35 protein-coding genes, 10 pseudogenes and 1 riboswitch are annotated in these 48,116 nt (G+C 48.9%); of the genes and pseudogenes, 34 read left to right on the top strand and 11 right to left on the bottom strand.

Going from position 1 to position 48,116, the window contains the following annotated elements:
* Positions 1-208 precede the first annotated feature (208 nt).
* The 4 genes and pseudogenes from JCM10914_RS24740 (at position 209) to JCM10914_RS24755 (ending at position 4,765) form a co-directional block, all read left to right on the top strand.
* Positions 209-2,214, top strand: a pseudogene (locus JCM10914_RS24740) (heavy metal translocating P-type ATPase).
* 44 nt (positions 2,215-2,258) lie between these two features.
* The gene (locus JCM10914_RS24745) at positions 2,259-3,356 is read left to right on the top strand and encodes a leucine-rich repeat domain-containing protein (protein ID WP_023966042.1); all 1,098 of its coding nucleotides are present in this window, start codon (positions 2,259-2,261) and stop codon (positions 3,354-3,356) included.
* 180 nt (positions 3,357-3,536) lie between these two features.
* A complete protein-coding gene (trxB, locus tag JCM10914_RS24750) occupies positions 3,537-4,478 on the top strand; it encodes a thioredoxin-disulfide reductase (RefSeq protein ID WP_023966044.1) in 942 nt (313 codons plus the stop codon).
* A 50-nt stretch (positions 4,479-4,528) separates the two neighbouring features.
* Positions 4,529-4,765, top strand: a complete 237-nt coding sequence (locus JCM10914_RS24755) for a glutaredoxin family protein (RefSeq protein WP_023966046.1) — start codon at positions 4,529-4,531, stop codon at positions 4,763-4,765.
* 81 nt (positions 4,766-4,846) lie between these two features.
* Here the strand turns inward: JCM10914_RS24755 and JCM10914_RS24760 are convergent, their stop codons facing one another.
* Positions 4,847-5,047 carry a hypothetical protein gene (locus JCM10914_RS24760; protein ID WP_023966048.1) on the bottom strand — a complete coding sequence of 67 codons (201 nt, stop codon included), beginning with the start codon at positions 5,045-5,047 and terminating at the stop codon, positions 4,847-4,849.
* A gap of 154 nt (positions 5,048-5,201) precedes the next feature.
* Positions 5,202-6,368 (bottom strand): annotated as a pseudogene (locus JCM10914_RS24765) (ROK family protein).
* 267 nt (positions 6,369-6,635) lie between these two features.
* On the opposite strand from JCM10914_RS24765, the gene xylA reads away from it, so the two are divergent.
* The 5 genes and pseudogenes from xylA to JCM10914_RS24790 all read left to right on the top strand — a co-directional run bounded on the left by xylA (position 6,636) and on the right by JCM10914_RS24790 (position 14,244).
* Positions 6,636-7,952 (top strand): xylose isomerase, encoded by a 1,317-nt coding sequence (gene xylA, locus JCM10914_RS24770; protein ID WP_023966056.1) that lies wholly within the window; start codon positions 6,636-6,638, stop codon positions 7,950-7,952.
* A 120-nt stretch (positions 7,953-8,072) separates the two neighbouring features.
* Positions 8,073-9,572, top strand: a complete 1,500-nt coding sequence (xylB, locus tag JCM10914_RS24775) for a xylulokinase (RefSeq protein WP_023966058.1) — start codon at positions 8,073-8,075, stop codon at positions 9,570-9,572.
* Between the two features lie 222 nt (positions 9,573-9,794).
* Entirely contained in the window at positions 9,795-10,424 is a 630-nt protein-coding gene (locus JCM10914_RS24780) for a bifunctional 4-hydroxy-2-oxoglutarate aldolase/2-dehydro-3-deoxy-phosphogluconate aldolase (protein ID WP_023966060.1), read from the top strand.
* A gap of 221 nt (positions 10,425-10,645) precedes the next feature.
* Positions 10,646-12,991: a YcdB/YcdC domain-containing protein gene (locus tag JCM10914_RS24785; protein WP_036720026.1), complete on the top strand. Its 2,346-nt coding sequence runs from the start codon at positions 10,646-10,648 to the stop codon at positions 12,989-12,991.
* 111 nt (positions 12,992-13,102) lie between these two features.
* Positions 13,103-14,244 (top strand): annotated as a pseudogene (locus JCM10914_RS24790) (transglutaminase domain-containing protein).
* An 84-nt stretch (positions 14,245-14,328) separates the two neighbouring features.
* Here the strand turns inward: JCM10914_RS24790 and JCM10914_RS24795 are convergent.
* Both JCM10914_RS24795 and JCM10914_RS24800 read right to left on the bottom strand, forming a co-directional pair.
* Positions 14,329-15,718: pseudogene (locus tag JCM10914_RS24795) on the bottom strand (amino acid permease).
* A 173-nt stretch (positions 15,719-15,891) separates the two neighbouring features.
* Positions 15,892-16,075: riboswitch (Lysine riboswitch) on the bottom strand.
* Positions 16,076-16,210: 135 nt separating this feature from the next.
* Positions 16,211-17,339 (bottom strand): annotated as a pseudogene (locus JCM10914_RS24800) (virulence factor).
* A gap of 353 nt (positions 17,340-17,692) precedes the next feature.
* Here JCM10914_RS24800 and JCM10914_RS24805 point away from each other — a divergent pair.
* The 4 genes and pseudogenes from JCM10914_RS24805 (at position 17,693) to JCM10914_RS24820 (ending at position 23,130) form a co-directional block, all read left to right on the top strand.
* Positions 17,693-19,045 (top strand): cytochrome ubiquinol oxidase subunit I, encoded by a 1,353-nt coding sequence (locus tag JCM10914_RS24805; protein ID WP_023966080.1) that lies wholly within the window; start codon positions 17,693-17,695, stop codon positions 19,043-19,045.
* A pseudogene (locus JCM10914_RS24810) lies at positions 19,042-20,075 on the top strand (cytochrome d ubiquinol oxidase subunit II). Before JCM10914_RS24805 ends, JCM10914_RS24810 begins: the two are co-directional and overlap by 4 nt.
* A gap of 212 nt (positions 20,076-20,287) precedes the next feature.
* Positions 20,288-21,307 carry an MBL fold metallo-hydrolase gene (locus JCM10914_RS24815; protein WP_023966086.1) on the top strand — a complete coding sequence of 340 codons (1,020 nt, stop codon included), beginning with the start codon at positions 20,288-20,290 and terminating at the stop codon, positions 21,305-21,307.
* Positions 21,308-21,504: 197 nt separating this feature from the next.
* Complete coding sequence (locus JCM10914_RS24820; protein ID WP_023966088.1) at positions 21,505-23,130, top strand: ABC-F family ATP-binding cassette domain-containing protein; 1,626 nt, start codon at positions 21,505-21,507, stop codon at positions 23,128-23,130.
* Between the two features lie 86 nt (positions 23,131-23,216).
* On the opposite strand, the gene JCM10914_RS24825 is transcribed toward JCM10914_RS24820, so the two are convergent.
* Positions 23,217-23,405, bottom strand: coding sequence for a hypothetical protein (locus JCM10914_RS24825; RefSeq protein WP_023966090.1), 189 nt, complete (start codon positions 23,403-23,405; stop codon positions 23,217-23,219).
* A 154-nt stretch (positions 23,406-23,559) separates the two neighbouring features.
* Here JCM10914_RS24825 and JCM10914_RS24830 point away from each other — a divergent pair, with 154 nt between their 5' ends.
* Positions 23,560-24,438 carry a cation diffusion facilitator family transporter gene (locus JCM10914_RS24830; RefSeq protein WP_023966092.1) on the top strand — a complete coding sequence of 293 codons (879 nt, stop codon included), beginning with the start codon at positions 23,560-23,562 and terminating at the stop codon, positions 24,436-24,438.
* 122 nt (positions 24,439-24,560) lie between these two features.
* Here the strand turns inward: JCM10914_RS24830 and JCM10914_RS24835 are convergent, their stop codons facing one another.
* Positions 24,561-24,992 carry a hypothetical protein gene (locus JCM10914_RS24835; RefSeq protein WP_023966094.1) on the bottom strand — a complete coding sequence of 144 codons (432 nt, stop codon included), beginning with the start codon at positions 24,990-24,992 and terminating at the stop codon, positions 24,561-24,563.
* Between the two features lie 190 nt (positions 24,993-25,182).
* On the opposite strand from JCM10914_RS24835, the gene JCM10914_RS24840 reads away from it, so the two are divergent.
* Entirely contained in the window at positions 25,183-25,761 is a 579-nt protein-coding gene (locus JCM10914_RS24840) for a hypothetical protein (RefSeq protein ID WP_023966096.1), read from the top strand.
* Positions 25,762-25,940: 179 nt separating this feature from the next.
* On the top strand, positions 25,941-27,446 hold the full coding sequence (locus JCM10914_RS24845) for a DHA2 family efflux MFS transporter permease subunit (RefSeq protein WP_023966098.1): 1,506 nt from the start codon (positions 25,941-25,943) through the stop codon (positions 27,444-27,446).
* A gap of 83 nt (positions 27,447-27,529) precedes the next feature.
* Here JCM10914_RS24845 and JCM10914_RS28635 read toward each other — a convergent pair whose 3' ends face one another.
* Entirely contained in the window at positions 27,530-27,697 is a 168-nt protein-coding gene (locus JCM10914_RS28635) for a DUF1328 domain-containing protein (RefSeq protein WP_036720028.1), read from the bottom strand.
* A 210-nt stretch (positions 27,698-27,907) separates the two neighbouring features.
* On the opposite strand from JCM10914_RS28635, the gene JCM10914_RS24850 reads away from it, so the two are divergent.
* The 11 genes and pseudogenes from JCM10914_RS24850 to JCM10914_RS24900 all read left to right on the top strand — a co-directional run bounded on the left by JCM10914_RS24850 (position 27,908) and on the right by JCM10914_RS24900 (position 39,956).
* On the top strand, positions 27,908-28,432 hold the full coding sequence (locus tag JCM10914_RS24850; protein WP_036720029.1) for a DUF948 domain-containing protein: 525 nt from the start codon (positions 27,908-27,910) through the stop codon (positions 28,430-28,432).
* A gap of 49 nt (positions 28,433-28,481) precedes the next feature.
* Positions 28,482-29,021: a hypothetical protein gene (locus tag JCM10914_RS24855; protein WP_023966104.1), complete on the top strand. Its 540-nt coding sequence runs from the start codon at positions 28,482-28,484 to the stop codon at positions 29,019-29,021.
* Between the two features lie 95 nt (positions 29,022-29,116).
* Positions 29,117-29,458 (top strand): general stress protein, encoded by a 342-nt coding sequence (locus JCM10914_RS24860; protein ID WP_023966106.1) that lies wholly within the window; start codon positions 29,117-29,119, stop codon positions 29,456-29,458.
* A 255-nt stretch (positions 29,459-29,713) separates the two neighbouring features.
* On the top strand, positions 29,714-30,889 hold the full coding sequence (locus JCM10914_RS24865) for a PP2C family protein-serine/threonine phosphatase (protein ID WP_023966108.1): 1,176 nt from the start codon (positions 29,714-29,716) through the stop codon (positions 30,887-30,889).
* Complete coding sequence (locus JCM10914_RS24870) at positions 30,886-34,545, top strand: response regulator (protein ID WP_023966110.1); 3,660 nt, start codon at positions 30,886-30,888, stop codon at positions 34,543-34,545. Before JCM10914_RS24865 ends, JCM10914_RS24870 begins: the two co-directional genes overlap by 4 nt.
* Before the next feature lie 60 nt (positions 34,546-34,605).
* Positions 34,606-35,475, top strand: a complete 870-nt coding sequence (locus JCM10914_RS24875; protein ID WP_036720021.1) for a protein-glutamate O-methyltransferase CheR — start codon at positions 34,606-34,608, stop codon at positions 35,473-35,475.
* Positions 35,476-35,495: 20 nt separating this feature from the next.
* Positions 35,496-37,168 (top strand): annotated as a pseudogene (locus tag JCM10914_RS24880) (response regulator).
* A 95-nt stretch (positions 37,169-37,263) separates the two neighbouring features.
* Positions 37,264-37,587: an STAS domain-containing protein gene (locus tag JCM10914_RS24885; RefSeq protein ID WP_023966116.1), complete on the top strand. Its 324-nt coding sequence runs from the start codon at positions 37,264-37,266 to the stop codon at positions 37,585-37,587.
* A gap of 34 nt (positions 37,588-37,621) precedes the next feature.
* A complete protein-coding gene (gene rsbW / locus JCM10914_RS24890; RefSeq protein ID WP_023966118.1) occupies positions 37,622-38,071 on the top strand; it encodes an anti-sigma B factor RsbW in 450 nt (149 codons plus the stop codon).
* Positions 38,068-38,837 (top strand): annotated as a pseudogene (locus tag JCM10914_RS24895) (sigma-70 family RNA polymerase sigma factor). The gene rsbW and the pseudogene JCM10914_RS24895 overlap by 4 nt, the downstream one beginning before the upstream one ends.
* Positions 38,838-38,987: 150 nt before the next feature.
* Positions 38,988-39,956: a magnesium transporter CorA family protein gene (locus JCM10914_RS24900; RefSeq protein ID WP_023966124.1), complete on the top strand. Its 969-nt coding sequence runs from the start codon at positions 38,988-38,990 to the stop codon at positions 39,954-39,956.
* Positions 39,957-40,051: 95 nt separating this feature from the next.
* Here the strand turns inward: JCM10914_RS24900 and JCM10914_RS24905 are convergent, their stop codons facing one another.
* The 3 genes from JCM10914_RS24905 to JCM10914_RS24915 all read right to left on the bottom strand — a co-directional run bounded on the left by JCM10914_RS24905 (position 40,052) and on the right by JCM10914_RS24915 (position 41,292).
* Positions 40,052-40,399, bottom strand: a complete 348-nt coding sequence (locus JCM10914_RS24905) for a DUF5665 domain-containing protein (RefSeq protein WP_023966126.1) — start codon at positions 40,397-40,399, stop codon at positions 40,052-40,054.
* 139 nt (positions 40,400-40,538) lie between these two features.
* On the bottom strand, positions 40,539-40,979 hold the full coding sequence (locus tag JCM10914_RS24910) for a YtxH domain-containing protein (RefSeq protein ID WP_023966128.1): 441 nt from the start codon (positions 40,977-40,979) through the stop codon (positions 40,539-40,541).
* Between the two features lie 55 nt (positions 40,980-41,034).
* Positions 41,035-41,292 carry a GlsB/YeaQ/YmgE family stress response membrane protein gene (locus JCM10914_RS24915; RefSeq protein WP_023966130.1) on the bottom strand — a complete coding sequence of 86 codons (258 nt, stop codon included), beginning with the start codon at positions 41,290-41,292 and terminating at the stop codon, positions 41,035-41,037.
* 285 nt (positions 41,293-41,577) lie between these two features.
* Here JCM10914_RS24915 and JCM10914_RS24920 point away from each other — a divergent pair, with 285 nt between their 5' ends.
* Positions 41,578-42,582 carry an asparaginase gene (locus JCM10914_RS24920; protein WP_023966132.1) on the top strand — a complete coding sequence of 335 codons (1,005 nt, stop codon included), beginning with the start codon at positions 41,578-41,580 and terminating at the stop codon, positions 42,580-42,582.
* 83 nt (positions 42,583-42,665) lie between these two features.
* The gene (locus JCM10914_RS24925) at positions 42,666-43,385 is read left to right on the top strand and encodes a pirin family protein (RefSeq protein ID WP_023966134.1); all 720 of its coding nucleotides are present in this window, start codon (positions 42,666-42,668) and stop codon (positions 43,383-43,385) included.
* A gap of 90 nt (positions 43,386-43,475) precedes the next feature.
* On the opposite strand, the gene JCM10914_RS24930 is transcribed toward JCM10914_RS24925, so the two are convergent.
* Complete coding sequence (locus JCM10914_RS24930; RefSeq protein ID WP_023966136.1) at positions 43,476-43,697, bottom strand: DUF1128 domain-containing protein; 222 nt, start codon at positions 43,695-43,697, stop codon at positions 43,476-43,478.
* Positions 43,698-43,878: 181 nt separating this feature from the next.
* Here JCM10914_RS24930 and yyaC point away from each other — a divergent pair, with 181 nt between their 5' ends.
* The 5 genes and pseudogenes from yyaC to JCM10914_RS24955 all read left to right on the top strand — a co-directional run.
* A complete protein-coding gene (yyaC, locus tag JCM10914_RS24935; protein WP_023966138.1) occupies positions 43,879-44,418 on the top strand; it encodes a spore protease YyaC in 540 nt (179 codons plus the stop codon).
* Between the two features lie 105 nt (positions 44,419-44,523).
* Positions 44,524-45,315 (top strand): alpha/beta fold hydrolase, encoded by a 792-nt coding sequence (locus JCM10914_RS24940; protein ID WP_023966140.1) that lies wholly within the window; start codon positions 44,524-44,526, stop codon positions 45,313-45,315.
* Between the two features lie 139 nt (positions 45,316-45,454).
* Positions 45,455-46,108 (top strand): DUF6483 family protein, encoded by a 654-nt coding sequence (locus JCM10914_RS24945; RefSeq protein ID WP_023966142.1) that lies wholly within the window; start codon positions 45,455-45,457, stop codon positions 46,106-46,108.
* Positions 46,109-46,204: 96 nt separating this feature from the next.
* Positions 46,205-47,340 (top strand): annotated as a pseudogene (locus JCM10914_RS24950) (SAM-dependent methyltransferase).
* Between the two features lie 176 nt (positions 47,341-47,516).
* Positions 47,517-48,116 (top strand): annotated as a pseudogene (locus JCM10914_RS24955) (O-antigen ligase domain-containing protein); the annotation flags it as partial.

Consider the following 48,116-nt stretch of genomic DNA (forward strand, 5'->3'; position numbering starts at 1 on the left):
GGTTGCTTAGCAAAAAAAATCAGTTTACAAATTAACTTCTTCCGCGTATTATACATATAAAGTTGGTCTTAGGAAAATAAATTGTATAAGTTCAACAATGATTCTCATTCTCATTTAACATGCTGCTCCGGCGATAATGCCGGGGCAGCATGTGTCATTTTCAGGGTAGTAATAATGGATTTCATTCTCAATTAGGAAGGTGATTGACATGCAATGGATACAACGACAAACGGCGACGGGCCGAATATCATCAATCGAAAATGGAGCTGATCCGCGTGAGCCGCGGCAGCCTGGCAAGTGGGATATCCGAAGTCTACTTAGCAATCCGGAGGTGGCCGCTGCTCTTGGCAGCGGGGTGCTGATGTTGGTCGCGTGGGCGGCGGGCTCATGGTCTCAACCGTTATCTATCGTGCTATATATTATTTCTTACGCTGTCGGGGGCTGGGTTAAAGCCAAGGAAGGGTAGAGACTCTTCTGAAAGAGCGCGATCTGGACGTGAACCTGCTTATGATTGCAGCGGCCATCGGTGCGGCTGCGATCGGTTACTGGAATGAAGGCGCGATGCTGATCTTTATTTTTGCCATGAGCGGTGCCCTGGAGAGCTATACGATGGAGAGAAGCCGTAAGGATATTTCCTCACTGATGGAACTGCAGCCCGAAACAGCGCTGCGTCTTGAGCAGGGGGAGATGGTATCTGTCTCCGTCCACCAGCTAGAGGTTGGCGATTTGATTCTCGTGAAGCCGGGAGAGCTGATTCCGGCTGACGGCACGATATATCGAGGCGCATCCTCCGTTAATCAGGCTTCGATTACCGGCGAGTCTGTGCCGGTCGATAAGACGGTAGGGAGTGAAGTATTCGCCGGTACGTTGAATGGTGAAGGTGTGCTGTACGTGGAAGTGACCCAATCCGCGGAAGCTACGCTGTTCGCCAAGATTATTCGCCTTGTAGAAGAAGCGGAGAATGAAGTTCCCGCATCGCAAAGATTCATGAAGCGATTTGAATCCGTGTATGCACGCGTCGTTGTGATCGCGACCGTCGCGATCATTACATTAGCTCCAGCGGTGCTCGGCTGGGATTGGGATACGACTTTCTATAAAGCCATGGTCTTTCTTGTTGTAGCATCCCCATGCGCACTGGTGTCTTCCATTATGCCTGCGATGCTCTCGGCAATATCGAATCGCGCCAGACAAGGCGTGTTATTCAAGGGTGGGGCTCACATTGAGAATCTGGCACAAACGGCGGTTGTAGCTTTTGACAAGACAGGTACGTTGACGATGGGAACGCCGGTGGTTACAGATTTTATCGCAGGCGAGGGCTGGGAGCGCGAGGAACTGCTCGGCATCAGTGCGTCGATCGAATGGATGTCGAAGCATCCGCTGGCCCAGGCCATCGTCCAGTACGCAGAGGGCGCGGGTGCGCCAAGACGTCAGGTAGAACATGCGCAGTCGTTGACCGGATGGGGCATGCAGGCGGAGCTGGATGGCGTGGTCTGGAAGATTGGGAAGAGCGATATGCTTGATCAAGATGATGCCGCAGACGCGCCAAATAACCTGGATCAGCTATCCGCCGGCTCCAAGTCGTATTGGATTTCGGCTCGGAACCGACTGGAGGCTGAAGGCAAGACGGTATCGGTGATGATGAAGGGTAATTGTATTGTCGGGATGATTGCGCTGCAGGATGCGGTTCGCCCTCAGGCTGCGGCGGCGATAAAACAACTGCAGAAGCTCGGGATTACCGTAGCGATGCTGACAGGGGACCGGAAGGTCACCGCGCAAGTGATCGCAGCACAGAGCGGCGTCGATATGGTATTCTCCGACCTGCTCCCGGAAGATAAAGTGCGGCACATTAAAGAGCTTCGTGCCAAGTATGGGCATGTGGTGATGGTAGGCGACGGCGTTAACGATGCGCCGGCACTAGCTACGGCTACCGTAGGCATTGGAATGGGGGTATCGGGCAGCGGCACCGCCTTGGAGGTTGCCGATGCCGTGCTCATGAACGATAATATCGAAGAGATCGCGAGCACGGTGAAGGTGGCGCGGAAGGTGCAGCGGATCATTAAGCAGAATATGATCTTTGCCATCACCGTTATTGCAACCTTGATCATCGCGAACTTCATGGAAGGCGTCGCGCTCCCGCTTGGGGTGATTGGCCATGAGGGAAGCACGATCCTCGTCATATTGAACGGACTGCGACTGCTGCGTTCCAAAGCTTGAGTGACGTTGTTTAGGAAAAAGGTATGAAAGGGGAATGAAAGTATTTGAAAGTCGCAGCGATGTTCTATGATTCGCCATATGGCGATGCTTACCGCTGGCTCATTGATTATGGGATAGAGAAAGCCGATACTTTTATGCTTTCACGGAGCCTCCATTCCGAACTGCTTGAGGAAGGAGAGAACGTACTGACCCAGCTCGAACCTTTCTTGATTCGGAAGTACGGCATCACTCAAGAAGAGCTCGAGAGCAGGTATAAGGAAATAACGGAAGAAGATATGTTCCCCAAAGAAGACAAGAAGAAAAACGAGGCTGCACGTCATAAAGGAATCGAGTATCGGAGTGGTACTTATTATGTATACAGATGTTCCAAGGAAGCAGCCGACATACTGAAGAACGCCGCTGAACATTGGTTTGAATGGGAGCACCCCCATTTGCCGGCCGATTTATGGTTCCTGGATAAGGATGGGAATGATTTCATTCATAATATCGCCCACGAATCGATGGGTGGCATTCATGTTGATGTGGAGGAAGCGGAGAGAATCAATGAGACTGTGCCCGGGATGTTCATTATGAGACGGGGTCATAAGAACAACTTCGAGTCCTTTTGGCAGGATGCGTTGTTTCACAAGCCGCGGAAGCTTGAGCTATACGGATTTGGCATCGAGGCTATCCCCGAATCGATCGGGCAACTCAAGGAGTTGAGGGAGTTGTCCATCCACGAAAGTAATGTCACGATGCTTCCTGAAGCTTTATCAGAGCTTAATCAGTTAGAGGAATTGACCGTCTACACTGCAGATCTGAAGGAAATTCCTGCGTGGGTCGGGAATCTGACGCAGCTGAAACATCTGAGAATTGCGTGTGGGAGTTATCATGGAGCTACGGATTATATCATACCTAGGGAAGAAGTTGCGCTAACCCAAGTGCCTCCCGAGATCGGTCGGTTGAAGCAGCTAGAGAGTCTAAGTATCAATTATACAGGAATTACAGATCTGCCCGAGGAGTTGGCTCAGTTAGAGAAGCTCCGCTATCTGGATCTTAGCAGGAACAGATTAAGGGAGGAACCAAGTATATTAAAAAGATTACCCGTACTCCAAAACGTGTGCCTGTCCGGTAATGAGTATAACCATGCCGATCATTCATAAGAACCAGTTTTACGAGGCCGCACCTACTACGGGGCGGTCTTTTGGCTATTGAGAAGCTTCATTATAAATTCATGTTGCAGACCGGGTGTAGATATTGACAGGTGGTCGATATATTATCATAATTAATACTAATTTATAATTATTATAATTAACTGTTGCATATACAGGAGGGAATCATTTATGTACAAATCCGTTATTATCGGCACCGGCCCGGCGGGGCTTACGGCAGCTATTTACCTCGCACGCGCTAATCTTAGCCCATTGGTGATTGAAGGTCCGCAACCTGGAGGACAGTTGACAACGACGACCGACGTTGAGAATTTCCCAGGCTTTCCTGATGGAATTATGGGCCCGGAACTGATGGATAACATGCGGAAGCAGGCAGAACGCTTTGGCGCTGAATTCCGTACGGGCTGGGTGAACAGCGTCGAGTTCGGGGAGCGTCCGTTCAAGCTGGACGTCGAAGATATCGGAGAGATCGTTACAGAGACCTTGATTATCTCAACAGGTGCAACAGCGAAGTATCTGGGAATTCCAGGAGAGCAGGACAACGTTGGACGTGGTGTAAGCACATGCGCAACTTGCGACGGATTCTTCTTCCGCGGCAAGGAAATCGTTGTTATCGGTGGTGGGGATTCCGCCCTGGAAGAAGCGAACTTCTTGACTCGTTTCGCTTCCAAGGTTACCTTGATTCATCGTCGCGACGAGCTGCGGGCATCGAAGATCATGCAGGACCGTGCCCGTGCCAACGAGAAGATTGAATGGTCCCTAAACCGTTCGCCGCAAGAGGTTATTGCGGATGAGCAGGGTGTGAAGGGTGTGCGTGTGATCAACAACGAGACGGGTGAAGAGGAGATTATCGAAGCAAGCGGCGTATTCGTGGCTATCGGCCATCATCCGAATACCAGTTTCCTCGGCGGCAGCATTACGACGGATCCTAACGGCTATATCGTGACGACGCCAGGTACGTCGGAGACGAATATTCAAGGCGTATTCGCATGCGGCGACGTGCAGGATACCCGCTACAGACAAGCCATCACAGCAGCAGGCAGCGGATGCATGGCGGCGATGGATGCCGAGAAGTATATCGAGAGCCTGGAACACAGTGCCGTCGTATTGTAAAATGATAGATGCAGAGTTAGAGATTATGGAGTAGAGGAGACGAACCGACTATGGAAAATGTAATTGTCTACACATCGAACAACTGCCCGCATTGCAAACAGGTGAAAGGCTACCTGACCGAGCAGGGGATCGGATTTGAAGAGCGCAATATCGAGACTAACGACGAATTCGCACAGCAAGTGTGGGATATGGGCGTACGCGCGGTTCCGCTTACCATTATCGGCGAGCATCGGATTTTGGGCATGAACAAGCTTCAATTCAACAAGGCGTTGAATCCGGAAGCGTAACATATAGACTGGTATCTACCAAAAAAGGCTCTTTCCATGACATGGAAAGAGCCTTTTTATTGCTGTTTTGTGGAACGGTCGTCAGCCAAAAAACATATTCATGATGAGCTGAAATACGACGTATACGCCGGCTCCCGAGCCTATCAGAATAAATCCTGCCTTCTTCTTGGACTGAAAGAAGCGCAGAATGCCCAGGCTAAACAATGGTGCAATGATCAGGAGAAACAGAAGTACCGTCACAAACACGTCTGCTGATATTTCCGCGGTGCTAACATAGGTCATTTGAATCTTTCCTCTCCCTTACGTATAACGATCACACGCTCTTCTCTAGTAACAGCGTGGCATAAATGATCAGGATGAGAACTATTATAGCCGAAAACCGGATGTTTTTCCTTATTCAGCATAGCCATAAATGCGACAAAATAACGTCAATTTATTAATGAACCGGCATGGACACCCGTACGGGACTCAAAAATTGCGAGATCGCAGAGTATGCAGCTCCGATCATGGTCGAGCGGCTGCCCAGCTGAGCAAATCGGATTTCCATTAACTCACGGTGATACGGCAGCGTACGCTTTGCTACGACCTGCCGGAGCGTGGGCTCTAGCCAAGCTCTCGCATCGGAGAGGGGGCCGCCAATAATTACCGATTGTGGGTTAAACCCGTTAACCAGGTTTGTAATGCCCACGCCCAAATACCGTCCAAGCTCCTCGAATTGACGAATGGCTTCAGGATGACCCTCATCCGCATGTCGAATCAATTCCGGCGTTTTGCTTGATGGGAGAGAGGCTCGATGCTCGTATGATTTCTCCGAGGCGTACAACTCCCAGCAACCGCGATTGCCGCAAGTGCACTCGATGCCATCGGCATTAATAGACATATGACCACTCTCGCCAGCGTAACCACGTGCTCCCTTATATAGTTCCCCGTTAATAATGATGCCAGAGCCAATACCGCTGCCAGCACTGATGTACAGAAGATGGCGTACATGCTGGCCCGCGCCGAAGCGCAACTCGCCTTGGGCGCCTGCGTTCGCTTCATTATCTATCGTGACTGGAAGTCCAAGCTCTTCTTCCAATCGGTGCTGCAGCGGCACCATCTCCCATCCGAGGTTCGGGGCGAAGAGAATCGTGCCATCTCCGTCGACCATGCCCGGCACGCCTACACCAATCCCGATGATGCCATAAGGGAGGGAGGCGCTTGTCTCATCATTTCCTTGGTCATTCGAATCATTAACTCCGTTACCGAATCCACGTCATGTTGTTCGATGGGGGTTTCGTCCTCAGCTAGGATGCGGCCTTCCAGATCGGTCAGCACGGCAGTCAACTGCTTAACCCGCAATTCAACCCCGACGGCATAACCGGCTTGCCCGTTAAACAGAAGCAGCTGCGGCTTTCTGCCGCCGCTGGACTCCCCCGGCCCGATCTCTTGCACAAGGTGATTGGTGCACAGCTCCTGAACGAGATTAGAGACCGTAGCTTTATTTAAGCCCGTGAGTGGAGACTTTAGCCCGTGAGACAGGCGCATGCTGACGGATGGTATCGAGTATGATGGATGTGTTTATTTTCTTGACCAGTGCCTGGTCACCCGTAATATTCGTCATGTTTATTCATCCTTTAGTCTGTTCGAGTTCTTTCAATCAGGGTTCATATCGGATTGATATGCTCATAGTCTAGGCTCAAATTTCGGAAAATGCAACAGGGTGTAGCCGCGGCGAGCAGACAAGTGTGCAATCATAGGAAATTATCAACTGCTTGCAAAAGTTGTATTCAAATAACTTAGTTTAACCAATAGACAAAGTTAAAAAGCTGTGTTAGGATAACGTTGTAAGCGTTAACCAAACCTTAATCAGGTATAGGAGGATTTATACATGGCTTATTTCAACAACATTAGCAAAGTCGAGTACGAAGGCAGCACATCGACGAACCCTTATGCTTTTAAATTTTATAATCCAACCGAAGTCGTAGCAGGCAAAACAATGGAGGAGCATCTCCGTTTCGCCATGGCTTACTGGCATACATTGACTGCAGGCGGTTCCGATCCGTTCGGTGCCGACACCGCAGTTCGTCCTTGGGGCAAATACTCCGGCATGGACCTCGCGAAAGCCCGCGTAGAAGCAGGCTTTGAATTCATGGAGAAGCTGAATCTTCCGTACTTCTGCTTCCACGATGTGGACATCGCGCCGGAAGGCAGCAATCTGCGTGAGTTCTACAACAACATCGACACCGTTGTGGATTCGATCGAAGACCATATGAAATCCACCGGCAAGAAATTGTTGTGGAACACGGCGAACATGTTCACCAATCCTCGCTTCATGCACGGTGCAGGTACGACTTGCAATGCGGACGTATACGCTCATGCAGCTGCACAAGTGAAGAAAGGTCTTGAGGTTGGTAAGCGTCTGGGCGCCGAGAACTATGTGTTCTGGGGCGGTCGCGAAGGTTATGAGACGTTGTTGAACACCGATATGGGCCTGGAACTGGATAACCTTGCACGTCTGTTCCATATGGCTGTGGACTATGCGAAGGAGATCGGCTTTGACGCTCAATTCCTGATCGAGCCGAAACCGAAGGAGCCAACGAAGCATCAATACGACTTCGATGCGGCTACAACGATCGCATTCCTGCAGAAATACGGTTTGGAGAAGCATTTCAAGCTGAATCTGGAAGCGAACCATGCGACACTGGCTGGTCATACGTTCGAACATGAGCTTCGCGTTGCACGCATTAACGGCATGCTCGGTTCCCTGGATGCGAACCAAGGCGACATGCTGATCGGATGGGATACCGATGAATTCCCAGTGAACATCTATGATGCTACCTTGACCCTGTATGAAGTGCTGATGAACGGCGGTCTTGGCCGCGGTGGTGTTAACTTTGATGCGAAGGTACGTCGTCCGTCCTTCGAGCCGGAAGATCTGTTCCATGCGCATATCGCAGGTATGGACACATATGCAAAAGGCCTGAAAGTCGCCGCGAAGCTGATCGAGGATCGGGTGTTCGAGAACTTCATCGACAATCGTTACAGCAGCTTCAAGGAAGGCATCGGTGCCGATGTCGTGGCAGGTAAGGCTACGCTCGCTTCCCTTGCTGAATATGCGCTGAACAACGAATCCCCTCGTCAGAACGAGTCCGGACGCCAAGAGATGCTCAAAGGCATTCTGAACCAGTACATTCTCTCGAACTAATAATCAGCCAAGACTTATCGGCTTGAATGTGTACGATGAAATTCTAACCTACACCGGCTCCCTGCAGGGAAGCGGTGTACTATTGTATGTAGCGATCCGCAATATCGAAGGAGGATGTAGATGAGTTACGTAATTGGGATTGATCTGGGTACGAGCGCGGTGAAGACGGTACTGGTGGACCGTAAGGGCAAGGTAGTCGCCGAGCATTCGGAATCCTATCCGCTGAGCCAACCGAAGCCGGGGTATAGTGAGCAGCGTCCGGAGGATTGGGTGGACAAGACGGTATTGTCCTTGCGTTTATTGATGGAAGAATCCCGCATTTCCGCGTCAGAGGTTGAGGGATTGAGTTTCTCCGGACAGATGCACGGTCTTGTGCTGGTAGACGGAGAAGGTGCTGTATTGCGGCCGGCTATCTTGTGGAATGATACTCGTACAACCGCACAATGCCATCGTATTGTGGATACGCTGCAAGAGAAGCTGCTCCGTATTGCGCGCAACCGTGCGCTCGAGGGCTTTACGCTACCCAAGATCTTGTGGGTGCAGGAGAATGAGCCGAAGGTGCTGGAGCAAGCAGCCTTGTTCTTGCTTCCGAAAGATTATGTGCGATATCGGTTGACCGGACAATATGCGATGGACTATTCTGACGCTGCAGGTACGCTGCTGCTCGACGTGGCGGGCAAAGCATGGAGTAAAGATATTCTGGATGCGTTCAAGTTGCCGCACACCATATGTCCACCGCTCGTTGAATCCTTTGACGAATGCGGAACCTTGCGGCCGGAAATTGCCCAGCAATCGGGCCTCTTGCCTGCAACCAAGGTGTTTGCAGGCGGTGCCGACAATGCCTGCGGCGCGATCGGAGCAGGGATATTGGAAGAAGGACAGACGATGTGCAGCATCGGTACATCGGGTGTCGTCCTTTCTTATGAAGAACGCAAGGAAGTAGATTTCGAGGGCAAAGTACATTTTTTTAATCATAGTGAGCAAGATGCTTACTATATTATGGGTGTCATTTTGGCCGCGGGATACAGCTTAACCTGGTTTAAAGATACCTTCGCACCAGAAATTTCATTTGATGAACTGCTCAGCGGAATTGGCGAAATCCCGGCAGGAAGCGGAGGATTACTATTTACGCCATATATCGTAGGTGAACGTACACCTCATCCCGATGCCGATATTCGGGGAAGCTTTATCGGTATGGATGCCGGACACAAGCTGACCCATTTTGCACGCTCCGTGCTTGAGGGGATCACCTTCTCCTTGCGGGAGTCGATTGATATTCTCCGCGCGTCGGGCAAGACGATTGATCGCGTGGTCTCTATTGGCGGCGGGGCCAAGAACGAGACGTGGCTGCAGATGCAGGCCGATGTCTTCAATGCCGACATCGTGAAGCTGGAGAGCGAGCAAGGGCCGGCAATGGGTGCCGCGATGCTCGCTGCCTATGGATGCGGCTGGTTCCCAACACTACAGGATTGCGCCAAGGAATTTTTGCGCGAATCGCGTACGTATTCACCGAACCCGACGAGTGCGGTGCAATATGAGAAACTGTTCGGACTTTATCAACGCATATACGGTGCAACCCGAGAACTTGGCCAAGGCTTGTCCAAGTTCCGCGGAGCCTAGAATCCCATGCAGATCGCAGACAGACTCTGAAAATGAGTTTAGGTCTGCGATCTTTTTTTTGATTCGTCCGAATGAACGTCTTATACTTGTAACAAGCCGTATCTGGCATAAACAGTCAATCAGCATACCAGATCACTGTGAAGAAGTGATCATTTCATAACAGATGAAGTAATGCCGATTAAGCAGTAGTTCAAACGTGTATTAAAGAAAGGTGGATGCAGAATGAAGCTGACGGCGGAACTAAAGCGCGAACGCTTGGTTGCAATTGTAAGGGGTATTTCAAGAGAGCAAGCCGGTTTTGTGGGGGAAGGTTTGGTACAAGGCGGCATTCGCTTTATGGAAGTAACGATGAACACGGACGGAGCTCTGCCCATGATCCAGGCATGGCGTGAACGTTATGACGGTCAGGTTTATGTGGGAGCGGGAACCGTGTTGGATGTCGATATGGCGAAGAATGCCGTTGCTGCAGGTGCGCAGTTCTTGATCTCGCCGAATACCGATCTAGCGGTGATTGAATATGCCTTGGAGCAGGGGGTCGATGTGTGGCCAGGTGCCATGACGCCGACCGAGATCGTGGCGGCTCATGCGGCAGGCGCGGAGATTATCAAACTGTTTCCAGCGGCTAGCTTGGGAATCTCATTCATAAAGGAGCTTCAAGGACCGCTTGGTCATATTCCGCTGCTCGCTACGGGCGGTGCCACCCTAGAGAATCTTGGTGATTATTATGCGGCAGGGGCCGTTGCGGTTGGCTTGGGCAGCGCGCTTTTGTCTAAAGAAGCTTTGGCTTCTGGTGCACAGGATGAGATTACGAAGCAGGCAGTTGCTTTTGTAGAAGCTGCAAGGCTTAAGTAGATTACTCACTGTCCAATCGCGAAATGGTTACACCTTATTCATTCTTAATCTGACAGGTTATCTTTTCGTGTTTGGTTACATAAGGAATATATAGACAAGTTATGGTATTATTTAGGTAGCTTATTATGTCTCTTGCCGTAGTACAGGCTGACAATAAGGAAACAGGGCATCTTGTGCATTTAGGCATGGTTGGCTTCAAAGTATGGGAGGGAGCGAATCTAGTGAATTCGAAACAAAGAGGGAACAAGAACGTAAGAGTGAAGCAAACCGTCAGCGCGGTTACGGCTGCGGCCATGTTATGCTTGGCACAACCGGCTTGGGGGGACCCTGCCGTAAGCGAAACGCAAGCTGTAGTAAGTAACGGGTCGAGCAGCTCTGAACAAATGTCGCTCACGGATAACGAAATTCCGCAAGGGGCGAAGATTTCATCGAAACAAGCGGAGAACATCATTCGGAAGGCGTTTCCGGAGCTTAAGAATGCTCAGGTGACGAATGCAATGCTCCAGGATCAAGATGGGATGCGTACGAATGTGCTGGCATGGGATTTACAATGGTCGGTATCCAAGGGGAACACCAGTACCGGTTTCAATTCGGTCATAAACGCAGTGACTGGGGAGATTATAAACGTTCATATCCCTGGCCTGATTACCGATATCGGCAAACAGGATCAGCCTTCATTGAACCGTGAACAGGCGAAAGAGCATGCACTGAAATGGATTGCGAACCAAGTGAAAGGAATCAAGACGAGCGATCTTAAGGAGAATGAAGCTTATCTGGGGATGGAAACAGCGCTATTCAGTCCACCGCAGCATCATTTTTATTTTCAAACCACGGTGAATGGGATTGAGTCAGATGTAAATAGTATCTCGATTATGCTCGATGGGCAAGGCCGTGTTAACGGCTTCTCCCGCAATCTGACAGGTGATGAATTCCCTTCACCAACACCGGCGATCGATGCAGCAACGAGTCGGAAGCAGTTCGAAGAGGATTTCAAGGTGGAATTGGCCTATGTTCCTGAGAAGTTATATAGCAATGCCAACGGGAAATACTTTCTAGGTTATCTCCCGGTAGAACAGAGTGGCTTAGCAATGGATGCAAATACGGGTGAATTTATTAGCAACCTTGGGGGCGAAGCTGAGATTGTCCATGTCGAGGATGGCACGATTCCGGCATCATCTGATACGTTTGCACCGGTGACAAGCTCACTTAACGGAGGAGACGCTGCAGCGAAGTGGGTCGAGAGCCAGATTAAGCTTCCAGCAGAATTGAAAGTGCAATCCAAGTCACTCGGAAACCGCGGGATGAATGGCAACTCGAAGACGTGGAGTCTTATGTGGCGTGAGGGAGATTCGTTCAGGCCGAGCGGAGGGGCGGCGCATGGTGAGGTCGATGCCAAAACGGGGCAGATTTACTCCTTCTATCGCTATTCTTATGACCCGAGCGAGGCTCCTGTCGTGAAGAATCCGATCAAGCAAGAGGCCGCCATTGAACTTGCGCATAAGACGGTATCCAAGCTTGTCCCGAACGCTTCAGCGGAATGGAAGCTGATCTCCGTAGGAGTGCAGAACATAGAAGAGCAGGTTCAGAACTATCAATTCCGATATCAGCGGTACGCAGATGATATTATGATCATGGGAGATTCGCTTTATCTGTCGATTGATGGAAGTGGACAAATTATATCCTATAACGTTAGCGCCAATGCCGAAATATCCAAGCTGGAAACCAATGTGTTGGCTAAGGTGACATCAGAACAAGCTAAAGCTGCATTTCTGAAAGAAATCGAGATGAAGCTGAAATACGGTTATTACGGGTCTTTTAGTACTTATTATGCAGCCAGTGCCCCGCCCAAAGGGAACATTAAGTTAATCTACTATCCATATCATCAACAATCATCGTTCGGTGGAATTGCCATTCCTCTGGATGCAAACACAGGGAAATGGAGAGATATCACACCGGGGATGGGAAGAGGGAATACCCCGATTGTTACGGATATTTCGGAACACCCTGCGAAGGCAGCGCTTGACCTCATTGTGAAGCACAACGTGATGAAACCGGATAGCGATGGCAAGATTTATCCGAATCAGACGATTAGTCTCGGTGATTGGTATCAGTACATTGCAGCTTCGGTTTCGCCTTCCTATGAGCAGATGTATGGAAGATCGGTTATGGACCCATACGCCGGTGTGAAGCCGGATCATCCTTACTATCCGGCCATACAAGTGCTACTCAGCCAGAGCTGGCTGCCTTATGAGCCAGAAGGTACGTTACAGCTTGAGCGCAAGCTGACTCGCGATGAACTGGCAGCTTCCTTGATGCGTGTTCTCAACTATGAGAAGCTGTCTCAAGCATTCATACTCCCAACCGATGTACAAGGCGTGAGCGATGCAGAGTCGATTCAACATAAAGGTGCGGCTTTGATTGTCCTCAAGTTGGGACTGCTGAAGCCTGTGGATGGCAAGTTCATGCCGCAACGCGAGGTGACGCGCGCCGAGGCAGCCGAGGTTCTGGCGAGCCTTGCCAAGCTTGCCGGCAGCAGCGATTCGTTCATGTCATATAATCGCTGGTAGTCCACCCGGTATTTTCGTGGATGCTCGACAAAACTAGAACCCATACGCCCGGATGGAATATGTTACAATGATGGTGCATACGGATGAGGAAGATGAAGGGCGGGTGTACCGATGAAACGAAGCCGAGGGACGCTGGTCAAATTATTGTTCATAGGAACTCTGGCGATAACCGTTGCAGCAGTACCTGAACCGACTAATCTCAGTGATGTCTATGCCACATCGAACAAAGCAGTCGTCAAGTCTGTCGATGCGATTCAGCAGAAGTTGTTGATCGCGATGAGTGACAGACAATCCACGGTTCGCTTTGTCTATCAAGGTGAGACCAAATCATTAAAATCACAGCTTAAGAATGCACTTGATCAGGCTATGGCAAGCGATCCGTATATTCATTACACCATCGCAAGCTACAGCTACGACTATCGCGGAACGTCCAGTTCCGCGAATGTGACCGTCCGGCTCAGCTACAGAGAAACCGCGGAGCAGACGCAATATGTTAACGAGCGTTCAGCGTCAATTCTGAAGAGCATTCTGAAGCCGGGGATGAACGATCATGAGAAGGTAAAGGTTATCCATGATTGGATTGTACGCAACTTGAAATACGATACGTCACTGACGAAATATACGGCATTTGATGGACTCTACACCGGGAGCACGGTGTGTCAGGGATACTCACTCTTGACGCACAAGCTGCTTAAGGAAGCGGGCATCGAGAACAAAATACTGGAGGGTACCGCCTACGCCACCGATAATCCGCAAGGGCAGCTGCATGCCTGGAATCTGGTAAGGTTGGACGGGGCTTGGTATCATCTCGACACGACATGGAACGACCCGGTTCCTGATCGGGATGACGAGGTGTCCTACACATACTATTTGCGCACCGATGCGCAGATGAGCCGCGATCATACATGGATTAAATCTTACCCGAAGGCGAACACCCTTTATCGCGATACGCTGGCGAAGCTGACCGCGAAGGACGGCTCCAAAGCCGAAGCATATGAACAGATCAAGACGGATCTGGAATATCAGTTATACGACGAAGAGGATATCGTAAGTTCTTATAAGCAGCTTCTTCCGCTGGTAAAGGAAGCTAAGCAAGCCGGCAAAGAAAAGTTAGTGTTTAGATTCAAGGGCAACGAGAAAGCTCTCGTTCGTGTCTTACAGGAGCTGCAATTGAAGAACAGCCTAGGGTCGATCAAATATTATCATAGCGTTTTGAGGCAACGGGAGATTTGAGAGTTCAGATTATTTGGTGAAAATGCGAACAGCAAGAACGCGCAGGGGAGCGGAATTGATTCTACCCTACGCGTTCTTTTTTGTTCGTTTATATAAAGGGCCGATTATCTGGCGCGTGTCGTCAGGTCGCACTCGTGCAGGGGAACGATACGGCTCTTCTTAATCAGTCGATAACCGAACCAGATCGACAGGAATAACGGTACACTGACATAAGTAGCAACGATCGTCAGCCAATCCATGTCTCCGCTGAAATTACCTTGACCGATAATGGCGACCAGACAGAGCAGGAACGCGAAGATGGGCCGAATGGGAACCAGCGAGCACGAAACGGCAGGTCCTTCAGGTTGTGCCCTTGCGCGATATACGCCTTACGAAAGCGGTAATGACTCACGGCAATGGCAAGCCAGTTCATGAAACCGCACATCCCCGATGCATTTAGCAGCCATACATACACGACGCCATCGCCGAAGAAGGAAGCGAGAAAGGCGAGCATACCGACTGCAGACGTTACGATTAATGCGGCAACGGGCACGCCGCGGCTGTTCAGACGGCTAAGCCATTTCGGAGCCAAACCTTGCTTGGCCATCGCATACAGAACACGGGTAGAGGCATACATCCCGGAGTTACCTGCGGACAGCACGGAGCTGAGAATGACCGCATTCATGACCGAGGCCGCAAAGGCAAGCCCTGCCCGCTCGAAGACGAGCGTGAACGGACTGACACCGATGTTATCCACGCCGGATTTCAACAAGCTTGGATGCGTGTATGGGATCAGCATGCCGATAATGAAAATCGCAAAGATATAGAAGATCAGAATACGCCAGAACACCTGACGAATTGCTTTGGGAACATGCTTGCGCGGATTCTCGCTCTCACCGGCGGCAACCCCGATAAGTTCAGTCCCCTGGAAGGAGAAGCCTGCTGCCATGAACACGCCCACGAGCGCAAAGAAACCACCGTGAATCGGGCCATCACCAAGTCCGAAGTTGGTAAAACCGACGGATTCTCCGCCCAGAATACCAAAAATCATCATCATGCCGATGATCAGGAAGATAATTACGGTCGCTACCTTAATGATCGCAAACCAGTATTCGGATTCACCGTATCCTTTGGTTGATAAGAAATTAAGGCCGAACATGATGGCCAGGAACAACAGACTCCAGAGGAATGACGGGCTGTCCGGGAACCAGAATTTAATGATCATCGTGGCCGCGGCCAGCTCAGCGGCAATTGTGACGGCCCAGTTATACCAGAAGTTCCAGCCGACGGCAAACCCGAATGCGGGGCTGACGAAGCGGGAAGCGTACGTGCTGAATGAACCGAATCGGGAAGGTAGGTGGCCAATTCGCCCAGGCTCGTCATCAGAAAGTAGACCATCAAGCCGACCGCAGCATATGCAATAAGCGCTCCTCCGGGCCCGGCAGAGGCGATGGCTGTTCCGCTTGCGAGGAATAAGCCGGTACCGATCGAGCCGCCAAGTGCGATCATCGTCATATGGCGAGCTTTGAAACTCTGCTTGAGCGAGGTAGCGGGTATTTTTTTGTGATTCAAGGTCGAACACTCCTTCTATACAATAAGAAAATGAATTACCATATTGGCTTGAAAGAATAAAAAAAGACCACAGGTGCTAAACCTGCGGTCTCATCGCGCTTCCGCATCATACACTCCTTGACGATAGCTCAACACGGGAGGGACCTCCCGTGACAGTTCCGCGCCTGTTCGGCGACGGCCCCAGCTCCGGGTGATCAGAGTCTCCCCGGCACTTCGGCAAACAAGCCTTTCCTCGTGCATCATGAGCGACTCTTCGCCTCCGCACGCCTAATCATCATGTTTGCGACCTCTACCTCATCTTGGCATGATGAGGATTCATTATCGTATTCTGTTCTAGCAAGCGAACCTTAGTATATCACATCATATGTTAGAAGCAATGGTTAATTTTGTGTAATTTATATGCAAATAAACAGTTGTAATCATGGGGCGATTGCATCAGGTACGTTCCCGTTTCGCCATCTGCTGCCATACGGTTCCTGCCGCCTCTTCACCCGATTCGATACGTTCAAGCGCCATTCGTGCTTGCAGGCTGACCTCGAACTCGGGATCATCCGCCGCCGCTTCAAGAGCAGAGCGGGCATCCTCGGTTCCCACCTCGTACAGGAAGCGCGCTGCGCGCCAGCGAACGATCTTGCTGCTGTCCTTCAAGGACTCCACCATGACTGGCGTCGCGGCGGCATCCCCAATATCGGACAGTGTATCCCCAGCCGTCCGGCGTACGGCCGGAGCATCGTCCTGCATGGCCTGATATAAGAGCTCCATGCTTCCGATGTGCGAAGATCGCCCAGATATACAACGGCCAGACGCCGGATCTGCATCTTCGGATCCTCAAGCGCTTGACGCAGTAGCGGGGTATGCTCCTCGGTCGGCTCCAGTACATCCAGTGCGGCATAGCGCACGCGCCAATCTTCCTGCTTCATGGCAGACGCTATTTCTTCGTCGGACAGCTTACGCCGCTCCTCCACGAATTCCTCATCACTGACGCGTGGGCAATAGCTTGAGCGACGACTTTATCCAGTCGTTCCTGCGGGAACGCGGCCTCAAATTCCTGCTCAACTTCACGGGCAATATCGGGCAAATCCCCGTAACGAACGCCATAATCCTTCAGCTTGCGTTCTTTGATCAAGGTAGCGGTTGCCACCTCGGTGACCGCCTTCGTGAAACGATCGGACAAGGCGATCCGCTCTTCCTTCGGGCCGCTCTTTACCCGGATTTGCATCGGAATGTTGCGGAAGTATTGCACGAATACTTGAGCTTCGCCAAACGAAGCGTCTTCATCCGTCTCATTCAGGCTGGCAGCAAGTCCTTCCTGGCCGAATATCTCTTGCACGGCGCCGAGAATGGATGGCCAATCCGCGTTGCCTTTGCGATCCAAAGCAATGAAGTCGAGCGTGTGAAACACACTCTTCACGCCGGGTATATGAAGCAGCTGTCGGATCCAAGCGGGGGCAGATCGTTCATTATCTACTGTATATGTTTTGCGTATCCCGGAATCCAGGGTCTCGTCCAGATGGAGCTTCATGGAATTGGGGCTCGGGGTGGGTTCGATAAACGTTATTTTCATATTAAGTCTCGCCTCCTTATCTCCCTATTGTACCTCTTTTCCCAGCAGGAAAAAACATGGGGCGGCGCTTTCCGTAAAAATGCGCGAACTCCAATTTTGGATAAAACAAGGAAAGGTTTGTCAAACTGTAAGGGAGAGAGTCTGATTAGGCCGGATATCGGGGAGGCTGAGAAGTGGATGTATCGCAAGCAGGAGATGAAACTGGCTGTCGTCTGCTTTATCGTGGCAGGCATCATGCTGTATGCGGCGGTAAAAGCATGCATAAGATACTTGCACTACTTCGGATAGTTTGTCCATATGGATGCATACGCCCGAGAATCTATTAGATCAAAGAGCATCGAGGAGTGAACTTCATGTCTTCACTGGATCCCGTATTAATGAGTCGGATACTGACCGGCTTGACGTTATTTGTACATATTGTTCTGGCAACAATCGGGGTCGGAATTCCGATTATGCTGGCGCTGGCGGAATGGAGGGGCATTCGTACCGGAGACGGCCATTATACATTGCTGGCACGAAGGTGGGCGCGCGGGTATGTGATTACCGTCGCTGTTGGCGTAGTCACCGGAACCGCAATCGGATTGCAGCTAAGCTTGTTGTGGCCGACCTTTATGCGGGTGGCCGGAAAGGCGATTGCGTTGCCGTTGTTCATGGAGACCTTTGCATTCTTCGTCGAAGCGATATTTTTAGGGATATACCTCTATACCTGGGATCGATTCAAAAATAAATGGACACATCTGCTGCTCCTGATTCCGGTGGCTATCGGTTCATCTGCATCGGCTTTTTTCATAACAAGCTTGAATGCATTTATGAATCAGCCGCAGGGCTTCGAACTGGTGGATGGTGTTTTCACTAATGTGAACCCGTTTATAGCCATGTTTAACCCCGCCACTCCAACAAAGGTCAGTCACGTGTTGGCGTCGGCGTTCACAACGAGTGCTGCGGCACTGGCCAGCATCGCCGCCTTCAGCATGCTTCGCGGAAGCAAGCACATCTATTTTCGTAAGGCACTCAAGCTGACGGTCATCTCTACATTTGTGTTCGCGGTGGCTACGGTAATGATCGGGGATTTCTCGGGTAAATTTCTGGCCAAGTATCAACCTGAGAAGCTGGCAGCGGCAGAGTGGCATTTCGAGACGATGACGGAGGCCCCGCTGATCTACGGCGGCATATTGGATGAGAATAATGAGATCAAGTACGCACTGGAAATACCGTATGCACTTAGTATTCTGGCAGGTAATAGCCCCAGTACGGAAGTGATCGGCCTCAATGAATTTCCTGAGAACGAGAGGCCACCATTGTCGGTCCATTATTTTTTCGATTTGAAAGTAACGAGCGGCGTTGTCATTGTGCTGATTCCGATATTGTACATGCTCAGAAAGAAACTTCCTGGCAGAAAGCCTTATCCAAAATGGCTGCTGCTCAGTATATTGGCTTTAGGTCCGTTAACGATGTCTGCGATATGGCTCGGCTGGTTTCTTGCTGAGTTCGGCAGGCAGCCATGGATTGTTAGAGGGTACATGAAGGTATCGGACGCGGCGACGACTTCATCAAGCGTAGGCTGGATGCTACTGCTATTTATCGCGCTGTATCTCGTTCTATCCATCTCGGCCATAAGGGTGTTAGGCCAGTTGTTTAAGAATAAGAACGCGGAAGAGGAGATCAGGCTGCTCGGAATCGATCATGAAGGAAGTGACAGCAGATGAGTTACGCAATGGTAGCCATAACCGTGCTTTGGACGTTTTTGTTCGGCTATTTGCTGGTTGCCTCGATTGATTTCGGTGCCGGCTTCTTCAGCTTCTACAGCGTGCTTACCGGTCACGAGAACAAGATTCATAACATTATTCAGCGGTATCTCTCACCGGTCTGGGAAGTGACCAACGTCTTTCTGATCTTTTTCGTGGTCGGCCTGGTTGGATTTTTTCCGGATGCGGCTTACTATTATGGCACGGCTTTGCTTGTACCGGGCAGTCTGGCGCTGGTTCTGCTCGCCATTCGTGGTGCATATTACGCGTATCACACGTATGGCAGTCAGAGAGATAATAACTTGATCTATATGGGATTGTACGGAGCCACGGGTTTGCTCATACCAGCTGCACTGTCGACGATTCTCGCTATTTCCGAAGGCGGTATTATTTATGTGGCGGACGGAAAAGTGGAGCTGCACTGGTATGCATTCTTTACCAATCCATACACCTGGTCGGTCATCCTGCTCGCGCTGGTGAGTGTGCTGTATATTTCAGCGATGTTCCTGTCCTACTACGCCCACCGAGCGGGAGATCAGGTAGCGTTCCATGTGGTTCGGGGATATGCGTTAATGTGGAGCGGGCCAACGATTATGGCTCCGTATTCGCTTTCTTCCAGATCAACCATCAGAATCCGCGGCATTTTCAGAACATGCTGGATATCGCCTGGATGTTCGTTCTGTCCTTCATTTGTTTTGTGATTGCCGTATACTTGGTGTGGAAGCGTACAAGGCTCGGACTTGCCTTTATTATGGTGATGCTGCAATTTGCATTCGCATGGTACGGATATGGCCGCTCCCATCTGCCGTATATCCTGTATGACTTCATTAACATCCATGATAGCATTACGAATGACACGATGGCCGTCGCGCTGATTGCTGCATTCGTGCTGGGGTTGTGCGTCCTGATCCCTTCGCTGTATTTACTCATGCGGCTGTTTCTGTTCGATGCGAATTACATCCGCGGCCGCAATTCCGAGAGGAAAGGGTGAGGGGACATGGAGGATTTCAGCATATTCATCGCACCGCTTCTGACCGTCATGGCAGCCGTCGCTTTTCTGGCCATTTATGCCGATAAGTACAAAGATCCGCAAGACTAAATGATTCGTTGCGCAAGATTCGGTGTAAATGATCCACAAGCGAAAAGTTGAGCGGGCAGGTCGATACAAGGTAAAATACAAAGATGATGGAAGGAGGAGGATGCATGCCAAAAATCCGCTATAACAATATCGATAACGTCAGCACAGATAAAACATTGAAGCAATTCAGGCAGTGGCGCGACGAACGTCGTCAGAAAAAGAAGGATTATTCTTATGTCATTCCGAATCTGACGCCGGATCTTCAGTATTTGCATAGCAATCGGCACGAAACTTCCGTTACCTGGATCGGTCACGCTACATTCTTTATTCAATATGAAGGGATGAATATTATTACCGATCCCGTATGGGCGAAGCGAATGGGCTTCAATAAACGGCTGGGCGAACCTGGAGTGCCCATTCATGAGATTCCCCCGATTGACGTCATTCTGATCTCGCATTCCCACTATGATCATATGCATTTTGCCTCGATACGCAAGCTGTATCGGGCGGATACGACCATTATCGTTCCGATCGGTCTTGGACGCAAAATGATAAATAAAGGCTTCCGCAGCGTCATCGAGATGCAGTGGTGGGAAGCTCATTCCATTGGTAACGTGAAATTCTCGTTCGTGCCGACACAGCATTGGACTCGGCGGACGCCGTTCGACACGAACACATCGCATTGGGGCGGCTTTGTCATGGAGCCTGTTCTGCAGGATCGTCCACCTAAAGAACCTCTGCCAGAGGATACCCAATGCGAGATTGGAGCCGCTTCCGAGTCGGGTTCCAGACTGCTTCCACCGAATCTCTATTTTGCTGGAGACAGCGGATATTTCCAGGGCTTCAAGTTGATTGGAGAGCGATTCAACATTCATCTTGCGTTAATGCCAATCGGTGCTTATGAGCCGGAATGGTTCATGACCTCACAGCACGTCAATCCGGAAGAAGCACTGCAGGCCTTTCAGGATGTGCAGGCCGAGACGATGATTCCCATGCATTACGGTACGTTTAAGCTTGCAGACGATACGGCCAGAGAAGCGCTGGACCGGATGGAGACCGAACGTAAGCGGCTTGGCATTGCCGAGGAACGTATTCAAGTGTTGAAATATGGCGAGACCTTCAAGATTCAGCCGGAATGCCGCTAGTTTGGGGAAGCTTCAACGTGTTAAATATTAGGATCATGAAAGACCTATCCTCTGAATGCCAGGCAGAGCAACAAGCCGCGCATGCAGGAGGTTATATTTGTTTAAAACTGTTTTATATCCACCCCAGGCTTCGATAACAGTCCCAGTTGTGCTATAATGTGCTGAAACCAATAGTGATAAAAGGATGGTAATGCTTAATGATCAGTACAAGCGGCGTAACGCTCCGCTATGGAAAACGAGCACTATTTGAAGATGTCAATATAAAATTCACCCCAGGCAACTGCTACGGTTTGATCGGTGCCAACGGTGCAGGGAAATCAACTTTCCTCAAAATTCTCTCCGGGGACATCGAGCCGAACCAAGGCGAAGTGCATATGACGCCGAACGAACGGATGGCCGTTCTGAAGCAGAACCATTACGAATACGATCAGTACCCTGTACTGGAGACGGTTATTATGGGGCATGCACGTCTGTATAGCATCATGAAAGAAAAGGATGCACTTTATGCGAAGGCAGATTTCTCTGAAGAGGATGGCATGCGTGCAGGCGAACTCGAAGGCGAGTTTGCCGAGCTGAACGGATGGGATGCAGAGCCTGATGCGGCTGCACTCCTGATTGGTCTTGGCATTCCTCGCGAGCTGCATGACAACAAAATGTCCGAGCTGAGCGGGAATGAGAAGGTACGCGTCCTCTTGGCACAAGCTTTGTTCGGTCGGCCGCATAACCTGCTGCTGGATGAGCCTACGAACCACTTGGATCTGGAATCGATTCAATGGCTCGAGAACTTCTTGATGGACTATGAAGGCACCGTTATCGTTGTATCCCATGACCGTCACTTCCTGAACAAAGTATGTACGCATATTGCGGACATCGACTTTGGCAAGATTCAGATGTATGTCGGCAACTACGATTTCTGGTACGAATCCAGTAAGCTGGCGCTTGAGCTTCAACGGGATGCCAATAAGAAGAAGGAAGAGAAGATTAAGGAATTGCAAGCCTTTATTCAGCGTTTCTCCGCGAATGCTTCGAAATCGAAGCAGGCGACTTCTCGTAAGAAACAGCTTGATAAGATTACGCTTGAGGATCTTCGTCCTTCAAACCGTAAATATCCGTTTCTTCATTTCAAGCCGGAACGTGAAGCGGGTAAACAACTGCTTACCGTTGAAGGTATTACCAAGTCGCTCGACGGTGAGAAAGTGCTGGATAATGTCAGCTTTGTCGTGAATAAGGGCGACAAGATCGCTTTCGTAGGACCGCATGGTATGCCAAAAACAACGCTGTTCCAGGTCATCACGGGCGAGACCGGGGCGGATGCAGGAGAATACAGCTGGGGTGTAACCACAACCCAAGCCTACTTCCCGAAAGACAACTCCGCCTATTTCGACGGTGTCGACATCAACCTTGTGGAATGGCTTCGTCAATATTCCAAGGATCAAGACGAGACTTTCCTCCGCGGCTTCCTTGGCCGGATGCTGTTCTCCGGTGAAGAAGCATTGAAGAAAGCAAGCGTGCTGTCCGGGGGAGAGAAGGTTCGCTGCATGCTGGCGAAAATGATGCTCAACGGCGCAAACGTGCTTATCTTCGATGAACCGACGAACCACTTGGATCTGGAATCCATTACGGCGCTGAATAACGGATTAATTGATTTTGACGGTACGATTCTATTCACGTCGCATGACCATCAGTTCATTCAGACGATCGCTAACCGAATTATAGAAATTACGCCAAGCGGAATTATCGACCGCAGCATGAGTTACGATGAGTACCTTGAGAGTGAAGAAATCAAGGGCCTGCGTGAGAGTATGTACCCGGTTGAAGCGTAAATGTTCTCCATACGCTATAACTAAAAAAATGCTGCACCTCTTCCTTCAGAGGTTGCAGCATTTTTTGCGTTATTCGCAGCGCTCTTCTACGAGCCACCGGTGCGACGACGCTGATTGTTGGGTTTTTTATTGTTCTGGCTTTGCATTTTTTGCGTGGAACCAGGCTGGAATTGCCCCGGTTTGCCATTCGATGAATGCTGTTGTTTCTTCTGCTCCAGCTTCTGACGGATCGCGTCAGCCAGATTCACCTTGCGTGATTCGTTATTCTCGGGCATGGGATCACCCTCCTCTTCATGTTCGCTTGTCCTCATTTTATTCGTTTTTAAAACGTCCGGCAAGGGCAACAATAAATAATACCATTTTCTACGTACGACAAGTGGATAAATCCCATATACAACAGAGAGGGAGCTCAAAGGAGAGACGCATATCGTGGTGAGTACGTACGATAACATTAAACAAGGAGAGCGCGGCGCTTGGGTTAGCATTGGGGCATATCTTGTTCTGTCCGCGTTCAAAATCTTCAGTGGCTATCTGTTCGCTTCCAGCGCGTTGCTGGCAGATGGCTTCAACAATCTGACGGATATTGTAGCTTCCCTGGCCGTATTGATTGGGCTGCGAATATCTCAGAAGCCGCCGGATTCCAACCATGCCTACGGGCATTTAAGAGCCGAGACGATTGCGGCATTAGTCGCTTCATTCATTATGGCCGTGGTCGGAGTACAAGTGCTGGTAGAAGCCGTGCGTTCATTATTTGAAGGGGCGAAGGAGCCGCCCAATCTATGGGCTGCAGGAGTAGCTGGCGTGTGCGCTCTGGCTATGCTTGGCGTATATCGCTATAACCGTAATTTGGCACGCCGGATCGATAATCAGGCACTCATGGCCGCTGCGAAGGATAACCTGTCGGATGCGTTAGTCAGTACCGGAGCTGCCATTGGTATTATAGGTGCACAGTTCGGTTTGCCCTGGATGGATACCGTGGCGGCAGTAGCTGTGGGTATCATTATTTGCAAGACGGCCTGGGATATATTCAGGGACAGCACATATCGTTTAACGGACGGCTTCGATGAGGAGCGTCTATCGGATATGCGAAGTACCATAGCACAGACTCCAGGGGTGGAGGGAATTAAGGAAGTGAAGGCTCGAATTCATGGCAATCATGTGCTGGTGGATGTCGTCATCGAAGTAGATCCCCATATCAGTGTGCTGGAGGGCCACCATATTAGCGACCGAATCGAGGAGAAGATGAGTCAGGTTCATAATACAATGAATGTGCACATTCATGTTGAGCCTAAGGCACCGCCTAGTTAGTTGATTGCATTAACAAAAGTGTTACTTATATAAAAAGCAGGTCAAGATTGTCCTTGACCTGCTTTTTATAGTAGGTGAGTGCTTATCGCATCAATGCAGCCCGCAAGCTGAACCATATGATATTATTCTATATAAATCCAAGCGGTGCCCTTCCATGTGTAGATCTCCACCCATTCCCCGCCTAACATGACGTCAATGCGGTTACCTGTCGTATCTACTTTCTGTGGAGCCAAGGCCCCCCACTTTTCACCGTTCGGTGCATTGTAGAAATAGACACTATTCGTCAATTCGATCATCGGTGTGGGTACCAGTACAACCTCTTCCGATTTGATAATCGGTTCATCTACCGTAGGGGTAGTATTATTATCCGGGGTGTTGACCACCGTACCGTTAATGGGTTCGGTTACATTGACCGGTTCAGTTTCAGTTTCAGTTACATTGACCGGTTCTGTGACGTCGGTTGGATCTGTGCCATTAACCGGATCTGCACCAGCAACAGCGGCAAAGGATAAGGTAAGGGCTAGGGCTGCAGTAACACTCAACGTTTTTTTCATGGATACAATTCCTCCTTGGGTCCGTAGTATGATTTGACAATAACGTAATAACCACGATTTGGATGTTATGAACCAAGAAAGTTGGGAGTATTTCTCAAATCGTGACAAGTTTCACGGATTCCGATATACTTTTGAGAACGGGAGAACCCAGGCATACTGGGAGTTTCTGCATGGGGGAGGGGGAGCTGTGATGGTACGAAAGAAAAGAACAGCAAGGCGTTTCTTTCTCGGGGTATTGGTGCTATTGCTTGTGATCTTGGGTGCGGCTGTGTGGTTTGTATCTCCTGCGCAGTCACTGGATATGCAATATCGTTCAATTGATTTTAAGGACAAGCTGTTAACGATGCTAGAGAAGCGTGAGCCGAGAATGACGCTCAGTACAGAAGAATTAGGACAACTCAGCAAGAAGAACATGGTGGAATACTTACATTCGCACGATCTAGGTGTGGAGGTTACCGGCGCGGAGTTCATCATGAATGGAACGAGAATGACCGCGAATATTAACGGGCAGTGGGGCTTGATTCCATTTGGTGCCAGTCTAGGTTTTCAAATGTCGGTTGAGGGTAGTCAGCTCCAGCTGGCACATCAATCTACGACCATTCGAGGATTTCCAATCGAGGCAAGTCTGTTTCAATTAGAGCCAATCGTCATTTCCCTAAAGGATTATCTTCCGGATCTGGTTACGATTCGGGATGTAAAGTTTTTGTCCGATGGGCTGGAACTCCATTTTAAAGTGGATTGGATGGCAATCCCATCCTTGTTGAAGTAATATAGTGAGCTTAAGACTCAGGAGAAGGCAGGTCTTCTCCTGAGTCTTTTTTCATATCGCAACGGATCTTTCATGCTTTTATATGTCAATATTGACACTTTGGTTGAAGGCATCTATAATCGGTTAATGCTTGAAAATGAATCGGGCAAGAATGATTATGAAAGAGAGTGAACGCAGACATGGATACCGCTATAAAGGATAGCCCGCAATATTCCTTCAAAAAAGGGCCCATCATCGCGGCATTAATGATCGGAGCCTTTGTTGCCATCTTGAACCAAACCTTGATGAATGTTGCGTTGCCAAGCATTATGGACAATTTGCAAATTATGCCTACGGTAGCTCAGTGGTTAACCACAGGTTTCATGCTGGTGAACGGAGTGTTGATACCTGTAACTGCGTTTTTGATTGCGCGATTTACGACAAGGCAATTATTTATAAGTGCCATGAGTATATTTACGATCGGAACCTTGGTGTGTGCACTTAGTCCGAACTTTGCCGTTCTGTTGTCCGGGCGACTGATCCAAGCTGCTGGGGCCGGGATTTTGATGCCACTCATGACCGTAGTTTTCCTGAATATCTTTCCAATTGAGAACCGCGGGAAAGCGATGGGCATGATGGGGATCGCGATGATTTTTGCGCCGGCCATCGGTCCGACGCTGTCCGGTTACATCGTGGAACATTATGACTGGCGTGTGTTGTTCTACATGATTTTGCCGTTTTCCATGATAGCTACCCTTATCGGAGTGTTTTTTCTCAAGAATGTGACAGATGTCAGCAGACCTAGATTGGATGTACTGGCCGTCATCTTGTCTACGATTGGTTTTGGTGGTTTGTTGTACGGCTTCAGTGATGCCGGGAATGATGGGTTTGGGAGTCCGGTGGTAATCATCACCCTGGCTGTTGGTACACTGGCCCTTATTCTGTTTGTCAGGCGCGAGTTGAAGGTCGATAAACCGATGCTGGAATTCCGCATTTTTAAGTACAATATGTTTACGCTGACTACGTTGATTAATGTCATTGTAACGATGGCTATGTTTGCAGGCATGATTCTGCTTCCGATCTACTTACAACAGATCCGCGGCTTTACACCTGTTGAATCGGGATTATTGATGCTGCCGGGTGCCATACTGATGGGGATCATGTCTCCGATCACTGGCGCCATATTTGACCGGATAGGAGCACGCTGGCTTGCCGTTACCGGGCTTGCCATTACGGTCATCACGACCTGGCAGTTCAGTCATCTCAGCGAGACCATGGAGTACAGTTACATCATGATCATTTATACCGCGCGGATGTTCGGGATGTCTATGTTGATGATGCCGATTCAAACCGCCGGTCTGAATCAATTGCCCCGCAGGCTCAATGCACACGGGACAGCGATGTCCAATACGCTGCGCATGGTGTCCGGCTCCATCGGAACGGCGATTCTGGTCACGGTCATGTCCACCCAGGCATCAAGGCACGGGGAACAATTAATGGCTTCAGGGATGTATGATCCGAATCGGCAGGCCGATTTATTGAAGGTCGGTCACGAGGCTACTATTCACGGTATTAATTATGCATTCGTGATTGCAACCTGGATCGCGGCAGTTTCCTTTGTGCTGGCTTTCTTCATCAAACGGACCCAGCCACAGGAAGAGGCGGGTTCAGTCGATAATCAAGAGGCGGCTGCGACGAAAGATTAAGACTCAACAACATAAAAAGTCCCTTACCGTAATCAAAGCGGTAAGGGACTTTTTGATTTCAATGGTTTGTAGTGGCGCTTGCGTCACATACTTCGTCTGCTGCGCCCGGTAAAGAGCGAGATAACGAACAGGACAACAAAGATAAAGAATAGAACTTTGGCGATACTGGCCGCGGCCTCAACGATTCCGAAGAATCCGAAGATCCCGGCAATCAACGCAATAACTAAAAAGATAACAGACCATTTTAACATCATATTCACCCTGCTTTCTTGAGTTCAGATTTTAGGTCTGGGCGTAGTCTCCAGCCCCTTCGTAGTGTTCATTTAACCTTTGTCTGAGAGGATGAAACAAAGTGGAGATGAGTGGCAGTTCTGGAAGTCTCCTGTTGTTTCGTGAATAGAGGGGAAGGGTAACTATTGCATAACCAAATCAACAACATACTGGAAAGTGAGGTCATACGGATGATAACTCAGATTAGTATTGCCGTTATCGCGGTTGCATTTGTTGTCCTGGTATTCTTCTTAATTAAAACGCTGAATGCAGCAACGCAATCGCTTGATAGGGTAAATCAGACACTTCAAGACGTTCAGAAGACGGTGGACGAATTGACGTACGAAATCAAGCAAACGATTCGCAATACGAATGAAATAACCGTCGATGTGCAGCACAAGATGAAGCAGATTGACCCAGTCATGGATACCGTCAAGAATCTGGGAGAGGCTTTAAGTGAGGTCACTTACGCGGTTAAACAAGTTTCTTCCGGTTTGGTTAGCCGGTTCAAGCAATCCAAAGTCGAGCAGCAGGTTGAGAAAGTGGCAGCTCCTCAAGCGCCCGTAAGGGCAGAAGATCGTACCTTCCAGTCGTATGATGCTGCAACGCAGCCGTCTAAGGCAGAGGAGAAATCTTCTTCTGGACGAAACTGGTTAGCATATGTAGACACAGCTGTTGGTTTATGGAGCAGTATCCGCCGTCAGAAAGCAAGATAATACAGGAGAATCTGCTTTGCCGTGAACGATCACGAAAGGAGGAGGTCGCATGTGGAATTTCATCATCATTATGACAGCAGGGTTATGGGTGTTTTCTGGCTCCGGAGGTGGCGGAACCGTGCCTTCGGATACGTCAGGAATGTCACAACCCGTCGTTGTACATGCATGGCTTGATGTTGAACAGGCACACACCAGCGACAACCAACTGAAGAGCTATGGGACTTTGAATGGTATTTCCTTATCGGATAGCAAGCAAGATGTTATATCGAAACTTGGATCTCCTGCTCAGATCGAACATGAACCGCTCAGCGGGATTGCGGTATTTCGTTACCCGGATATGGAAGTAGGGATTCGTAGCGGTTATACGGAATACGTTCATGTGAAACCTTCAGCAACTTCCTTTCAGGTTGATGGCCAGCGTATTGGCATGACAACCAATCAAATTCGGGCAAGCTTAGGTGAGCCGTATTTTCGGGCAGAAGATGGTGATGTGTACCTGGAGAACAACAACGCTCTCAAGGTATTCATGGATCGGGACAGCGGTGATATTATAGGAGTCGATTTATTTTTTGATTATAGTGATTCATGATGTTTCAATGCTTGGGGATATGGTTAATAACCTTTGGACTATAACCTAAGCTGATCGATATTTACGATTTATACGAATTAGGGGAGGTTGTTATTATGGAATCTACGAACATGAAGTCTTACGCTAAAGTGGTTGAGAATGGAACACAGGCGGTACATGAAGTGCAGAACCTGCGGCAATCCGGATATGATCATGAACGAATCTTCGTGCTGGCGCATGATTCGGATATGACAAGCCGAATTGTGGATGTGGCGGATGCCAACGAGGTGGGCATTAAAGAGGAAGGCGTGATAGATGCCTTTGCGAATCTGTTCCGCTCACGTGGTGATGAGCTTCGTGCAAAAATCGTATCACTTGGATTTACGGAGGCGGAAGCGGGATTTTATGAGAAACAATTGGATCTTGGGAAAGTGCTGGTCGTCGCGAGAAAAGAGTAGAGACTTTCGGGATAACGGGAGTTTGATTCGTACCGAAAGCATAAGATATAGGTCTAGAAACATAGATAAGGAATGGGACTGTTCGGGTCTCATTCCTTATCTATGTTTTGAAAGAAGGTTCCAGACGCCTGTTAAAAGTGGAATATTCAAGTTCCGATGCCTTTTTCTATGCCAAATGTGAAGAGACATATTATAGTATAATAGTAGGAAAAGGATTTCTATCGTATAAATCGCGTTACGTTAAAGGAGAGGACAATGAGAATATTAATCGTAGACGACAATCCGACTAACGTCATCATTATTCGAGAAATCTTGAAGAAAGAAAACTACCAGGATACCGTGACTGCAACCTCTGCGCTGGAGATGCTGGAACGACTCGGCATTGATAGAAGTCGTGATGAGCAGCGCCCTGGAAGAGTAGATATAGATCTGATTCTGCTAGATATGATGATGCCGGAGATGGATGGGATTGAGGCTTGCCGGATTGTACAGCAGTACGAGCATTTAAGGGATATCCCGATTATTATGGTAACGGCCGTGGGCGATTCCAAGAAGTTGGCGGAAGCACTCGACGCAGGAGCCGTCGACTACGTTACGAAGCCGATCAATAAGGTTGAGCTGATGGCTCGCATTCGGCTGGCTCTTCGCTTGAAGCATGAGAAGGATTGGCATATTGAGCGGGAACAGCGGGTGCAGGACGAACTGAGACTCGCTGCGATGGTTCAGAATGCCGTGCTGAGTTCTCCTATTGTTGACGAACGGTTTGAGATTCATGCATTGTATCAGCCATCGGCTGAGTTGGCGGGTGATTTGTATGCCTGGTATCCCCTGGGTGAGGGACGCTACGGCGTCATTTTGCTTGATATGATGGGGCACGGTATTTCGTCCTCCTTGTTCTGCATGTTCATCGCTTCCGTTCTCAAGGATACCGTGACCACATATGTTGAACCGGAGAAGGTCATTCAGGAATTAAACCGGAGATTTAATCAGCTACACCTCGAAAATCAGCTCATACAGTACTATTTTACGGCGATATATCTCGTGGTCGATACTCGTCAGAGAAAAGTCGATTATGTGAATGCCGGGCATCCGCCAGCGCTGTTCTTCCAAGGTAACGGTGAAGTGAGTACGCTGGATCAAGGTTGCTGCCCGGTTGGCCTGTTTGATCGGATTGAGGGCATGGAACCGAGAAGTTTCCATTATGAAGGGGATGGCCATCTGGTCATGTATACCGACGGGCTTCTGGAGATTGTAGAGGGCGGTCATGATGAGAAGCTGCAATATCTAAAGGACCATCTTGGCGGTTCTCATCAATGGAGAGAAGAGGAAATGAAAGAACAATATTTCGTAGATGATCCATCGCAGGAGCGAGAGGACGATAAATGCTTGGTATGGATATCACTTAAAGAAGGAGAGGAAGCAAATCAATGAGGCTTAAAAGCAAGTTAGTCATTGGTTTCGTTACTTTAATCGCACTCATGTTGGTGCTGACTTTGATCGGGTATGACCGAATCAGTTATATGAACAGTCAATTGGAAACGATCTATGCCGAGCGCTACCAGAAAGTGCGTAATGCCAGCGGCATGCGTGGTGAAGTGAACAACATGGCGCGCGAGCTGACGAACATCATACTAAGCAACGATCGATCAACGTTCGAGGTATCCAAACAAGAGGTGGAATCGATAGCTGCAAGGGCGATGGAACACTTTGCAGAGATTAAAGAGAGCAATAATACGGCAGAAGAACAGCAGCTTATTGTGCGAATAGAACGTGCGATGAATGATTATATCGTGTATCAGAACAAGACATTGGATTTGCTTGCAGAAGATAACCTTGCAGAGGCCAACGCTCTTCGAAATGCAAGCGGCCAAGCTGTCCAAGTCGAAATGCTGACTAGCTTAAATGAACTGAGCGGCTATGAGAATCAGAAGATTAACGATGACATTTCGGCGGCTGAAGCAGCATATGATCGTTCTGTGCAATTATTCATTTATATTATGGCTGGCGGTTTGTTAATCGGGTTACTTATTATTCTATGGATCCTGCCAAGCATTACGCGCGGCATTAATGTGGTTAATATGATGCTCAAGAGTTTCGGCGAGGGTCGTTTAAAGGCGATCCGTCGTATCAAGATCACGTCGAAAGATGAATTTGGTGATGTTGCGCGCGTCTTTAAAGACTTGTCGGAGGACATTCTAAAGAAACAAGAAATCGAGGAATCCTATCTTCAAGCCCAGCGTGATCAGTCTTGGATCAACTCTAACATGGCCAGAATAACCGAACTGCTTGAAGGGATTAATTCGCTTGAGGAGATCGGTCAGAAATTTATTAGTGAGTTTACCCCTATTCTGGGTGGACACTACGGAGCCATTTATATTCGCCAGGAAGATAAAGATCCGAACAAATTAGAGATGAAAGGCTCGTATGCGCATGAAGGCGGGGAAGAGCCGAAGCATCACTTTATGATCGGTGAAGGACTCGTGGGTCAAGTGGCGCTTGATAAGAAACCAATCGTACTCAAGAGCCCGCCTGAGGGTTATATGAAAGTGCAGTCTGCATGGGGATCAGCGAAACCGGCTTCGATTGCGATCTATCCTTTATTGTTTGAGAATGAATTGCTCGGCGTTGTGGAACTAGCTTCCTTTGAAGATATAACCTCGCTGCAAGAGCAGTTGTTATCTCAGCTGAGTCAGTCACTCGGTATTATTCTGAACAATATTACCGGACGTCTTCGTGTGGAACAACTGCTCCGCGAATCGCAAGCGATGACAGAAGAACTGCAGGTGCAGTCCGAGGAGCTACAGACCCAACAAGAGGAACTGCGTCGTTCCAATGAGAATCTGGAAGAGCAGACCGAAGCGCTGAAGCGTTCAGAGGACTTGCTGCAGCGGCAGCAGGAAGAACTGGAACATTACAATACGGAATTGGTAGCTAAGACTAGAGCGCTTGAGGATCAAGTGCAAGAGGTTGAAGAGAAGAATGATGAAATTGAGAAAGCCCGGATGCAACTGGAACAGCAAGCGAAACAGCTCTCCGTAACAACCAAATACAAATCGGAATTCATGGCGAACATGTCGCATGAACTGCGGACTCCGCTGAACAGTCTGCTCATTTTGTCACAGCTGCTGTCTGAGAATAAGGACGGGAACTTAAGCAGTAAGCAGATCGAGTATGCTCAGACCATCTATATGTCGGGTTCGGACCTGCTCAAGATGATCGATGAGATTCTCGACCTGTCCAAGGTCGATGCGGGTAAGATGGAGATTAATTATGAGGATGTTCAGCTGAACGAGATTGAATCGTTTGTCGAGCAGAACTTTGCAGCGGTGGCTTCTCGTAAGCACATTAATCTGAAAGTAAGCATTAGCGAAGATTTGCCGAAAAGCATCGTAACCGACAGCCATCGCTTGAAGCAAGTGCTGCGTAATTTGTTGTCCAACGCTTTTAAGTTTACCAATCATGGCTCGGTAGAGGTTCAAGTGGAGCGTGCGGATAATGACAAGCTTCCGATTTACCTGAGTACAGAAGCTGATTATGTTGCGTTCTCTGTCATAGATACGGGGATTGGTATCCCGTCGGACAAAACCGATCTCATATTCGAGGCGTTCCAGCAGGTTGATGGCACGACAAGCAGACAATATGGCGGCACGGGTCTTGGCCTGTCAATCAGCCGCGAGCTCTCGCGCCTGCTTGGTGGTGGTATTGTCGTTGAATCGGAAGAGGGCAAGGGCAGCAGCTTCACGCTGATCCTGCCATCAAGCTTGCCGGAGGCAGAGCAGATTGAAGAGGCAGCGGCGACGACTGAGGTGCCGCAACCTAACAATCTCATCGTACCCAAAGCCAAACTGGTGACAACCGAAGTGCATTCCGCCGTACAAATCGAGGATGACCGCAATAACTTAGGACCAACGGATAAGGTATTGCTTATCGTTGAAGATGATGTCAAGTTCGCGAAGATTCTGCTTGATATGGCACGAGGGCGCGGATTCAAAGCGCTGGTCGCTCTTCAAGGCGATGTCGGTCTGGAGATGGCGAAGTCTTATCGACCGGATGCCATTATTCTGGATATCCAGCTTCCGGTAATTGATGGCTGGTCCGTCATGGGCGAACTGAAGAGTTCAGCCGTGACAAGGCATATACCGGTGCATGTCATCTCGGTTGTGGATGAAGTGAAGCAAGGTTTGATGATGGGAGCGATCGCGTACCTGAAGAAGCCATCATCGAGAGAATCGCTTGAGGGAGCTTTCACGCAGATTGAATCATATACCGAGAAATCGATGAAGCATCTGCTCATCGTGGAGGATGATGAGATCCAGCGCAAATCGATTATAGAGCTGATCGGACACGATGATGTCTCCATTACGGCCGTATCGACCGGAGCAGAGGCGCTCAGTGAACTGCGTAAGCAGCGATATGACTGTATGGTGCTTGACCTCATGCTAACGGATATGACAGGCTTCCAGTTGCTGGATCAGATCCGGGACGATGAGAATCTGGTCGATCTTCCGATAATAATCTATACGGGTAAGGATTTGAATTCGAAAGAAGAATTGCAGCTTCGCAAATATGCGGAATCCATCATCATCAAAGATGTGAAGTCTCCAGAACGTCTGTTGGATGAGACGACATTGTTCTTGCATCGAATCGAAGCGGACTTGCCGGAAGATAAACGAAAGATTCTGCAGAAACTGCATAATAAAGAGGAATTATTCGAGGGTAAGAAGATCTTGCTTGTCGATGATGATATTCGTAACGTGTTCGCATTGTCGAGCGTGCTTGAAGGCTACAATATGGAAGTAACGTTTGCTGAGAATGGCCGCGAAGCGATTGAAGTTCTTGAGAACAACCCGGATCATTACGATCTGGTCCTCATGGACATGATGATGCCGGAGATGGATGGATATGAGGCGATGCGCCGCTTGCGAGCCATGCCGCAGTTCGATAAATTACCTATTATCGCTTTAACGGCCAAGGCAATGAAGGAAGATCGCGCGAAATGTATCGAAGCGGGGGCTTCTGATTATATGAAGAAGCCAATCCAAACCGAACAGCTCCTGTCGCTTATGCGAGTGTGGTTGTATTCGTAAACCATTATTATGGGTAAAGTACAACTAGCAAATAATACTTGGAAAGCGGTGCAAGCTGAAATGTCATCAACGGATCATACTGAAACATCGGATCTGTCTTTAGAGGACAGTCGACGAGAACTGGAGCAGATCGAGATCGAACTTCTTCTGGAGGGAATTCATCGTCACTATGGCTACGATTTTCGCAATTATGCGATTCCTTCCATCAGACGAAGAATCTGGCATCATGTACATGCAGAAGGGGTTTCAACGATCTCGGCACTTCAGGATAAGGTTCTGCATGACCGAGCGTGCTTTGAGCGGCTGATCTATAATCTGTCGATACCGGTGACGGAAATGTTCAGGGACCCTAAACTGTTTCTGACATTCAGGCAGAAGGTCGTCCCGTTGCTTCGCACGTATCCGTATATCAGAATCTGGCATGCCGGGTGCTCGACGGGAGAAGAAGTTTACTCCATGGCCATTCTTCTCCATGAAGAAGGGCTGTATGAGAAGTCTCGAATTTATGCAACCGATATGAATTCCCGCTCATTGCAGCAAGCCAAGGAAGGCGTATTTGATATTAAACGGATGAAACAATATACGAAGAACTACATGGAGGCGGGTGGTAATCGCTCGTTCTCCGAATATTATACTGCAAAGTACAATTCCGTCATCTTCCAGCCGTTCCTGAAGAAGAATATGATCTTTGCCGAACATAATCTGGCTACGGATCGCTCGTTTAATGAGTTTAACGTGATTTTTTGCAGGAATGTCATGATCTATTTCAACGATCAGCTTAGAGATCATGTACACGGGTTGTTCCATGAAAGTCTGAGTCACTTTGGGATATTGGTGCTGGGTGCGAAGGAATCGATACACTTTACGAATTACAGCGAGTCATATGAAACGCTGGATCGTGTCGAGAAGATTTACCGCAAGATCAAATAGAAGTTCAGTAGGAGGATTCCATGGGGTTTCACGAACCGATTCATATACTGTTGGTAGATGACCGCCCGGAAAACTTACTTGCGCTTGAGGCTGTTCTGGACAGTGAGATGTATACGCTGATAAAGGCTACATCGGGGGAAGAAGCTTTGCGTTATCTCCTGAAGTATGACTTTGCCGTTATTGTTCTAGATGTTCAAATGCCCGGCATGGACGGGATCGAGACGGCGAGGTTGATCAAGGCAAGAGACAAAACCAAGGACATCCCGATCATATTTATATCCGCGAACAGCAAGGAAGCCGAGCATCTCTTTGCGGGATACTCTGCTGGAGCGATCGATTATATGGTTAAGCCGTTTATCCCTCAAATCTTGAAGTCGAAGATCGAGGGTTTTGTCGATATGTACCAGACGAACAACCGGATCAAAGCGCAATCTATGCAGCTGCACCAGAAGACGCAGGAGCTCGAGAAGATCAACCAGGAACTTATTATTGCGAAGGAAGCTGCAGAAAGCGCAGTAAAGGCTAAGACCGAATTCCTCGCCATGATGAGTCATGAGATTCGGACCCCGATGAATGGTGTGATTGGCATGATTGATTTGCTGATGGACAGTGATCTTCAGGATGAGCAGCGTGAATATACTTCCATTATCCGTAACAGTGCGGATGCATTAATTACGATTATTAATGACATTCTGGATTTCTCCAAGATGGAATCCGGCAAAATGGAGCTCGAGGAATACCCGTTTGATCTGAGATCCTGTATTCAGGAAGTGTTCGGACTCTTCTCCGGGGAAGCCTCCAAGAAGAATTTGAAGCTGTCCTACTTCATTGAGGACCGTATACCGGCTATGGTGTTTGGCGATATGGGCCGACTTCGGCAGGTGCTGATGAATCTGGTGTCCAATGCGCTGAAATTCACAAATGAAGGAGGGGTCTATCTCGTTGCTTCTCTCGCAAATGTGGAGGGTAACAGATTAACGCTCGAATTTACGGTGAAGGATACGGGGATTGGCATATCTGCGGACAAAATCGATCGCTTGTTCAAACCGTTCTCACAGCTCGACTCCTCTATGACACGTCGTTACGGGGGGACGGGTCTTGGTTTGGCTATCAGTAAATCACTTGTGCAGTTAATGGGTGGAGACATCACAGTGGAATCCCAAGAGAAGAAGGGAGCCACCTTCGTCTTCACGATATGTGTTCAGACGTTCGAGGATGAAGACCAGAGATTGCTCGAAGACGACTATAACGTTAAATTGCGGGTTCATGGCGAGAGCCAGCCCAATATTCTAGTAGTGGACGATCATCGATTAATCGGAAGTTGTTGGACAGTATACTCGGGAAGATGGGAATCAAGGCCGATATGGCTGAGAACGGTAAGCAGGCTGTCGAGATGGTGGTTGAAGGCTCCACATTCTACGATATGATCTTTATGGATCTACAGATGCCCGTGATGGATGGCCTGGAAGCAGCAAGACAGATCCGTCAACGCTTACCTCACCAATACAATCCGGTCATGGTGGCGATGACAGCTAATGTGATGGAGGGTATCCAGAAACGCTGCAACGAGGCGGGGATGAACGAATATATAAGTAAGCCTGTCAAGATTAATTGCGTTAAACATCTATTATTACGCTATACTGCGGATGATTTTGATGGGAGCTCCGAGTTCTATAGGTTGAGTAGTGGATAGAAGTGGAATGATTGAAATGGGCAATTGTTGTTTCAAGTATTGTGATATGGGGTTATTCAAAGAGAACACATTATTTTTTTTGGGAGAGAGTGTCTATGAATACGAAAACCAATGATAAGTTCAATGCTAAGACTCAGATGAGCGAGGGTGTATGCACCGTTTATTTGAGCGGTGAACTTGATCTTTCCGTTGCCCCAGACTTTCGTCTCGTGATGGAGCCGCTTGTCGGCAATACCGAAGTGGATTTAATCGTCAACATGAAAGACATGACATATATTGATAGTACGGGTATTGGAATTCTTCTGTCGATCCTCAAAGCCAGACATGGTATGGAAGGTCGCTTCGCAGTCGAGGAAGTTCCAACGCAAATTCAAAAGCTGTTCGATATGACCGGTATTGCGAAGTTCTTTCAGACGTAAGAAGAAGATTCCCAATAGGAAAGGATAGAAAAGAATGAATCCAGAAGTGCAAAAAATAACGTTAAACTTGCCTGCCAGCGCTGAATACGTTGATATTGTCCGATTGAATCTGTATGGGATTGCCTCCAAGATGGGCTTTTCCTATGAGGAGATCGAGGATATGAAGGTAGCGGTTTCTGAAGCCTGCAACAACTCTGTGCTGTATGCTTACAGTCAAGAGGGTGGTATGGTCGAAGTCGTCTTTCAAGTAACAGATGAATCGATTTCCATTACGGTTCGAGACGAAGGGGAGAGTTTCGAAGGTGTGGGAGCGGTTGGCAACCGTACACTTCATGATAAGGATTTAGGCGAGGTTCAAGTGGGAGGTCTCGGCTTCTACTTGATGGAGGCGCTTATGGACGAGGTAAGCGTGATTAATCAGTCCGGTCAGGGAACCTCAGTCACATTAATCAAACGACTCGCAAGAAGCGAGGAGCGGGTATGAGCAATAAGGTGACTCCCCCAGAGTCCAAGGAAGAAGCAGTACGATTAATACAAGAATATCAGCAGACGAAGGATAATGAGATAGCCACCGTGCTGATTCAGAAGTATGAACCCATGGTAAAGATGGCAGCGGGAAAGATCGCCCGCAACCGCCAGATCTGTATGAGGATCTGTATCAGGTGGGTCAGATGGCTTTGATCCGATTGCTTCAACAGTATGACATTAGCTTGGGGATTCCCTTCGAGCCCTATGCGATGAAGAGCATGATCGGTCATATGAAGAATTTTCTGCGTGACAAATCATGGTATATTCAAGTGCCTAGACGTATTAAGGAGAAGGGCGCTCTGGTGCAGCAAGCGATTGATGAACTGATGGTGAAGCTGGAAAGATCACCAGATGTCAAAGAGATTGCTGCGTACTTAGATTTATCCGTCGAGGAAACGGTGGAAGTGCTGGCCGGACGTGAATGCTATCATTACGTATCATTAGATTCCCCGTTATCTCAAGAAGATACAGGAGCAACTTTAGGTGAATTAATCAGTTCCGACGTAAATGACTTTGATTCAGTAGAGAAGCGAATGGATCTTCAGCAAGCCATGAGTCAGCTGAAGGAACAGGAGCAGAAAGTATTGCTGCTTGCTTTCCAGGAAGGTCAATCGCAGCGAGCAATTGCTCAGAGACTCGGTGTATCCCAGATGAGCGTCTCCAGAATCCAGAAACGAGCCACCGAGAAATTAAAACAGATTATGTCGAGCTCTTCTTACTGATATGAACGAGCCTGGATCTGATATTCGCACCGTTAAATAAGGCACGCTTATTCTCATTATGGGAAGAGCGTGTTTTTTTGGGAATTGAAACGTAAGAGCTTTGAAGATCAAGCACGAAGGGAATGAGCCGAGTTGCTAGAGGCGGGCCGTATGGAGGGGCAGGATATATATACTCTCGCTGGAGGATGGGAGTGGTATGACGTTCGAGTTGGGGGCTTCAAGTCGGAGTTGATCGGTGAATGGAAGATTCACGATCCATATACGATGGAATGGCTGGATCTTGCTGCTACGCTTGAAGGTCGGGACTATCTATCCGTGCGTTATAAGGACGGCGTTGAGCCGGTTCTTATGGGCTCGCTGCTCTATGTGGTTACAGAAGAAGGTAAGAATCAGCAGATCCCCGAACAGTTCTACTTCTATGCCGACGGTTCAGTGTTGATTACGATCAATCTGGACGATCATACGCGCCGTAGTATGGCTAAATCGGAGAGAGTATCGATGCTCCATCAATGCGAGCGTCCGGTAGAGGGATTATTTGTGTTGGCCCGAACAATCTTACATTATTACCATACAGGCATGGACCGGTTTGAGGTGAACTTACGTCAGGTGGAGGCTAGGATGAGGGAGCGGAACCGGAGGACCTTAATGGATGCGATATTAACGGCTCGGTTCGAACTGCTCGATTGGAGCAATCGTTTTATTCCGTTTCAAGAACTTCTGGCAGCTTCGAGAGAAGGGTATCATGACAGTCTCGATGATAGTCGTGCATTTAATCAGCTCCAATACAGAGTAGAAAGGCTGGGGCAATTAATCCATCATTATGAACGAGAAATCGATACCTTGGTCTCAATTGATGATGCAATTTCCGGTTTTCGCGGAAATGAAATTATGAAGACGTTGACCATCTTCACGGTTGTATTTACTCCGGCTACGGTCATTGGTGCGGTATGGGGAATGAACTTCGAGAATTTACCGGGAATTGAGACGCCGTGGGGGTTTATCGTGGTTACGGGTATTACGCTTGCCTGGATGGGGGGCATGTACTGGTGGTTGCGTACGAAGGGGTGGACAGGAGATCTGCTCAGGGTGAAGGCCAGGAAGAAGAACAAGAACATATAAGAATAAGGATAAGAACAAGCAAGAGCCCGGCATCAGACCTTTTCTGGAATGATGATTGGGCTCTTGTTTGTAAGCAGGCAGTGTGCACATGAGCATTACTGCTGCGATTGATTAATATACCCCAACAGATTAGAAATGAAATCCCCGATCATGGGCACATTCACAAAGTAACTAAGAATATAACCCAATAGTCCGAGCACGATGGCTGTTCCGACGGTTAAGCCTAATCCGCGTGATAAGCCTGCCACGAGGTTGGCAACAATGCGCTTTTTGGGATTCATATAATGATCGATCAGATCTTTCATCTCAGATTTCTCTAATGTATTAGCAATTTGATCGAGCCTTGTATTCAGTTTCTTCACTTCATGCCTCAATTCAAAAGGATGTTCTTGGATGTCGTGACGACGCTTGACGCCTGTGTCATACGGATTGGCTTTACTCATCGGATATCCCCTACTTTCTATTCAGATACATCGTGTCATTGCTGCGCTCAAATCCATATCATAGATGTAGTTACGTATACGGAACTGGCACAAAAATAGCCAGCTTTGTCAGCTGGCTATTTCATAAACACCGGAATGCTTAATTCGGTGTCGATTTAAGTTCACGGCTGACTTCATCCGAAGTTTGGATAGCCTTGTCTCGCACATCCTTGGAAGCGGCCGACACTTCTTCCGAAACGTCCTTGGACACATGAGATATGTCCTGTGACAAGCCGGCAGATGCTTCTTTTACGCTGGACATAATGCTTTGGCGCCCTTCATTGACTGTTGTCATCACATCCGATGCTTTGCTTCCAACCGTTTTTGCCAATTCCGATGCCTTGTCGCCCACAGTGGATGCCACTTCCTTCGTTTTATCTGTAACTTGATGCATCTTCTCGGAGAGATCACCCCGGAGTTCCCGGCCTGGTTTTGGAGCAAACAGCAAGGCGGCTGCCGCACCTACCAAAGCACCGATAAAAGCACCCTTGAAAAATGTAGATCCACTCTGTACTTGTTGTTCCTGTTCTGTGTGATTCATAACTTTCACTCCTTTTAGTTAATATAATAGGGTTAACATATGGACACGCGAGCATTTAGACTGCGCGTCTTAACAATCTGGCAACTAGACCAAGAAGGAAGACGAAGATGGCTGTACCAATGATGGCCGGTACGATTGCGAACTCACCAATAATGGGTCCCCATGCTCCAAAGAGCCATGGCCCTAGCCATGCACCGACAAATCCTGCAATCATGGCCCCGATAACTCCCCCCGGCATTTCATGGCCGGCGAGCGCATCTCCGATAATCCCGATAATCATGGCCATGACGATACTGATGATGATTCCCCACATAAGATTAGCCTCCTTTATCAGAGCAATGTCTTTCGAGTGGGCTTGCTTATCTCGTAATTAAACGTGTAGTCACATCCTGAAACAGTACAGACTGAATCTGGAAATAATTCAAGTTGTCCATCCGATATGGAATATATCCTGCTGATATTTGCAAAATTTTGTACTATACTAAAAGGCGGATTGGCTTAATAACATTCAATTTAAGGCTCATTTGACGATAAGAAGATGCGGATACAATGTAAAAAAACGTTGATATATAAGCCTATATAGAGGGAGTCAGACAACATGGAGACCGTATTGGTGAAAGAATACAGGGCTGATATTATGGAGTGTGTCCACAAAGGACATATATGTGTCGTGAATGAATGGGGGGGGATTGAAGCATACGTTGGCGATCCCCATTATGTGGCGTTTACACGATCTTCTGCAAAGCCGCTGCAGGCGATCCCGGCCATCCGAGCGGGGCTGGTTGATTATTATCATCTAGGTCAGGAAGAAATAGCACTGATGACAGCATCCCACCGTGGTGAGCCTGCGCATATCGAGATGCTGGAGCGTTTCGCTCAAAAGGCAGGTATTGATCGCAACCTTATGATATGTGCTCCCAGTTGGCCGCTTGATGAGGAGAGCAAGCATCAGCTTATAAGAAGCGGGGGCGATAAGAGCAGATGGTATCATAACTGTTCTGGCAAGCATTATGGTATGCTGGCATATTGCCAAATGGCAGGGTATCCGTTGCAAGGATATGAACAGCCAGAGCATCCTTTGCAGCAGGAAATCTTGAGATGTATATCCGACTTAAGCGGGATGAAGCAAGCGGATGTTGCATTAGGAACGGACGGCTGTGGTCTTCCGGTATTCGCGATGCCGCTCTCGGCACTGGCGACAGCTTACATGAAGCTTGCTACTCCAGAGCAGATTGAAGACGCTTCGACAAGAACAGCGGTTCAGATCATTACGAGCGCGATGCATGCTTCTCCCTATATGGTTGCTGGAAGAGACAAGGTAGATACGCTGCTGTTAGAAGATGATAACATCGTGTCCAAAGGTGGCTTCAAAGGCGTGTATTGTTTTGGTCTGAAGCGGGAGCGACTGGGAATCGCGTTCAAAATTGCGGATGGCTCTGAAGAGGAATGGGGATGGATTATCGAATCCATTCTGGATCAACTCGGTTATGCCCATCAAGAGACTATTCAGAAACTGCAGGCTGCCTTTCCCAAAGAGCTTCTTAATGATGAGGGCCAACAAGTCGGCAGAGCAGAGACGGAGTTTACGCTGAATCGATCATAGGCTTGAATACGCCATGATTAATATAAAATCCGCCGGGGTATTAGATAGTAGTGCACTAAATCTAATGGCGGAGGTGACCGGGCATGATTAAGATCATGACGGCTGCAGAGAGACATACAACCCATGAAGACGGGATACACAGTGAATATAATTTTTCATTCGGAGATTACGAAGATCCTCATAACGAGCATTTCGGAAGCTTACTGGCACATAACGAGTATGTGCTGAAGCCGACAGAGGGGTTTGAACGCAAGCTTCATCATGATCTGGTGATCGTTCATCTCGTGCTGGAAGGCTCCCTGTTGTACGAGGATGACACAGGCAAGCACCTGGAGCTTACGCCCGGGTCGATCCATGTTGTGAATACCGGCTCAGGGGTGCATCATTCAGAGCATAATTCGTCAACCACGTCAGATACAAGATACATCGAGATGTGGTTCTTGCCTACCGAGCCAGGACTTACACCGAGTCATCATCGAAGTGATTTCACATCGGAGCAGCAGCGTAACCAGTTGTTTCCGGTCATTGGATCAGGACATGGTGTACGAAGCTTGCCCAAATCGTTGGACGTTGTTATGTACAGCAGTCTGCTGGAGAAGGGCAAGGAGCTCAACTATCGCTTGGAGGAAGACCGGAGAATGCATGTCTATGTGGTGAACGGACATCTTCAAATTGAAGCGGAAGATGGTACGTTTGACATTGCGCCAGGTGACAGTGCGCGTATCAAACGACGTCAGAATCTTACCCTTCGCGGGAATTCCAACGAGGTAGCCACCCAATTGATCGTGGTTGAAATGCCCTAATCTTATCGGAAGCAAGAAAAACCCCTGGAACGTCAAGTTCCAGGGGCTTTGTTCGTGGTTAGGTAAGTTTAGACGATGCAAGACGAGTTGTTAACCGCGTAGGCGACCGAGTTCGGACACCACCGCCTCTACTTCTGAAATGCTAAGATTCTGTTTACCGACCACCATTTCATACAGGTCATAAATATCATCATATTGGTTGACTGAAAAGGCGGAAGCTTGCATGGCTGCAGCGGTGGCCATACGAAGCTTGGATTTTATCTGCTCAATCATATACTCAACATTTGCTTGTGATTTCTCATTCAGATCCATTCAAAAACCATCCTCTCCCTGTGGGATATACGATTATCATCCCTGTATTGTATCATGTGGGCGCTATGTGGGCTAATATTTTTGCTTTGAGCGGACAGTATAGGTTAAAATCAGGAAAAAACCTGTACTTCACAAGGCTGGAAAGAGAGCATGGACGATGAATAAAGCGAGGAGGGCTGTCATGAGTGAACAAGCTGGCAAGTTCCCAAGCACAGCTGCACCAAAAGTTAAAATGTCAAGCCAGGAGCTCGGTAACTTTTTTCGCGATATCGCCACGCGGCATATACTCAATAATCTGGTGTTTGTTTGCATTGGCACGGACCGTTCAACCGGTGATGCGCTCGGACCCTTGACGGGAAGCAAACTGCTTGAATACGGCTTTCCGCATGTGATCGGCAGTTTGCCCGAACCTTGCGACGCATTTAACTTTGAGTCCAGATTAAGCGGTATCTCCGAGCAGCAAACACTGATTGCGATTGATGCCTGTCTTGGTCAGCCGTCCTCTGTTGGGTATTACTTTACCTCGGAGGGACCGTTGACCCCAGCGCAATCTGTTGGAGGCAAACTTCCTCCGATCGGGGATTATAGCGTAGCGGCCGTCGTGAACACGATGGGTCCCAAAGCTTATTGGACCTTGCAGGTCACGTCTTTGCATCAGGTTATGCGGATGGCGGATCAGATCGCAAGGCAGGCAGCATCGGCCTTTGGCCTTAGTCCTTAAGGCACGGCGTTTCATGTCAGGTTGTTTCGGTTTAATAATAGAACATTCTTCATAAAATAATGGGTGTGTTTCCAGCACTCGCTGAATAGAAAGAAGGGTATCGCTATGGACAAAGTACAATGCAACGGCAGCACGATTTGTTATGTTGATCAGGGACAAGGAGAGCCGGTTATTCTGCTTCACGGATTCTGCGGAAGCTCCGCCTACTGGGAACAGGTACTGCCATATTTGCAAGATGTTAGAGTCATTGTACCGGATCTCCGGGGGCATGGGCGCTCTGACGCGCCGATGGGATCTTATACCATGGAGCAAATGGCAGATGATGTGCTGCAATTGATGGATGAGCTTGAAATTCCGAAGGCTGTTCTACTGGGCCATTCGCTTGGCGGTTATATTACATTGTCTTTCGCCCAGCGTTACGCCTCTCGCCTCAACGGCTTCGGGTTGATTCATTCAACAGGGTACCCGGATTCGGACGAGGCCAAGGAGAAGCGGTTAACTGCAGTCAGCACGATTCAAGGTGAAGGCATCACGGCATTCGTAGACGGTTTAGTGCCAGGCTTGTTTGCGCCGGGAACGGAAGAGAGCAAGCCGGAATGCATCCAGCGGGCGAAGGAGATCGGCTATCAGACGCCACCGCAGGGAGCTGTCGGCGCTGCGCTGGCGATGCGGGAACGAATCGATCGACGCGACGTGCTTTCGGCAACAACGTTGCCGGTTCTGCTTGTAGCTGGGGAGAAAGATGGCGTCATTCCACCAGATCGAACGTTCACAACGGATCACGAGAATGTGACTCAGGTTGTAATTGAAGGAGTCGGCCATATGAGCATGATGGAGAATCCGGAGAAGCTGGGTTCGATGATACAGTCGTTCATGAACGGATTGTTGGAGCCGTAATCAATTTTAATGGAGCGGATATCCCTTGATGGGATATCCGCTTTTGTTGCTGCGGACTGGAATTCTCGCTCCATATCGCCTACAATTTAATCGTGATGCCATAACTCATGTATGATTAATGATGCCAGGAGGCGAGATAATGTTCAGAAGGGACTATCTGGTCCGGCTTATCGAGGATATGACACAGATGATTGCCACGGTGTTCTCGCTTAAGCAGCAGCGCAAGCATACGGAGGCGCGCGTGAAATTGGACGAGCTCTTTAAGCGTGAGTTTGGCCTCAACACGGGGCTGCTCACTTCGTTGTCTGCTGCGGACATTGAGCAGCTATTTCGCAATCATGGAGTGCTGGAGGCGGATAAGCTGCAGAGTGCGGCGAGATTGCTGGAAGAGGAAGCCGACCTGCTGAATGATACCCAGCGAGAGGAAGAAGCGGCTGCACTAAATATCAAGGTGCTGCAGCTGTATTTGAAAGCAGGATTACAAGGAGCGGACGTAAGCCTGATCGGTTTACCGGAGAGAATACAAGGTCTGAAGGAGCGCCTTAGAACTTACGTTCTACCGGAGGTGGTCACTCGTGATCTCCTTGTCTTTATGGAGCAGCAGGGGCAATATGCCGAAGCAGAGAACACCTTGTATCATATGTTGGATAACGGAATGATCAGTTACGAAGAGGCCTTGACGTTCTATCAGCGACTGATTCAGTTTGAACCTGAGCAACTGGTTCAAGGCGGCTTGCCGCTGGAAGAGGTTCATGAGGGGATGGAAGATCTTGCGCGTCGGTTTAAACAGTGACCAACAGCCTGGGAACGAGGAGAAGGCTCTTGGATATAACATAAGGAAAGTGAGTTGTACCCTTTGGAAGCTTTAAGAAAATTGATTCATAACATCATGGAAGATACATCATTGATTACGGCTACACTGAGCCAACTGCGCAAGCGGGAAGGCATGACCTTCACGAAAGTCACCGTCAAGCCCGTGGAGCTAAAGGGACAGTTGCACTACCAATTCACCTATTTCTCTGGGCAGAAGGTTACTCATCAGAATGTACCGGAGAACGAGGCGGAGCGGGTATGGATCGATATGTTCGAGAACGTATTCCGGCAAGCGTGATTCACACACTAGAAGCTGATTATCAGGTACTCATCTCGAAGAAATACAAAGTTTCCATCCTTACGAAGTCACCGACCAAGACAAAGAGTGATTTGTCCCATAACCGAAAGAAGACGTATATTCTGGAGGAAGGGGAACCGATAGCCTTCCTGGTGGAACTCGGCATTATGAGCGAGGAAGGCAAGGTGTTTGCGCGAAAGTATGATAAATTCAAGCAAATCAATCGATTCCTGGAGATGGTAGAGGATGTACTGCCACATTTGCCTGCGGATCGTCCCTTAACCATCGTTGATTTTGGTTGTGGTAAGTCGTATCTGACCTTTGCGCTCTATCATTATTTGGCGGTGAAGCAACGCAGGCAGTTGCAGGTCGTTGGGCTGGATCTCAAAGCAGATGTCATTGAACACTGCAGCATACTGGCCCAAAAAATGCATTATGACCATTTGCGCTTTCTGGTTGGGGATATTGCCGATTACAATGAATTGGACCAGGTGGATATGGTGGTTACACTCCATGCATGCGATACGGCAACAGATGCTGCGCTTGAGAAGGCAGTCCGCTGGGGAGCATCGGTTATCCTGTCGGTGCCATGCTGCCAGCATGAGCTGTTCTCGCAGGTGGATAGCCCGGTGATGGAACCGCTGCTCTCGCATGGCATCTTGAAGGAGCGGTTCTCTGCGCTCGCAACCGATGGGATAAGGGCAAAGCTTCTTGACCTGATGGGTTATCGAACGCAGTTGCTCGAGTTCATTGATATGGAGCATACGCCGAAGAATATACTGATTCGCGCGGTGAAGGGGTCGGCAGGCGACCGCGCCAAGTTGTGGTCAGAATATACGGCATTTCGCGATTTTCTGAATGCATCGCCTTATCTGGAGAAGGCCTGTAAAGATTTATTGCCGGAAGGCTCGTAAGCTGGGTCAGTCAACATACTTAAAAAAGTGGAGAGTAGAGTTGTTCATCTATTCTCCACTTTTTTTTAAGAGATTGCTCGAGTTGGCATCAGGTAGCGCCTTCACGAATAGCCATTTCATTCCTTGTCCAGAATGGGAAGAGGTTGGGTTATTCCTGTCGGAGCGGAGGAAGGGCGATGTGGAGGCATCATGTAGGGTATATGTTGATAGCCGGTTGGTTAGGGGTTGCCTGTATCAGGACCGGCTTGTATTTCGATCTGGATTTATACATGCAGGGAACGGCATTAGGAATTTTGCTGTTGCTATGGGTTATGGTAAGAGGAACCCCGGGGTATCATACGCTTGAGTTATCGGAGGGCCAACATGCCGAGTTGCGATTGGACCCCGGTCTGCTGGTCATTCTCTCCTGTATAAGCGGCCTTGTGTTGATATATATATTTCATAGTCTTACCGTACCTTTGTCACTGGAGGCTACGCTAAAGGAAATCGTGAGATGGGGGATGTATGGTTTCTATGCCGCTACGTTATGGCTATGTTCAGTGAATCATTCTGGCCGTAATTGGCTGAAGATCGGCTGGCATGCAGCCGGAACAATACTGTGCGGCACTGCATTGCTTGCCGTGTACGGTTTGGTTGAGCTGCCGTATGGGATTTATCATACGGCGAGCGCCGAGATTAGCGCGACAGGCGCGAGGCTAGGCGGCTTGCTGCAATACCCGAACACGTTCGGGGCTGTTATGGCCGCTTTCTTGTTGGAGCGTCTGTTCGCGGTGCCG

The organism is Paenibacillus sp. JCM 10914, assembly GCF_001315105.1.
In the GTDB taxonomy this organism is placed as follows: domain Bacteria; phylum Bacillota; class Bacilli; order Paenibacillales; family Paenibacillaceae; genus Paenibacillus_AQ.

Coding starts and splice junctions, on each gene's coding strand:
- JCM10914_RS24940 (WP_023966140.1), top strand. CDS start 44,524: ATGGACAAAGTACAATGCAACGGCAGCACGATTTGTTATGTTGATCAG.
- JCM10914_RS24900 (WP_023966124.1), top strand. CDS start 38,988: ATGGAGGGGCAGGATATATATACTCTCGCTGGAGGATGGGAGTGGTAT.
- JCM10914_RS24915 (WP_023966130.1), bottom strand. CDS start 41,292: ATGTGGGGAATCATCATCAGTATCGTCATGGCCATGATTATCGGGATT.
- JCM10914_RS24875 (WP_036720021.1), top strand. CDS start 34,606: ATGTCATCAACGGATCATACTGAAACATCGGATCTGTCTTTAGAGGAC.
- JCM10914_RS24910 (WP_023966128.1), bottom strand. CDS start 40,979: ATGAATCACACAGAACAGGAACAACAAGTACAGAGTGGATCTACATTT.
- JCM10914_RS24930 (WP_023966136.1), bottom strand. CDS start 43,697: ATGGATCTGAATGAGAAATCACAAGCAAATGTTGAGTATATGATTGAG.
- rsbW (WP_023966118.1), top strand. CDS start 37,622: ATGAATCCAGAAGTGCAAAAAATAACGTTAAACTTGCCTGCCAGCGCT.
- JCM10914_RS24885 (WP_023966116.1), top strand. CDS start 37,264: ATGAATACGAAAACCAATGATAAGTTCAATGCTAAGACTCAGATGAGC.
- trxB (WP_023966044.1), top strand. CDS start 3,537: ATGTACAAATCCGTTATTATCGGCACCGGCCCGGCGGGGCTTACGGCA.
- JCM10914_RS24925 (WP_023966134.1), top strand. CDS start 42,666: ATGATTAAGATCATGACGGCTGCAGAGAGACATACAACCCATGAAGAC.
- JCM10914_RS24835 (WP_023966094.1), bottom strand. CDS start 24,992: ATGAAAAAAACGTTGAGTGTTACTGCAGCCCTAGCCCTTACCTTATCC.
- JCM10914_RS24825 (WP_023966090.1), bottom strand. CDS start 23,405: ATGCCCGAGAATAACGAATCACGCAAGGTGAATCTGGCTGACGCGATC.
- JCM10914_RS24860 (WP_023966106.1), top strand. CDS start 29,117: ATGGAATCTACGAACATGAAGTCTTACGCTAAAGTGGTTGAGAATGGA.
- JCM10914_RS24760 (WP_023966048.1), bottom strand. CDS start 5,047: ATGACCTATGTTAGCACCGCGGAAATATCAGCAGACGTGTTTGTGACG.
- JCM10914_RS24850 (WP_036720029.1), top strand. CDS start 27,908: ATGATAACTCAGATTAGTATTGCCGTTATCGCGGTTGCATTTGTTGTC.
- JCM10914_RS24905 (WP_023966126.1), bottom strand. CDS start 40,399: ATGAGTAAAGCCAATCCGTATGACACAGGCGTCAAGCGTCGTCACGAC.
- JCM10914_RS24845 (WP_023966098.1), top strand. CDS start 25,941: ATGGATACCGCTATAAAGGATAGCCCGCAATATTCCTTCAAAAAAGGG.
- JCM10914_RS24855 (WP_023966104.1), top strand. CDS start 28,482: ATGTGGAATTTCATCATCATTATGACAGCAGGGTTATGGGTGTTTTCT.
- yyaC (WP_023966138.1), top strand. CDS start 43,879: ATGAGTGAACAAGCTGGCAAGTTCCCAAGCACAGCTGCACCAAAAGTT.
- JCM10914_RS24755 (WP_023966046.1), top strand. CDS start 4,529: ATGGAAAATGTAATTGTCTACACATCGAACAACTGCCCGCATTGCAAA.
- JCM10914_RS24865 (WP_023966108.1), top strand. CDS start 29,714: ATGAGAATATTAATCGTAGACGACAATCCGACTAACGTCATCATTATT.
- JCM10914_RS24805 (WP_023966080.1), top strand. CDS start 17,693: ATGTCTTCACTGGATCCCGTATTAATGAGTCGGATACTGACCGGCTTG.
- JCM10914_RS28635 (WP_036720028.1), bottom strand. CDS start 27,697: ATGTTAAAATGGTCTGTTATCTTTTTAGTTATTGCGTTGATTGCCGGG.
- JCM10914_RS24840 (WP_023966096.1), top strand. CDS start 25,183: ATGGTACGAAAGAAAAGAACAGCAAGGCGTTTCTTTCTCGGGGTATTG.
- JCM10914_RS24920 (WP_023966132.1), top strand. CDS start 41,578: ATGGAGACCGTATTGGTGAAAGAATACAGGGCTGATATTATGGAGTGT.
- JCM10914_RS24870 (WP_023966110.1), top strand. CDS start 30,886: ATGAGGCTTAAAAGCAAGTTAGTCATTGGTTTCGTTACTTTAATCGCA.
- JCM10914_RS24945 (WP_023966142.1), top strand. CDS start 45,455: ATGTTCAGAAGGGACTATCTGGTCCGGCTTATCGAGGATATGACACAG.
- JCM10914_RS24815 (WP_023966086.1), top strand. CDS start 20,288: ATGCCAAAAATCCGCTATAACAATATCGATAACGTCAGCACAGATAAA.
- xylB (WP_023966058.1), top strand. CDS start 8,073: ATGAGTTACGTAATTGGGATTGATCTGGGTACGAGCGCGGTGAAGACG.
- xylA (WP_023966056.1), top strand. CDS start 6,636: ATGGCTTATTTCAACAACATTAGCAAAGTCGAGTACGAAGGCAGCACA.
- JCM10914_RS24780 (WP_023966060.1), top strand. CDS start 9,795: ATGAAGCTGACGGCGGAACTAAAGCGCGAACGCTTGGTTGCAATTGTA.
- JCM10914_RS24820 (WP_023966088.1), top strand. CDS start 21,505: ATGATCAGTACAAGCGGCGTAACGCTCCGCTATGGAAAACGAGCACTA.